The 57,671-nt window shown below is 73.4% G+C and carries 47 protein-coding genes (2 of these 47 running past the window's edge); 17 read left to right on the forward strand and 30 right to left on the reverse strand.

The genetic code is table 11. From position 1 onward, the window contains the following. A protein-coding gene (locus CP968_RS21655) for a DUF8010 domain-containing protein (RefSeq protein WP_150519577.1) crosses the window boundary here: on the forward strand, positions 1-220 show its 3' portion. 497 nt of this gene lie to the left of the window's left edge; 220 of the gene's 717 nt are visible here — the last part of the coding sequence; its start codon lies off the left edge, out of view; the stop codon is at positions 218-220. 97 nt (positions 221-317) lie between these two features. On the opposite strand, the gene CP968_RS21660 is transcribed toward CP968_RS21655, so the two are convergent. After that, a complete protein-coding gene (locus CP968_RS21660; RefSeq protein ID WP_167536828.1) occupies positions 318-722 on the reverse strand; it encodes a globin in 405 nt (134 codons plus the stop codon). Positions 723-834: 112 nt separating this feature from the next. Between CP968_RS21660 and CP968_RS21665 the strand changes: the two genes are divergently transcribed. The 4 genes from CP968_RS21665 to CP968_RS21680 all read left to right on the forward strand — a co-directional run bounded on the left by CP968_RS21665 (position 835) and on the right by CP968_RS21680 (position 4,811). Further along, the gene (locus CP968_RS21665; protein ID WP_150519579.1) at positions 835-1,839 is read left to right on the forward strand and encodes a methyltransferase domain-containing protein; all 1,005 of its coding nucleotides are present in this window, start codon (positions 835-837) and stop codon (positions 1,837-1,839) included. A 164-nt stretch (positions 1,840-2,003) separates the two neighbouring features. Beyond that, positions 2,004-2,627 (forward strand): P-loop nucleotide/nucleoside kinase family protein, encoded by a 624-nt coding sequence (locus CP968_RS21670; RefSeq protein ID WP_150519580.1) that lies wholly within the window; start codon positions 2,004-2,006, stop codon positions 2,625-2,627. Beyond that, positions 2,624-3,271 carry a guanylate kinase gene (locus CP968_RS21675; protein WP_150519581.1) on the forward strand — a complete coding sequence of 216 codons (648 nt, stop codon included), beginning with the start codon at positions 2,624-2,626 and terminating at the stop codon, positions 3,269-3,271. Before CP968_RS21670 ends, CP968_RS21675 begins: the two co-directional genes overlap by 4 nt. Positions 3,272-3,314: 43 nt before the next feature. Beyond that, positions 3,315-4,811: a hypothetical protein gene (locus CP968_RS21680; protein ID WP_150519582.1), complete on the forward strand. Its 1,497-nt coding sequence runs from the start codon at positions 3,315-3,317 to the stop codon at positions 4,809-4,811. A 28-nt stretch (positions 4,812-4,839) separates the two neighbouring features. On the opposite strand, the gene CP968_RS21685 is transcribed toward CP968_RS21680, so the two are convergent. From CP968_RS21685 to CP968_RS21760, 16 genes are all read right to left on the reverse strand, one after another. After that, entirely contained in the window at positions 4,840-5,694 is an 855-nt protein-coding gene (locus CP968_RS21685; protein WP_229886871.1) for an NAD(P)-dependent oxidoreductase, read from the reverse strand. A gap of 1 nt (position 5,695) precedes the next feature. Further along, positions 5,696-6,358: an HAD family hydrolase gene (locus CP968_RS21690; RefSeq protein WP_373304129.1), complete on the reverse strand. Its 663-nt coding sequence runs from the start codon at positions 6,356-6,358 to the stop codon at positions 5,696-5,698. Between the two features lie 72 nt (positions 6,359-6,430). Beyond that, positions 6,431-7,441 carry an FHA domain-containing protein gene (locus CP968_RS21695; protein WP_150522050.1) on the reverse strand — a complete coding sequence of 337 codons (1,011 nt, stop codon included), beginning with the start codon at positions 7,439-7,441 and terminating at the stop codon, positions 6,431-6,433. A 47-nt stretch (positions 7,442-7,488) separates the two neighbouring features. Beyond that, entirely contained in the window at positions 7,489-8,814 is a 1,326-nt protein-coding gene (locus CP968_RS21700) for a VWA domain-containing protein (RefSeq protein WP_150519584.1), read from the reverse strand. A gap of 32 nt (positions 8,815-8,846) precedes the next feature. Beyond that, on the reverse strand, positions 8,847-10,484 hold the full coding sequence (locus tag CP968_RS21705; RefSeq protein ID WP_229886870.1) for a PP2C family protein-serine/threonine phosphatase: 1,638 nt from the start codon (positions 10,482-10,484) through the stop codon (positions 8,847-8,849). 3 nt (positions 10,485-10,487) lie between these two features. Further along, positions 10,488-13,400, reverse strand: coding sequence for a serine/threonine-protein kinase (locus tag CP968_RS21710; RefSeq protein ID WP_150519585.1), 2,913 nt, complete (start codon positions 13,398-13,400; stop codon positions 10,488-10,490). Further along, positions 13,397-14,671: a coiled-coil domain-containing protein gene (locus tag CP968_RS21715; protein WP_150519586.1), complete on the reverse strand. Its 1,275-nt coding sequence runs from the start codon at positions 14,669-14,671 to the stop codon at positions 13,397-13,399. Before CP968_RS21715 ends, CP968_RS21710 begins: the two co-directional genes overlap by 4 nt. A 71-nt stretch (positions 14,672-14,742) precedes the next feature. After that, the gene (locus CP968_RS21720) at positions 14,743-15,837 is read right to left on the reverse strand and encodes a glutamate ABC transporter substrate-binding protein (RefSeq protein WP_150519587.1); all 1,095 of its coding nucleotides are present in this window, start codon (positions 15,835-15,837) and stop codon (positions 14,743-14,745) included. A gap of 5 nt (positions 15,838-15,842) precedes the next feature. Then, positions 15,843-17,225 carry a hypothetical protein gene (locus CP968_RS21725; RefSeq protein WP_373304130.1) on the reverse strand — a complete coding sequence of 461 codons (1,383 nt, stop codon included), beginning with the start codon at positions 17,223-17,225 and terminating at the stop codon, positions 15,843-15,845. A gap of 215 nt (positions 17,226-17,440) precedes the next feature. Beyond that, positions 17,441-18,430 carry an N-acetylglucosamine kinase gene (locus CP968_RS21730; RefSeq protein WP_150519588.1) on the reverse strand — a complete coding sequence of 330 codons (990 nt, stop codon included), beginning with the start codon at positions 18,428-18,430 and terminating at the stop codon, positions 17,441-17,443. After that, positions 18,421-19,686 (reverse strand): 6-phospho-beta-glucosidase, encoded by a 1,266-nt coding sequence (locus tag CP968_RS21735; RefSeq protein WP_150519589.1) that lies wholly within the window; start codon positions 19,684-19,686, stop codon positions 18,421-18,423. The genes CP968_RS21730 and CP968_RS21735 overlap by 10 nt, the downstream gene beginning before the upstream one ends. A gap of 5 nt (positions 19,687-19,691) precedes the next feature. Next, positions 19,692-20,531, reverse strand: coding sequence for a carbohydrate ABC transporter permease (locus CP968_RS21740; protein ID WP_150519590.1), 840 nt, complete (start codon positions 20,529-20,531; stop codon positions 19,692-19,694). Continuing rightward, the gene (locus tag CP968_RS21745) at positions 20,528-21,502 is read right to left on the reverse strand and encodes a carbohydrate ABC transporter permease (protein ID WP_150519591.1); all 975 of its coding nucleotides are present in this window, start codon (positions 21,500-21,502) and stop codon (positions 20,528-20,530) included. The genes CP968_RS21740 and CP968_RS21745 overlap by 4 nt, the downstream gene beginning before the upstream one ends. 5 nt (positions 21,503-21,507) lie before the next feature. After that, positions 21,508-22,842 (reverse strand): ABC transporter substrate-binding protein, encoded by a 1,335-nt coding sequence (locus CP968_RS21750; RefSeq protein ID WP_150519592.1) that lies wholly within the window; start codon positions 22,840-22,842, stop codon positions 21,508-21,510. Between the two features lie 131 nt (positions 22,843-22,973). Beyond that, positions 22,974-24,194 carry an ROK family transcriptional regulator gene (locus CP968_RS21755; RefSeq protein WP_150519593.1) on the reverse strand — a complete coding sequence of 407 codons (1,221 nt, stop codon included), beginning with the start codon at positions 24,192-24,194 and terminating at the stop codon, positions 22,974-22,976. Between the two features lie 150 nt (positions 24,195-24,344). Then, complete coding sequence (locus tag CP968_RS21760; protein WP_150519594.1) at positions 24,345-25,433, reverse strand: mechanosensitive ion channel family protein; 1,089 nt, start codon at positions 25,431-25,433, stop codon at positions 24,345-24,347. 256 nt (positions 25,434-25,689) lie between these two features. Between CP968_RS21760 and CP968_RS21765 the strand changes: the two genes are divergently transcribed. The 3 genes from CP968_RS21765 (at position 25,690) to CP968_RS21775 (ending at position 28,746) form a co-directional block, all read left to right on the forward strand. After that, positions 25,690-26,226 (forward strand): HNH endonuclease, encoded by a 537-nt coding sequence (locus tag CP968_RS21765; RefSeq protein WP_150519595.1) that lies wholly within the window; start codon positions 25,690-25,692, stop codon positions 26,224-26,226. Positions 26,227-26,419: 193 nt separating this feature from the next. Next, positions 26,420-28,489 carry a 4-alpha-glucanotransferase gene (locus tag CP968_RS21770; RefSeq protein ID WP_229886869.1) on the forward strand — a complete coding sequence of 690 codons (2,070 nt, stop codon included), beginning with the start codon at positions 26,420-26,422 and terminating at the stop codon, positions 28,487-28,489. A gap of 20 nt (positions 28,490-28,509) precedes the next feature. After that, the gene (locus CP968_RS21775) at positions 28,510-28,746 is read left to right on the forward strand and encodes a hypothetical protein (protein WP_150519597.1); all 237 of its coding nucleotides are present in this window, start codon (positions 28,510-28,512) and stop codon (positions 28,744-28,746) included. Between the two features lie 120 nt (positions 28,747-28,866). Here CP968_RS21775 and CP968_RS21780 read toward each other — a convergent pair whose 3' ends face one another. Further along, positions 28,867-29,364 (reverse strand): MarR family winged helix-turn-helix transcriptional regulator, encoded by a 498-nt coding sequence (locus CP968_RS21780; protein ID WP_150519598.1) that lies wholly within the window; start codon positions 29,362-29,364, stop codon positions 28,867-28,869. A gap of 137 nt (positions 29,365-29,501) precedes the next feature. Between CP968_RS21780 and CP968_RS21785 the strand changes: the two genes are divergently transcribed. The 3 genes from CP968_RS21785 to CP968_RS21795 are packed head-to-tail and all read left to right on the forward strand — an operon-like array spanning position 29,502 to position 32,381. Next, positions 29,502-30,434: an EamA family transporter gene (locus CP968_RS21785; RefSeq protein ID WP_150519599.1), complete on the forward strand. Its 933-nt coding sequence runs from the start codon at positions 29,502-29,504 to the stop codon at positions 30,432-30,434. Positions 30,435-30,475: 41 nt separating this feature from the next. Beyond that, complete coding sequence (locus CP968_RS21790; protein WP_373304128.1) at positions 30,476-31,471, forward strand: DMT family transporter; 996 nt, start codon at positions 30,476-30,478, stop codon at positions 31,469-31,471. 10 nt (positions 31,472-31,481) lie between these two features. Then, positions 31,482-32,381, forward strand: a complete 900-nt coding sequence (locus tag CP968_RS21795) for a LysR family transcriptional regulator (protein WP_150519600.1) — start codon at positions 31,482-31,484, stop codon at positions 32,379-32,381. Between the two features lie 89 nt (positions 32,382-32,470). On the opposite strand, the gene pepN (CP968_RS21800) is transcribed toward CP968_RS21795, so the two are convergent. Together pepN (CP968_RS21800) and CP968_RS21805 are read right to left on the reverse strand one after the other, a co-directional pair. Continuing rightward, entirely contained in the window at positions 32,471-35,047 is a 2,577-nt protein-coding gene (gene pepN, locus CP968_RS21800; RefSeq protein ID WP_150519601.1) for an aminopeptidase N, read from the reverse strand. A 179-nt stretch (positions 35,048-35,226) separates the two neighbouring features. Then, on the reverse strand, positions 35,227-36,255 hold the full coding sequence (locus tag CP968_RS21805; RefSeq protein ID WP_150519602.1) for an aspartate-semialdehyde dehydrogenase: 1,029 nt from the start codon (positions 36,253-36,255) through the stop codon (positions 35,227-35,229). A gap of 268 nt (positions 36,256-36,523) precedes the next feature. Here CP968_RS21805 and CP968_RS21810 point away from each other — a divergent pair, with 268 nt between their 5' ends. Beyond that, a complete protein-coding gene (locus CP968_RS21810) occupies positions 36,524-38,008 on the forward strand; it encodes a M28 family metallopeptidase (protein WP_150519603.1) in 1,485 nt (494 codons plus the stop codon). Positions 38,009-38,114: 106 nt separating this feature from the next. On the opposite strand, the gene CP968_RS21815 is transcribed toward CP968_RS21810, so the two are convergent. The 4 genes from CP968_RS21815 to pepN (CP968_RS21830) form a co-directional block, all read right to left on the reverse strand. Then, positions 38,115-41,438, reverse strand: coding sequence for a S8 family serine peptidase (locus tag CP968_RS21815; RefSeq protein ID WP_150519604.1), 3,324 nt, complete (start codon positions 41,436-41,438; stop codon positions 38,115-38,117). A 300-nt stretch (positions 41,439-41,738) separates the two neighbouring features. Further along, positions 41,739-42,272 carry an ABATE domain-containing protein gene (locus CP968_RS21820; RefSeq protein ID WP_150519605.1) on the reverse strand — a complete coding sequence of 178 codons (534 nt, stop codon included), beginning with the start codon at positions 42,270-42,272 and terminating at the stop codon, positions 41,739-41,741. A gap of 80 nt (positions 42,273-42,352) precedes the next feature. Further along, positions 42,353-43,315 carry a hypothetical protein gene (locus tag CP968_RS21825; RefSeq protein ID WP_150519606.1) on the reverse strand — a complete coding sequence of 321 codons (963 nt, stop codon included), beginning with the start codon at positions 43,313-43,315 and terminating at the stop codon, positions 42,353-42,355. Between the two features lie 161 nt (positions 43,316-43,476). Beyond that, positions 43,477-46,044 carry an aminopeptidase N gene (gene pepN, locus CP968_RS21830; protein ID WP_150519607.1) on the reverse strand — a complete coding sequence of 856 codons (2,568 nt, stop codon included), beginning with the start codon at positions 46,042-46,044 and terminating at the stop codon, positions 43,477-43,479. A 139-nt stretch (positions 46,045-46,183) separates the two neighbouring features. On the opposite strand from pepN (CP968_RS21830), the gene CP968_RS21835 reads away from it, so the two are divergent. Beyond that, on the forward strand, positions 46,184-46,831 hold the full coding sequence (locus tag CP968_RS21835; protein WP_150519608.1) for a mycothiol-dependent nitroreductase Rv2466c family protein: 648 nt from the start codon (positions 46,184-46,186) through the stop codon (positions 46,829-46,831). A 140-nt stretch (positions 46,832-46,971) separates the two neighbouring features. On the opposite strand, the gene CP968_RS21840 is transcribed toward CP968_RS21835, so the two are convergent. From CP968_RS21840 to CP968_RS21850, 3 genes are all read right to left on the reverse strand, one after another. Further along, the gene (locus CP968_RS21840; protein WP_150519609.1) at positions 46,972-47,631 is read right to left on the reverse strand and encodes a superoxide dismutase; all 660 of its coding nucleotides are present in this window, start codon (positions 47,629-47,631) and stop codon (positions 46,972-46,974) included. 202 nt (positions 47,632-47,833) lie between these two features. Then, positions 47,834-49,249, reverse strand: coding sequence for an amino acid permease (locus tag CP968_RS21845; RefSeq protein WP_150519610.1), 1,416 nt, complete (start codon positions 49,247-49,249; stop codon positions 47,834-47,836). Positions 49,250-49,361: 112 nt separating this feature from the next. Continuing rightward, positions 49,362-50,744: an amino acid permease gene (locus CP968_RS21850; protein WP_150519611.1), complete on the reverse strand. Its 1,383-nt coding sequence runs from the start codon at positions 50,742-50,744 to the stop codon at positions 49,362-49,364. 229 nt (positions 50,745-50,973) lie between these two features. On the opposite strand from CP968_RS21850, the gene CP968_RS21855 reads away from it, so the two are divergent. Beyond that, positions 50,974-51,576, forward strand: coding sequence for a biotin transporter BioY (locus CP968_RS21855; RefSeq protein ID WP_150519612.1), 603 nt, complete (start codon positions 50,974-50,976; stop codon positions 51,574-51,576). A gap of 79 nt (positions 51,577-51,655) precedes the next feature. Here CP968_RS21855 and CP968_RS21860 read toward each other — a convergent pair whose 3' ends face one another. Then, complete coding sequence (locus CP968_RS21860) at positions 51,656-53,122, reverse strand: amino acid permease (protein WP_150519613.1); 1,467 nt, start codon at positions 53,120-53,122, stop codon at positions 51,656-51,658. 219 nt (positions 53,123-53,341) lie between these two features. On the opposite strand from CP968_RS21860, the gene CP968_RS21865 reads away from it, so the two are divergent. Then, positions 53,342-53,827, forward strand: a complete 486-nt coding sequence (locus CP968_RS21865; protein WP_150519614.1) for a ribose-5-phosphate isomerase — start codon at positions 53,342-53,344, stop codon at positions 53,825-53,827. 77 nt (positions 53,828-53,904) lie between these two features. Continuing rightward, positions 53,905-54,711: an Fpg/Nei family DNA glycosylase gene (locus CP968_RS21870; RefSeq protein WP_150519615.1), complete on the forward strand. Its 807-nt coding sequence runs from the start codon at positions 53,905-53,907 to the stop codon at positions 54,709-54,711. A 154-nt stretch (positions 54,712-54,865) separates the two neighbouring features. Here CP968_RS21870 and CP968_RS21875 read toward each other — a convergent pair whose 3' ends face one another. Next, entirely contained in the window at positions 54,866-56,101 is a 1,236-nt protein-coding gene (locus CP968_RS21875; RefSeq protein WP_150519616.1) for a GNAT family N-acetyltransferase, read from the reverse strand. 117 nt (positions 56,102-56,218) lie between these two features. On the opposite strand from CP968_RS21875, the gene CP968_RS21880 reads away from it, so the two are divergent. Continuing rightward, a complete protein-coding gene (locus tag CP968_RS21880) occupies positions 56,219-57,361 on the forward strand; it encodes a PP2C family protein-serine/threonine phosphatase (RefSeq protein ID WP_150519617.1) in 1,143 nt (380 codons plus the stop codon). A gap of 121 nt (positions 57,362-57,482) precedes the next feature. Here CP968_RS21880 and CP968_RS21885 read toward each other — a convergent pair whose 3' ends face one another. Then, a protein-coding gene (locus CP968_RS21885; protein ID WP_167536829.1) for a DUF4232 domain-containing protein crosses the window boundary here: on the reverse strand, positions 57,483-57,671 show its 3' portion. The gene runs 252 nt beyond the window's last position; the window shows 189 of its 441 coding nt (coding positions 253-441); its start codon lies beyond the right edge, outside the window — the gene reads right to left on this strand; its stop codon occupies positions 57,483-57,485.

Raw genomic sequence — 57,671 nt, forward strand, 5'->3', positions numbered from 1 at the left:
GCCGCTGCGCGCCCTGCACGCCGCCCAGTCCCTGGGCTTCCTGCGGCCGGTACGGACCCCCGTCCCCGCGGCCCCGGCGCCCGGGGCCGGCCCCGTCTCCACCGCCGAGCCGGTGGCCCTGCTCGCCTCCGGGAACTGGCTGCGCCTGCGCACCCCGTACGGCTCGGTCGCCCTGCGCCGGCCCGGCGGCCTCGGCGCCCTCCAGGTCAGGCCGGTCTAGGCCGTCTCCTTCGGATCCAGCGGGGCGTCGAGGGCCCGGCAGGATCCGAGAGGGACATCCGGCCCCGGTGCCCTCGGCGCCGCCCGGCCCGCGGGCCTCAGCCCGCGGTGTTGATCATCGACGCGGCCGCGTACGTCAGGTACTTCCACAGCTGCGCCTCGTGCTCCGGCGCCAGGCCCAGCTCGTCGAGCGCGACCCGCATGTGCTTCAGCCAGGCGTCGTGCGCCGCCGCGTCCACCTGGAACGGGGCGTGCCGCATCCGCAGCCGCGGGTGGCCGCGGTGCTGGCCGTAGGTGGTCGGGCCGCCCCAGTACTGCATCAGGAACAGCGCGAACCGCTCCTCGGCGGGGCCCAGGTCCTCCTCCGGGTACATCGGGCGCAGCAGCGGGTCCTGCGCGACCCCCTCGTAGAAGCGCCGGACCAGGCGGCGGAAGGTCTCCTCGCCGCCGACTTGCTCGTAAAAGGTCTGCTCCTGGACGGTGCCCCGCGGAATCTCATTCACCCGTCCATCGTCGCAGACGCCCGGACCCAGGTCCCGGGTCCTAGGACCCTCCCGCACCGCCCCGGCGGCCCGCGCGGTCGCACGCGGGCGCCCCGCGCAGCACAGTGGAGGCATGGCCGCACACACCCCGCGCACCGCGGGCGGCGCGAGCGGGGCACGGGACCTGCGGGAGACCGCGCACGCCGCCCAGGTGCGCGAGCTGACCGCCGCCGGCGCGCTGGACGATCCGCACTGGCGGGCGGCGTTCGCGGCCGTGCCCCGGCACGTCTTCGTCCCGTACTTCTGGACCGGCCGCGGCGCCGGCCACGAGCGGCTCTGGTCGGAGGACCCCGACCCCGAACGCCGGGCCCGCTGGCTGCGCGGGGTCTACGCCGACGCCCCCCTCGCGACCCGGCTGCGCGACGGCGAGCTGCTCTCCTCCAGCAGCCAGCCCTCGCTGATGGCGCGGATGCTGGAGGCCCTCGGGGTACGGGACGGGGACAACGTGCTGGAGATCGGCGCGGGCACCGGCTACAACGCCGCCCTGCTCTGCCACCGGCTCGGCGCGGACCGCGTGACCACCGTGGACCTGGACGAGGAGATCACCGAGTCCGCGCGCAGCCACTTGGCCGCGCTCGGCTACCGGCCCGCCGTGGTCACCGGCGACGGCGCGCGCGGCTGTCCCTCCCGGGCCCCCTTCGACCGGATCATGGTCACCTGCACCCTGCCGCGCGTCCCGTACGCCTGGCTCGGCCAGTGCCGCCCCGGCGCGCGCATCCTGTCGCCGCTGTCCACCGGGCTGATCGCCCTCACGGTCCGCGACAGCGCCCCGGGCTTCGCCGAGGGCCGCTTCCTGCACACCCCGGCCTACTTCGTCCCGCTGCGCGGGGCCACGGCGGCGCCCCCGGACCGGGACGCGAGCCCGCACGGGGTCCCGTACGACTTGGTGGACAACGAGCGGTTCCGGTTCCTGCTGGTGCTGACCGCGGGCGTCCTGCACCCCCGCGAGGCCCTGGACCTGTGGCGCCGCGAGGACCGCCCGGCGCGCGAACGCTTCGGCGTCACGGTCACCCCGGAGGGCCAGTGGTCCTGGCTCGACGACCCCCGGGGCCCGTACACATGGCCCCTGGGCCCGTAGGACCGGGCGGGCGCGGGGCCCGGTCTTGGCGGAAGACGGCTGCGTGCTCATCCGGCGGGTCGGGAGAGCCGGGTGGCGGGATGCGGAACCTCCGCCCACAGGTGATCAGTTGGCGGTAACGTGTGCAGGATGGAAGGCCTTTGCCGCGTCCTTGGGGAGGACCGTTGAGTACAGGTTCGGAGCCGTCCCGGCACGCGATCGCGCTCGTCCTCGTCGCGGGATACGCCGGCTCCGGCAAGTCCGAGGCGGGAAAGATGATGTCGCAGGCTACGGGGTGGCCGCTGCTGGACAAGGACACCCTGACGAGGCCCCTGACAGAGGCGTTGCTCTCACACCTCAACGGCGATCCTGACGACCGGCAGAGCAGCGTCTACGCGGAACGCGTCCGGCCGCTGGAGTACGAGTCCCTGATGAAGGCGTGCTGGGAGAACCTGGAGTGCGGGGTGCCGGTCGTGGCCGTCGCACCGTTCCTCACCGAGGTCGTCGACGAGCAGTGGGCCACACGTACGCGGAGGCACTGCTCACGCCTGGGAGCGGGGCTCGAGGTGGTGTGGGTAGACAGCGACGCGTCGTCCATGCGCGAGCGGCTGACATCGCGCAACGCGGCGCGCGACAACTGGAAGCTGGCCCACTGGCGCCGGTATCTCGCCGCGATCTCCCTGGACCGGCGCCCGGTGGGAGAGTTCCACCTCGTCGACAACCGGGTCACCGCGATGACGCCCTTGGCGGAGCAGGTCGAATCGGTGGCTCTGATCCTGTCCGGTCGATACGACGAGGCCCTGACGTGACCGTGGACGCGCAGCACGACAAGAACACCTCCGGCGTCGTACTGTTCGGACCTCCGGCGGCGGGCAAGGACACCGTCAGTACCGCGCTGGGCGTCCTGGACGCCCGTTACGGACAACTTCCCAAGATCAAAGTGGGTTCAGGGCGCACGACCGGCTACCGCATGGCCGAACGCGCTGAGCTGGACGCCCTGCGTGCTGCCGGCCGGTTGGTGCTGGAGACCGAGAGGTACGGCAACACGTACGCCGTCGACCGGGACGACCTGGAGGCGATGACCGGCGCCGGGCGGATCCCGCTCGTACACATGGGCAGTGTCGAGCACTTGCGGACCTTCAACGCCGCACTCCGTGCACCGTGGCTCTGCGTGCTGCTGTGGGTTCCCCGTGAGGTCTGCGAAGAGCGGTCGAGGGGACGGGGCGACCGGGACACGGCGGACCGGCTCGCCGCCTGGGAGGAGGCGCTGGCGGATCTGGCCTCGGTTCCGGCCGGCGAGGACCTCTTTCACCTCCTCGTGCGGACCGATCGTACGGACCCTGCCCCGACGGCCGAGCTCGTGGCTGCGGCGCATGCGTCCGGCGACCGCGATCCGGTCCGGCACGGCGACCTGGCCGCGCTTCTGGAAGGGGCGGCGCCCGCGGGCCTGTGACAACGGGTAAAAAGCGGCGGGGGAGAACCACGGGGGGATGGGCATGGCGACGATCAGTACGCTCGACGGGCTGGCCCGGGTCGTGGGCCTCACCGCGCCCGCAGGTCACGACCGCGACCTGACCATCAGGCAGCGGGACATCGACGACCCCCTGGTGCTGGATTCCCTGACTGCCGGGCGGCTCGCCCTGCACCGGGTGAACGTGGCGGGAGCGATCACCATTCGCTCCTGCGTCATCGAAGAGCTCGTCGTCGATCACTGCGCGGCAGACGCCCTGCTCGTGAGCAACTCCCGCATCGGCCGGTTGATCGTCCGCAACACCCCGCGGCACACGGAGGTCGACGTCAGCGAATCGACCCTGGAGGCACTCGACGTGCACTCCTGTGGGCCGACGCGTTTCGAGGGCGTGCGAGTGTCGGACTCCGTACAGATCGCTGCAGTGCGCGGGCCCGTCCAACTGAAACGGCTGAGGGCGGCGACGCTGGCCCTGCGCAGCCAGGCCACGGTGGGCAGGCAGCGCAGACCACGGGTGTCCCTGGAGAGCGTCAACGTAACGGAGATCATCGCTCTCGACGACCTCTGGCTGGAGTCGCTCACCCTCGACGAGGTCGACGTCTCGGCGCTGGTGCTGCGGCGCGTCCGCGTGGACTCGCCGTTCCGGGGCACCGGAGTGCGGTGTCGGGACGGCCTGCGCATCAACGGGATGGTGGTGTCCGGCGAGGCGAGCGCACTGCTCGACAGCGAGATCCGGGGAGCGGTGGTCGTCCGGGGACTGCGCCACGTCGTGGCCGTGCCCGTGCAGCGGAGGGTGCCGGTCGCGGGTGGGGTCCCCCCCGCGACGGGCACGGCCGAACTGGTCTTCAGGTCCTCGACGATCTCCAGCCTCAGCGCCAGCGCCGACGACGTGTCTCCGGTGGTGGTGGAACTCGCGGACACGGCGGTGCGCGCGCTCGCCGTGCCCACGGGGCCAGCCCGGTTCCGGCTGGCGGGCACGAGCAGCGTCCAGGAAGTGGACCTCGGTGATGTGGTCTTCCGCACCGACGAGCAGGTCACGAGCTTCATGGACCGGGTGTTCACCCGGGTGAGTCCGGGCGCCCTGGAAGCCGTCCGGTCCACGTTGACCCGACGCCGGCGGATGGCCGAGGGGGACCAGCTGTACTATTTCACCCGGCAGCGCGAAGCCGCGGAACGGCCTCTGTTCCAGAGGCTTGCGGGCCGGGGCTTCCTCGGCGGGATCCTCGGCTGGGGCGTGCGGGCACGCAACCCGGCGCGCACCCTGGGCGGCTCCGTGCTCTCCACCGGCTTGCTGCTCCACCTCTCGGGTGCGGCGCGCGGCGCTGACGGAGCGGGCCTCTTCGACCTCGTCGAGCTGGGCAAGGCGCTCGTCCTGGCTTGCGCGCTGTGGCTGAACGTCGGGGTGGGGGCACCTTCCGAGCTGAAGACGCACGCCTGGACGGCGCTCGCCGTCGGCTGCGCCGGAGGTGGACTGCTCTTCACGACCCTGACCGTCGGCATCGTCATCCGCAAGCTCGTGCGCTGAGGCCGTTCTGCCATCGTGCCGTCGCGGGTCAGCCGTCCGGCGGGGGTCGACGCAGCAGTTCGAGGGCCTCCTCGACCGTGAGGTGGGCATCGCGCGCCCCCTCCCAGCGGTCAAGGGATGTGGCGGCGGCGAGCATCAATTCCTCGGGCAGGCCGGCCTCGCCGAGCAGAGCGGCGGCCTCGGCGAGCTCGGGTCCCCAACGCCACGCACGTGCCGCGGTCTTGGGGATGTAGTCAGTCTCCGCGAGGTAGCTGCTACTCCGGTTGGCCGCGATGGCCAAGAGCTCCTCGCCGACCCCGTGCGTCTGGGCGGCTCCGTAGGACAGGGCGGCGAGAACGCGGGAAGCCTTCTGATAGCTGGAGTAGGCGAGTTTGAGCGCGGACGCCGCCCCGGGATCGAGTCCGAGGGAGTGCGTACGGACATCGGTGCCGGCGAAGAGCTGTTCGATCCCATCCCGCTGGGCACGCTCACCGGCGAGGTAGAGCGTCGGCCGCTTGCCACCGATGGGCGGGGACCCGATCACCGCGGCGTCGATCGTCACCGCCTCGGGGAAGAGTGCGACGATGCGTCGGACGCGCTCCGGGGAGACCGCGTTCGCCTCGACGTACGTCCGCCCGGCGAATCCGTGCGACGCGACCCGGCCGGCGAGCTCTTCGGCGCCGGCCGGAGGGCAGAGAGAGACGACGACGTCCGCCCGGTCCAGGAGATCGGGGAAGAGGGCCGGCTCCAGCCCTGCCCGTTCGGCGCGGCGTCGGGTGGCATCGCTTCGCCCGGCGGGGCACCAAAGGACGGTGACGCCGCGGGCTCGCAGCTGGGCGCCGACAGCGGCTCCCATGCTGCCCGGGTGGAGCAGTCCTACGGTGGTGACGGATCGCGTCGTCACGTCATCCCTCCTCAGGGGTGAGCGCCAAGAGCAGACGGATGGCCCGGAGCGCCGTCGGAGCGATCCGGTCGGGGGCGGGGAGCGTGGCCGGCCAGTCGGCCGCCCTGCCGATCCACAGAGTGGTGAGCCCGGCTGACCGACCGCCGATTATGTCCTTGACGGGATCGTCCCCCACCATCCATCCGCCCTCTCCAGGGTGTGCACCGCACGACCGGGCGGCGGCGGCGAACATCCGGGGGTCGGGTTTGCGGAAGCCGAGTTCGCCGGAGACGCACACCGCGTGGACCCGGGCCGCCAGGCCGGTGGCATCCAGTTTGGCCCGCTGGACGTCCCCGGGGCCGTTCGTCGCGATGGCGATCCTCCAGCCCCGCACGCGCAACGCCTCCAGGCCTTCCAGCACCCCGGCCGGACAGAGGACACTCTCGGCCATGTCCTGCGCGTACTGCTGCCACAGTGCCCCGGCCGGCACGGTCAGCCCGTGAAGCTCCCGGAGCGCCGCGAAGTCCGCGAGGCAGGCTCGCTCGCCGAGGCGGCCGAGAACCCCTTCGCGTTCGGCCGCGGTCAGCCGGTGACGGTCCGCGAAACGTGTGACCACGGCAGCCAAGGCCTGCCGGCGGTCGATGAGGGTGTCGTCGAGGTCCAAGAGGACGAGGCGCTGCACCATCGGAGCCTAATGCGCTTGCCCGGGCCGCCGGCCGCCGGATCCCCTCCGGCGGCCGGCGGCCCCGGCCTCCGGTCAGGCGCGGCGGATGGTGATGGTGGTCCAGGCGCCCACGTGGACGCGGTCGCCGTCCGTGAGGGAGACCGGGACGTAGGGCTGGATCGGGTCCTCGCCGCCGTTGATGGTGGTGCCGTTGGTGGAGTTCTGGTCCACCACGGCCCAGCTGAGGTCGGGCTGCTGGACCAGGACCGCGTGCTGGTGGGAGACGCCCGGGTCCTCCGGCGGGACCGACAGGTCGATGTCGGGGGACTCGCCCGTGGAGGCGCGGCGGCGTCCGATGGTGATCTGGCCGCCGGAGAGCGGGAGGTGCTGCTCGGGGGAGTACGCGGGCATGTTGAGCCCGGCGGCCTCCGGGCCGCTGCGCTGCATCATCGCCGTGAAGTACGAGCGGTCCGGCCCGATCGTCGCCGTCCACGAGCCGCCCTGGGGCGGGAAGGACGGCTGCTGCTGCTGGTACGAGGGCTGCTGGTGGTAGTCCTGGTACCCCTGCTGCGAGGGGGGCGTGTGGGACGTCTGCGCCGGGGGCTGCTGCTGGTAGCGGTGCTGTTGCTGTTGCTGTTGCTCGTGTGCGGGCGGCGGCAGCAGCCAGTCGTCCTCGCGCTGGAGCGGCTCGGCCGGCCGGTTGATGCGGGAGGGCCGCGAGCCCTGGTACTCGAAGGGGTCCTGCCCGTACGTCTGCTGCCCCGGCCCCTGGTGCTGCGCGGCCTGCGGGTTGGCCGTCGCCTGGCCGCCGGTGGTGCCCGGCCGGCCGTGGCCCGCTTCCGGCGGGGCCGGCGGGGCGTACGAAGTCGGCGTCCGGGTGAGGTAGTTGTAGCGGCACTCCTCGCAGAAGGGCGCCATGGCCTCGCGGGGGGTCCGGCACTGCGGGCACAGCTCGGCCTGGGCGGTCGGCTCACCGGCGGTGGGAGGGTAGCCGTAGCCGTAGGAAGGCGCCGGGGGAGCGCTCTCCCGGGCAGCCATGCGGTGGCCGCAGACCTCGCACCAGTCGTCGGAGGCGGACTGGTGCCCGTTCGGGCAGGTCGGCATGGCGGCGCTTCCCCCTTCTTCTCCCTGCGTCTTCACGGCAGGTCTTCTCAGGTCTTCTTCACTCGGACGGTCTGGGTCGAACGCGTTTCGAGGGTCATCTCGTCGGCATCGGCGACCTTGGCTTTCAGCCGCACAGTACCCGCCACCGCATCCACGACATCCACCACCTTGGCCAGAAGCCTGGCGGTGTCCGCGTTCCCGGAGGCGCTCGCCAACTGCACGGCGCGCCCCAGTTTGGCCGTGGCGCCGTCGACGTCACCCAGTTTGCGGGCCTCCAGGCCCTGCTGGATGGCCTGCGCCAGCTCCGCCTGGCCGGTGTAGTGCGCGACCTGCGGGCTGATCGCGGTCGAGGCGGCGAGGTCGTCCGTCCACACCGCCCGGACCAGCCCCTGCGCCAGGACGGACGGCGGCTCGCCCGCCGCACCCGGCAGGACCAGCGTGGCCCGGGCCGCGAGCATCTCCTGGCCGACGCTCGCGCTCGGCACCCGGACGCACACGTGGTACTCGCGGGACTCGTCGCCCCAGGAGCCGGTCGGATAGTCGCCGGCCCGCGGGCCGGCCTCGGTGCGGCGTCCGGTCAGGTCCTGGACGGCCGGAGCGACCTGCTTGACGTACTGGATCTCCACGCCGACCGGCGTCCACAGGCGCAGCGCCACGTCCGCGACCTCCTTGCCCATCACGTTCTCCATCATGCGCGTGAAGTCCTGCGCCAGATGGGCCGGATCGGCCACGATGTCGGCCGAACCGAGCAGCGCGCCCGCGATCCCGGTGACCTCCTTGACCTCCCAGTCGGTGCCCACCCCGCGGGCGTCGCAGGTGAAGCGGCCCGCGCACGCGTCGAGGGTCGCGCGCAGCACGGCCGGCTCCTCGTGCTCGTTGCGGCCGTCGGTGAGCAGGATGCCGTGCCGGATGGCGGCGCTGGACTGCCGCAGCAGCCCGTCGGCCAGCCGCAGCCAGGTGCCGATGGCGGTACCGCCGCCGGACCGCAGGCCGCGCAGCGCCTCCTTGGCCTGGGCGCGGGTGGCCGGTCCGGCGACGGCGAGGCGGCCCTGCCCCGGGTAGACCTCCTTGGCCTCGTGCGTCCCGGCGACCACGGCGAAGGCGGTGCCGTCGCGCAGGGTGTCCACGGCCGCGGCCGTGGCCTCGCGGGCGCCGCGCATCTTGTCCGGCGGGTACTCCATCGACCCCGAGCAGTCGACCATGATCACGACGGCGGCCGCGCCGCGGTCGGCCGCCGCACGCGTCGCCGCGGCGCCGCCGGTGGAGGTGACCGTGACGATGGCGTGGACGTCCCGCCCGCCCTCGGGGAGGAACTCGTTCTGGTACACCTCCGCGGTGAAGCGCGGGGCGCTCGGCTTGGCGAAGTTCGCCATCGGTAGGACTCCTAGGGGCTCGGGCAGCTCGGTCAGGCCTGCGGGCGCGGATCCGCCTGCGCCCGTGCGTCGGATCCGGGCTCAGGCTCCGCCTCCGCTTCCGGTCGGTGGCCGGGCCGGGCGGCGAACGGAACGACGGCCACGGTGACGTTGTCGTGCCCGCCGCCGTCGAGGGCGTGGCCCACCAGCACCTGCGCGCTGTGCAGCGGGCGCACGGCGGCGTCCGACGGCAGGACGCGGGCCATGTCCCGGGCGGACTCGGCGTAGTTCCACAGCCCGTCGGTGCACACCACGACGACGCCCGGGTGGTCCGGCTTGAACGTGGCGGTGTGCGGCTCCAGGTCGTAGGCGTCGGCCCCGAGCCACCCGGTGATCGCGTGCGCGCGGACGTCGGCGTACGCCTCGGCCTCGCCCATCAGCCCCGCCGCGACCATCTGCGCCGCCCACGAGTCGTCCTCGGTGAGGCGGCGCGGCAGGGCGGCACGGTCGTCCGGCACCCAGTACGCGCGGCTGTCGCCCACCCAGCCGATGGTCAGCAGCCCGCTGCTCACGACGGCGCCGACCAGGGTGCACGCGGGGGCGTTCTGCGCGCCCGGGGTCTCCGGAGCCAGGGCGTTCACCGCGGCCGCGGCGGCCAGGATCGCCTCGTGCATGGCCTCCTGCGGGTGCGCGCCCCGGGGCAGCGCGTCGAGCAGCGTCTCGTTGGCGGCGGCCGCCGCGGCCGCCGAGGCGTCGTCGGGACGGCTGGCGGAGGACACGCCGTCGCAGACGATCGCCACCGTGGCGGCGGAGCCGTCGGGCAGCGCGGTCGCGGCCACGGCGAAGGAGTCCTCGTTGCGGTGGTGGCGCAGCCCCCGGTCGCTGACGGCGGCGACGCTGCCCAGCTCCTCCTCCTGGTGGTCCCGCTCCCGGGGCTGGGCGTGCCCGCAGTGCTCGCAGTACCCGTCGGGGTCCACGTGCCCGGCCCGGCAGGCGACGCAGGTCCGGCCCCCGGCGGGGGTGCCCTCCGGCGGAGTGCCGGGGCCCTGCGGGGCGGCGGCGTACGGGTCCTCCTGCCGCGGGGGCTCCGGGACCGGTCCGGGAGCGCCGCCCACCGGGCCCCGGGGGACGCCGTACGCGCCCTCGTGCCCGGAGGTGGAGCCCCGCGGGGTGCCGTACGGGTGCTCCGGTACGGGCGCCCGCTCCGGGTGCGGGGCGGCGGACTCCTGCCCGGCGTGCCCGGCGTGCCCGGCGGGGGCCCCGCGGTGGTCGTACCGGGTGGCGGCGGGGGCCGGCGCCGGCGGTGCCGGGGTCCAGCCGGCCGGGTCGCCGACCGGGGCCGGGGCGGCCGAGGTGACGCTCCCCCAGCCGGGGGCGGGCCCGGCGCCGCCGGCCGCCGGGCCCGGGCCGTGGCCGGGTCCCGCCGCCGGGTCCGGACCGCCGGAGGGCGCGCCGGAGCCCGGCGCCGCGGCCGGGTGCGCAGCCGCAGCGGGAGCCGGGCCCGCGCCGGGGCCCGGGTCTCCGGGCGGTCCGGCGGGCCGTGCCGCCGGGGTGACGGGAACGGTCGGATGGTCCGCGGCCGGAGCCGGGGGAGGGGCGGCGACCGCGTAGCCGCAGACGCCGCAGAAGCGGTCACCCTCCTCCAGCGGTTCCGCGCAGCTGGGGCAGCCCGACAGCCGATGCATCGACATCAATCACACCCACGTCCGGGGACGGAAACGGTTTGCCCGCTCCACCAGTTCGATCCTCTCCTCGCCCCGCTGTGCCAGCCGTGCGAGGACGCGGTACGAGCGCTCCAGGCCGAAGCGCAGTCCGCGCTCGTCCAGTTGACTGCCGAGCAGCGAGGTCCGGCCGGGGTCGGAACCCCGCCCGCCCGACAGTACCCAGTCCAGGGCCGAGCCCAGAACCTCCGCCCGCAGGCGCTCCTGCCGCTCCGGGTCCAGGCCGAACAGCCGCAACGCCTCCACCTGGTCGGAGGCGGCCGTCAGATCGGCGAGCAGAGGCTCCCGCGGGGACCGGTCGCGCAGACGTGCGCGTACGGCGGCCACCCGGGCGGCGGTGTAGTGGATGGACGCCTCCGGAACGGACTCCAGCGTGCGCACGGCCCCGTCCCGGTCGCCGGCGGCCAGTTGGACCCGGGCCAGCCCGAAGGCCGCGCTGACGAACCCGGGGTCGGTGATCCACACGAGCCGGTAGTACTCGGCGGCGTTGTCGAGCTGCCCGAGCACCTCCGCGCACAGCCCGAGGGCCAGCTTCGGCGCGGGCTCGCCCGGGAAGGCGTCGTAGATCGCGTCGAAGGACAGGGCCGCTATCTCGTCGTCCCCGGCGGCCAGCGAGGCGATGCCGCGCGCCCACACCACCCGCCAGTCGTCCGGGTGCTGTTCCTCCAGCTCGACCAGCGTGCCGCCGGCCAGGGCCAGTTCACCCAGCTCCAGCCGCGCCCGCAGCTCGCGCAGCCGCAGTTCGGCCGAGTCGGCGGGCGCCGCGCCCAGCGCGCCCAGCAGGTCGGCCGGCGCCGAGCCCAGCAGGCCCGCCAGGAAGCCGGCGTTCGGGTCGGCCGCGTCCACCAGCGGCACCGGCAGGGCCAGCGACGCGCCCCGCGCGTCGAGCCGGGCCAGCCCCGCGGCCCCGGCAGCGGGCGCCCCGGCCGCGGGTGCGGCTACGGGTACGGACCCCGGCACCGGCGCCGGCGCGGCGATGGCCGAGGGGGCCGCCGCCGGTTCGGCCGGCGCCTGCCGGGGCGCCGGCACCGCGCCGCCGGTCACGCGCGTGGCGGTGGTCCCGAGCCCCGGCAGCGCGCCGCCCGGGGCGCCCGCCCGCGCCGCCGGATGCGGCCCGGAGCCCGGAGCGGTCGCGCCCCCGGCCCCGTGACCGGCCGCCGCACCGCCCGGCGCGGCCGCCGGGCCGGTCACCGGGTGCGGCAGCGCGCCCGGCGCGGCCTGCGCCACCGGCTGCACCGACGCGCCCCCGGCCCCGGCCCCGGCCCCGGTCCCCGCGCCCGTACCCGCGCCGCGCCGCCGCACCCCGAAGAGCCGGCTCTGCCGGGTGGCCGCCGGACGCAGCCCCAGCTGCGAGACCTCCAGGTCCGGGCCGTCGGTGAACAGCCGGGTGTCGGGGACCTTGAACTCCGGTCCGAACAGCGTCGACAGCTGCGGTCGCGGCCGGCCCGTCTGGAGCGCGACCACCTCGCGCAGCACGCCCGTCAGCTGGTCCGCCATCTCCTGCGCGGACGCGAACCGCCGCCCCGGGTCCGGGTCGGTGGCCCGCACCAGGAGCCGGTAGAAGGACTCGTACCGCCGGAAGACCTCGATGTGCCCGGGGTCGGGCAGCGCGTCCACGAACACGTTGGTGTAGCCCTGGAAGTCGAAGGTCAGCACCGCCAGCGTCCGCGCCACCGTGTACAGGTCGGAGGCGACGGAGGGGCCCACCTCCGCGACCTCGGGGGCCTGGTAGCCCACGGTCCCGTAGATGGCCGACTCCTCGTCGTCCATCCGGCGCACCGCGCCCATGTCGATCAGCTTCAGCTGGTCCTGCTGCTGGATCGCGTTGTCGACCTTGAAGTCGCAGTACAGCAGGTTCCTGCTGTGCAGGTGCCCGAGGGCCTCCAGGGCCTCGATGCCGTACGCGCAGGCCTGCTCCACGGGCAGCGGGTCGCGCCGCCCGTCCGGCCGCCGCCGCTCGTTGGCGATCTCCTTCAGCGACTTGCCGCCCACGTACTCCATGACGATGTACCCGTCCAGCGAACCGGTCCGCTGGTCCAGGTGCTCCACGAAGTTGTAGATCCGCACGATGTTGGAGTGCTCGATCTCGGCGAGGAAGCGCCGCTCGGAGATCGCGGCCTCCATCGCGTCCTGGTCGCCGGTGTCCAGCAGGCCCTTGAGGACCACCCACCGGTTCGACACCGCACGGTCCACCGCCAGGTAGACCCAGCCGAGGCCGCCGTGCGCCAGGCAGCCCGCCACCTCGTACTGGCCGTGCACCACGTCGCCCGAGCGCAGCTTGGGCACGAAGGAGTACGGGTGCCCGCACTTGGTGCAGAACCCCTCCGTGCGGCCCGGCCGCTCGCCCCGGGAACGCCCCACCGGAGCCCCGCAGTCCGAACGCGAGCAGAACCGCTTGCGCTCCGGGACCTCCGGGTTCTCCAGCACGGCCGCCGAGGGATCGGGGCGCGGCACCTCCGGCACGTCGACCAGACCGGCCCCGAGCCGGCCGCGCCCCGAGGGTGCGGAGGCCGAACCGGAACTGCGCACCGAGACCGACCGGGTGGAGGCCGGACCCGTCAGCGAGCGCGACAGCCGGCCCGACACGGAGCGCCGGGACGAGGACGAGCGCGAGGACCGCGAGGAGTGCGCCGAGGACGAGGCGGAGGAGCGCGCCGAGCCCTGGGAGCCCTGTGAGCCCCGCGACCCCCGGGACCCGCCGGCCCCCGGCGGGCCCTTCGCCGCGCTGGTCATCCCCGTCGGGGGCGACACCAGCTCCTCCGCGCCCGCCGCGACCGAGCCGACGGGCGCCAGCCCGCAGGTGTCGCAGTACAGCTCCCCGCCGCCCATGTCCTCGTACGTCCCCGGGCAGCCGGGGCGAACGCACGCCGTTCCGGTCGGGCTCATGCGTCCTCCTTCCCCGGCCCGTCGGGCCAGTGGTGTTCGGGCAGCGGCTGCTGCGGGACGAGCGACTCCGCGGCCGCCTGCTGGTAGCGCAGGACCGCCTGCTCGGCGGCCCGCAGGTCGCAGGGCGCGCTCCACAGCATCCGCCGGGCCGCGTCGTACCGTTCGATCAGCACCGGATCCTCCGCCATGCCGTGCCGCGCGACCTTCGCCCGGTAGGCGTCCAGCCGCCCGCGCAGCTCGGCGCGGACCGCCAGCGGGGCGGTCACCGCCGTCAACGACTCGCGGGCCCGGCGCAGTTCCTCCTCGGCCCGCTCCTCCAGCGACTCCAACAGCGGCGAGAGCCGGTGCCAGCGCGACCGGCGCCGGTGCTCGGCCGCCGCCGCGAGCTGCTCCTGGAGCACCGTGGGCGGTCCGCTGACCGCGGGCACCTCGGACGCGGCGATCTTCGCCAGCACCTCGATGCGCGCGGTCCGGGCCTCCGCCAGGGTCCGGTCGGCCCGCGACAACACGTCCCGCAGGTTGATCAGGCGCTGCTCGGCGTCCTGCCGCACGTCCAGCACCGCCTCGATCTCGCGGCGCACGTCCTCCAGCGCGAGCGCGGCCCGGTCGTAGCGGCCGGTGTCCGGACGGCCGCCGCCGGGCGCCGAACTGCCCGCCACCGGCAGCCAGAACGCCAGCGGGTCCTCGATCACCCGGGACCGCAGCGCGGCCAGCTCCGCCGTGATGTCCTCCAAGTCGTCGCCGGCGGGGTGCTCACCGGGGCGCACGCCCACCGAGTGGGCCAGCGAACGGGTGCGGTGCAGCTCGGCGGCGAGCAGGTCGATCCGGGCGGGCAGCGCCGACCACACCGCGTCGGCGGCCACCACGACGTCCAGCGAGCCCGCGTACAGCTCGTTCATCCGGGCCACCAGCTCCGCGAGCGAGAACCGCTCCGTGAGGGCGGCGCCCTCCACGGCGGCACCCGCGATCAGCACCCCGGGCCCGCGCAGCCGCTCCGTCAGCTCGGCCAGGTCCTCGCGGCCGGGCCAGCGGCGCCGCTCCCGGATCTCCCGGGCGGCGCGCAGCGCCCCGCTGTAGGCCTCGAAGTACGTCCACAGCCGGGTGATCCGCGCGTCGGCGGCGGCCCAGCGCTCCCGGGTGACCCCGGTCAGGGCGACCCCCTCCAGCAGCCGCCGTCCCGCGTGGTCCTGCAGGGCCAGCAGCGAGGTCTCCACGGCCTCGTGCTCCGCGCCCAGACGGGTGAGCGCGCGGTCGACGTCGTCCCGGTCCATCACCGCCGATCCCGCCTCCCCCGACTCCGCGTCCCGCGACCGTGTCCACGCGTCCGACTCCGCCACCGGCCTCAGCCGTCCCGGTACTTGGGCTCGGGCGGGCCGGAGACGTCGGGCAGCACGGCCTTCAGGTGCACGCCGTAGGAGGCCATCCACGGACTGGCGGCGCCGCCCGCGCGGTAGTCCTCCAGCACCTTGTTGACCCGCCGGACCAGGTCGGTGGCGCCCTTGTTCATCGCGACCCCGTAGAACTCGCGGGTGAAGGGCGAGCCCACCAGCCGCACCGAGGGGTCCTGGGCGGCCTGGCCGGCCGCGAGGGCGTTGTCGGTGACGATGCCGTCCACCTCGCCCAGTTGGAGCCGCACCAGGCAGTCCAGCTGGTTGGGGACGGTGACCGGGACCGATCCGTAGGACTGCGCCGACAGCGTCGCCTCCGCGGTGGAGCCGGCCGCGAAGCAGATCCGCCTGCCCTTGAGCGAGGTGTCGTAGCCGGTGATCGGCGAGCCCTTCGGCGCCAGCACCTGCTGGCCCGCCTCGAAGTAGGCGGTCGAGAAGGCCACGTCCTCCAGCCGCTTGCAGTTGATCGTCATCGTCCGCACGACGATGTCGACCCGCCCCTCCTGGAGCGCGGGGATGCGCTGGCTGGTGGGGATGGCGCGGTAGATGACCGCGTCCGGGTCGCCCAGGATGTCCTTGGCGATGGCCCGGACCAGGTCGATGTCGAAGCCGTCGAGGCGGCCGTCGCGGGCCTGGTTGAGGTAGCCCCAGCGGAAGCTGTTCTGGTCCACGCCCGCCACCAGCTTGCCGGCGCTCTTGATCCGGGCGACGGTCGCGCCGTCCACGGTGGACGGGCGCAGGCTCGCCTCCGGGCTCGGGCAGGTGTCGGTGGGGCCCCAGGGGGCCGCGGCGGCCTTCGGGGCCACCACCACCGACGCGGGGTCGCGGACCGCGCCCGGGCGCCCCGGGTCGGGCGCCGCCTGCGTCAGCGTGAGCAGCACCCCGGCCGCGGTCACCGCGCAGGCCGCGGCCATCGCGCTCACCCCGCCCCAGCCGCGCAGCCGCCGCGCGCCGCGCCGCGCGCCGGCGGGCCGGGCCGCGGCGCCGGGGCCCGCACGGTCCGGGTCGCCCGCGGGGCTTTCGGAGGCTCGTTCCGCCCGTATCCGCATCGCTCTCACCTGTACTCCGAAAGCCTGCGCCCGACACCGAGCAGTGCCGCCGCCGCGCCGACGACCGCCAGGGCCGCCGCGCCCGTCATCAAACCGCCCAGCGCGCCGAGCCCGGACCGGGCGGCGCCGGTGAACTCCCGCTGCTCGTGGGTCACCGCCTGCTCCAGCGAGGCGTCCACCGTGTCGAAGGCGGCGCCGCTGCTCTCCTTGTTCCGATCGGTCCCTATGACCTGGTCGCGGGCCGCGTCGTAGTCGCCCTTCAGGTCCGCCTCGCGGGCCGCGGCGTGCCGCTGCTTCCACTGCGCCACGCCGTCGGCGGCGTGCTTGAGCGGGGTGCGGCCCGCGTCGTCGTCGGCCAGCCGCAGCGCGGAGGCCAGACCGGCCTCCAGCTGCTTCATGTTGTCGGTGAAGTCCACGTCGTACTTGTCGGACTTGTTGTCCGCGGCCAGTACGGCGCCCCGTGAGACCAGCGTCAGGTTCTCCCCGGCCCGGGCCTGGAGCGAGGCGATCCGGGCGTCGTTGAGCACCTTGAGCGACTCCTGCCCGTCCGAGCGGGCCTGGCTCAGCTCCGCCCGGGCGACGGTGTGCCCCACGGCCAGCCACAGCAGCACCACCGCCGAGGCGGCCGTCGCGGCCAGCAGACCGTGGTTGAAGACCCGGTTCGTCCGCCGGTAGCTGCGCCGCTGCGCCCACCCGAGGGCGCCGAGGGCCAGCAGGCCGGTGCCGATCGAGGCCAGCGGCCAGGCCCGGGCGCCGTCGTAGTCGGTGTAGAGCCGGCCGGTCTCGGCCTCGTAGAGCCGCTGGGCGGCGGGCAGCAGCCGGGTGGTCATCTGCTCGTTCGCGTAGCGGAGGTAGGCGCCGCCGAGCGGCAGGCCCTGCCGGTTGGTCGCGCGGGCCTGCTCGATCAGGCCCGTGTAGCGGGGCAACTCCGTGCTCAGCAGGGCGATCTGCTTGCGGGACTCCTCGTCGGCCCGGGTGTTGGCGGCCGCGCTCACCAGCAGCCGGGAGGCGTTGGCGATGTCCTTCTCGTAGCGCTGGCGGACCTCGCGCGGCTCCTGGCCGCCCGCGAGGAAACCGCTGGAGGAGGCGGTGTCGGCGTCCGCCAGGGAGCGGTAGATGCTCGCCGCGTCCGCGCTCAGCGGCTGGCTGCGGCCCACCACGTCGCCGGCCGCGGTGGACCGGTCGGACACCTCCCACAGGCTGACCGCGCCGAACAGCACGATCAGCGCGGCCACCGCGGCGCCGATGATCCGCAGCCGGCCCGGCTCGGTCGTCGCCGCCCCGCGCAGCCGCTCCACTCCCTCGGCCCAGGCGGTGCCCCGCCCCGGCGGGCCGCCGGGCGGCGGCACGGCGACACCGCCCGGTGGCGCGGGCGGGCGTGTCGTGATGGCCACCGTGACCTCCCCCTCGGTCTGCGTTCCCCCGGATGCCCGCGGACGGATCCGCGAGCCTGCGCAGCAGTATGGCCGTAGTGACGGTCGACCACAGCACCCGGTGCTCGATCTTGGGCGATCCGCCCCCGGGGGCGTCCCCTACGCCCCTTCACCATCAATACGTCCCTGCGGTCGCCACGGTTCCAGACCGGGGCCGTCCCGGTGCGGGTTCACCCGAATTGGGCACGGAGTTTTCTGTAGGCGAGGGGTTCCGAGCCGAGCGCGTCCAGTCCCAGCAGCCCGGCCCCCAGGACCGGAGGGGCCTCGACCACCGTCATCACGGCCCGCGGGGCGGCCTCGGCCAGCCGCTGGGTGATCCGGTCGTTCAACTGCGGGTGCCGGGCGGCCAGCACGCTGCCGCCGAGCACCACCGGGACCTCGGCGTCCAGCAGGTCCAGCCGGCGCAGCGCCACCGTCGCCATCGCCACCACCTCGTCCGCCTGCCGGTGCACCAGCGACAGCGCCACCGGATCGCCCGCGGCCGCCACCGCGAACAGCAGCGGCGTCAGCTCGTGCCGCCGCTCCGCCGGCACGCGGCCCAGGTGCATCGCCTCGATCAGCTCGTACACCGAGTCGAGTCCGAAGTGCGCGGGCAGCGCCCGGGCCAGTTCGGTCGGGCCGCCGCGCCCGTCCTCGGCCCGGGCCGCGAACCACATGGCCTCGTCGGCCAGTCCGCCGCCGCCGCCCCAGTCGCCCGAGATCCGGCCGATCGCCGGGAAGCGCGCGGTCCGCCCGTCCGGGGTCATGCCCACGCAGTTGATCCCGGCCCCGCACACCACCGCGACCCCGCACGGGTCGGAACCCGCGGGCAGCCCGGCGCGCAGCAGCGCGAAGGTGTCGTTGTGCACCGCCGTCACCCGGCCCCAGTTGCGGCTCCGGATCTCGCGCGCCAACCGGTCCTCCTCCACCGGGAAGTCGGCGTTGGCCAGGCAGGCCGACACGTGCTCGACGCAGGGGCCGGCCTCGCCCCGGACGCGCAGTCCGACGGAGGCCATCGCCTCGGCCACCACGTCGACGGCCCCGGCCACCCCCGCGCGGAACGGCTGGAAGCCACCGGCCTGCCCCTTGACCAGCACCGAGCCGTCCGGACCGAGCAGGGCCACGTCCGTCTTGCTGTTGCCCGCGTCGATCGCCAGGACGGCGCCGAGGGTCACGCCCATGGCAGGTGCTCCTTGTTGTGCGCGAGCAGCCGGTCGGTCAGCCCCTCCGCGCGGTCGTACTGGCCGACCAGCGGGTGCGCCAGCAGGGCCCGGAACACCCGCTCGCGGCCGCCGCGCAGGGCCGCGTCCAGGGCCAGGTCCTCGTACGCCGTCACGTGCGCGACCAGCCCGGCGTACAGGGGGTCCAGCCGGGGCGCGGCCAGCGGGACCGGCCCGGAGCCGTCCACCCGGGCCTGCACCTCGACGACCGCGTCGTCGGGGAGGAAGGGCAGGGTGCCGTTGTTGAACGTGTTGACCACCTGGACGGCGGAGCCGCCGTCGCCGAGCAGCGAGGCGGCCAGGTCCACGGCGGCCTCCGAGTAGAAGGCGCCGCCCCGCTTGGCCAGCAGCGCGGGCTTCTCGTCCAGGGCCGGGTCCCCGTACAGGCCGAGCAGCTCCCGTTCCATCGCGGCGACCTCGGCGGCCCGCGAGGGCTTGGTGCCGAGTTCCCGCACGACCTCGTCGTGGGCGTAGAAGTAGCGCAGGTAGTACGAGGGCACCACGCCCAGGCGGTCCAGCACCGCGCGCGGCAGGTGCAGGTCGGCGGCGACGGCCTCGCCGTGCGCGGCGAGGAGCTCCGGCAGCAGGTCCTCGCCGTCCGGTCCGCCGCGGCGCACGCCCAGCTCCCAGGTGAGGTGGTTGAGGCCGACGTGGTCCAGGTGGATGTCGGCCGGGGCCAGCTCCAGCAGGGCCGCGAACTTCCGCTGGAACCCGATGGCGACGTTGCACAGCCCCACGGCCTTGTGGCCGGCCTTCAGCAGCGCCCGGGTGACGATGCCGACCGGGTTGGTGAAGTCGATGATCCAGGCGTCCGGGCTGGCCCGGCGCACCCGCTCGGCGATGTCCAGGACCACCGGGACGGTGCGCAGCGCCTTGGCGAGGCCGCCCGCGCCCGTGGTCTCCTGGCCGACGCAGCCGCACTCCAGCGGCCAGGTCTCGTCCTGGAGCCGGGCCGCCTGGCCGCCCACGCGCAGCTGGATCAGGACCGCGTCGGCCCCCGCCACGCCCGCGTCGAGGTCGGAGGTGGTGGTGATCCGGCCGGGGTGCCCCTGCCGGGCGAAGATCCGCCGGGCCAGGCCGCCGATCAGCTCCAGCCGCTCGGCCGCGGGGTCGATGAGGACCAGCTCGGCGATCGGCAGGGTGTCGCGCAGCCGGGCGAACCCGTCGATCAGCTCGGGGGTGTAGGTGGAACCGCCGCCCACCACTGCGAGTTTCATCGTGACTAGCCTTTCACTCCGGTCAGGGTGACGCCTTCGACGAACGCCTTCTGGGCGAAGAAGAAGAGGACGATCACCGGGGCCATGACCAGCACGGTCGCGGCCATGGTCAGGTTCCAATTGGTGTGGTGGGCGCCCTTGAAGGACTCCAGTCCGTAACTGAGCGTCCAGGCGGCCGGGTTGTCGGAGGCGTAGATCTGCGGGCCGAAGTAGTCGTTCCAGGCCGCGAAGAACTGGAACAGCGCGACGGCGGCCAGACCGGGCTTCGCCATCGGCAGGACGACGCGCAGCAGGGTGCGCACCTCCCCGCAGCCGTCCACGCGCGCCGCGTCCAGGTACTCGTCCGGGATGGTCAGCAGGAACTGGCGCAGCAGGAAGATGGAGAACGCGTCTCCGAAGGCCATCGGGATGATCAGCGGCCACAGGGTGCCCGACAGGTCGAGCTGCTTGGCCCAGAAGAGGTACATCGGGATGACCACCACCTGGGGCGGCAGCATCATCATGGCGATCACCAGCAGCAGCGAGAGCCGGCGCCCGCGGAAGCGGAACTTGGCGAGCGCGTAGGCCACGGGCAGCGAGGAGACCACGGTCAGCAGGGTGCCGAGTCCGGCGTACAGCAGGGTGTTGCGCCACCAGGTCAGGAAGCCCGGGGTGTGCCACACCTTCGCGTAGTTGCCCCACTCCCAGGTGTGCGGCCACAGGTCGCGGGTCAGCGCCTGCCGGTCGCCCATCAGGGAGGTCAGGAAGAGGAAGACGAAGGGGAGGACGAAGAACAGGGCGGCGGCCACGCCGAGGGAGTGGACCCCGATCCAGTGCAGTGCGGCCTTGCGCCTGTGGGTGCTCATTCACCGGCTCCGATCAGTCCGCCACGGCGGCGCATCAGGAGCGCGGTGAAGGCCATGGAGAGGGCGAACAGGACCAGGGCGACGACGCAGGCGGCGCCGTAGTCGAAGCGCTGGAACCCGACGTTGTAGACGACCTGGGGCAGGGTCAGGGTGGACTTGTCGGGGTAGCCCGGCTCGAACTGCTGCCCCGAGCCGCCGATGACGCCGGAGGCCACCTTCCCGGCCACCAGGGGCTGGGTGTAGTACTGCATGGCCTGGATGACCCCGGTGACCACCGCGAACAGGATGATCGGGGAGATGTTCGGCAGGGTGATGTGGCGGAAGCGCGCCCACGCGCCGGCCCCGTCCAGCTCGGCGGCCTCGTACTGCTCCCTGGGCACGTCGAGCAGGGCGGCCATGAAGATGACCATCAGGTCGCCGACCCCCCACACGGCCAGGGCGGTCAGCGCGGGCTTGGACCAGCCGGCGTCGGTGAACCAGCCGGGCGTGGGCAGTCCGACCGCGTCGAGGATGACGTTGACCGGGCCGGTGCCGGGGTTGAGGAGGAAGACGAAGGCGAGGGTCGCGGCGACCGGCGGGGCCAGGTAGGGCAGGTAGAACAGGGTGCGGAAGATGCCGGCCCCGGTCTTGATCTTCGTGATGAGCAGGCCGACGCCGAGGCCGAAGACGACCCGGCAGCTCACCATGACCACGACGAGCCACAGGGTGTTGCGCATCGCCGGCCAGAAGAGCGGATAGTCGGTGAAGACGTAGCTCCAGTTGTCCAGCCCGTTGAACACCGGGGGCCGGAAGCCGTCGTACTTCGTGAAGGAGAAGTAGACGGTGGACAGCAGCGGGTAGGCGAAGAAGACCGCGAACCCGATCAGCCAGGGCGACAGGAAGGCCGCGGTGCGCAGGGCGGACCGGCGGTGCTTCGCCCGCAGGGCGCGGGCGCCGCCGGAGGCGCCGCTCGTGGTGTGCGTGCTGGTCATCGGGGCTACTTCGCCTTCGCGATGTCCGTGTCGATCTGCTGGTCGACCTTGGCGAGGCCGGCCGGGATGTCGGCGACGGCGCCCTTCTCGACCGCGTACGCGAAGTCCTGGAAGGTCAGCTGGTAGGTGCCGCCGTCTGCCTGGGCCGGGGTGGTGCCGGACTTGGGGTGCCGGGCGATGTCGAGGAAGGTCTTGGACTCCGGGGTCACCTGGAGGTCCGGCGACTCCAGGGCCGCCAGGGTGGACGGCACGTTGTGGATGGCGTTGGCGAAGGCCACCACCGCCTCCGTGTCCGTGGTCATGTACTTGACCAGCTCCCAGGAGGCGTTCTGCTTGGCGCTGCCCGAGGCGATGCCCATGATCGTGCCGGAGAGGTAGCCCTTGCCGTAGTCGGCGGCCTGGTCGTCCGGGACGGGCAGCGGGGCGGTGCCGATCTCGAACGGCACTCCCGCCTCCTTGGCCATCGAGGGCCGCCACTCGCCGTCGACCTGCATGGCGACCTTGCCGGTGTGGAAGGGGTGTTCGGCGCTCCACTCGTCGCCGAAGGTGTTGCGGAACCGCTCCAGCTTCTCGTAGCCGCCCAGTTTGTCGACCAGGTCCTTCTGCGCGGTGAGCATCTTCGCGAAGGCCGGGTCCTTGGCCAGGTTGGACTTGCCGTCGGCGCCGAAGTACGTCGGGCTCCACTGCGCGGCCAGCCGCATCGGGGTGGTCTCGTAGCCGTGGTAGGTGGGCATCAGGCCGACCTGCTCGTACGAGTCGCCGCTGGTCTTGGTCAGCTTCTGCGCGACCTCGGTGAATTGGCTCCACGTGCGCGGGGGCTCGGTGATGCCGGCCGCCGCGAAGGCGGTCTTGTTGTAGACGAGGCCGTAGGCGTCGTTCAGCAGCGGCAGGGTGCACTGGTTGCCGTTGAACTGGGTGTACTCCAGCAGGGTCTTGGGGAAGACCTTCTCCTTGTCGATGCCGGACTTCTTCAGGAGGGGGTTCAGGTCGGCGAAGGCGCGCGAGTTGCAGAACTTGCCGACGCTGTCGGTGGTGAAGGAGGCGACCACGTCGGGGGCCTTGTCGCCGCCCGCCCGCAGCGCCTGGTTGATCTTGTCGTCGGTCATGTTGCCCGTGACCTGGACCTTGATGTTCGGGTGCGCCTTCTCGAACCGGGCGATGTTCTCCTCGATCGCCTTGATCTCGCTCGGCGCGGACCAGCCGTGCCAGAAGTTGAGGGTGACGTCCTTGCCCGGGTCGTCGGCGGCCGTGTTGCCGCCCTGTCCCGTACAGGCGGTGGCGAGGACGGATATCGCGGCGAGAAGGGTGGCTGCGGCGGTCAGGCGTCCGGTTCTGGGCATGGCGGTGCTCGCTCTCTGCGGGAGGAACTTCCGGGAGGGGTGCCAGGTGGGCGTACGGGGCGTACGGGTACGGGTCGTGCGGGCGGGTCGGGCCGGGCCGGGGGAGCCGGCGGGGTGGGGTGCGGTGCGGGTCAGCGGGAGGTGTCGAAGACCTCGTCGCGGGTGGCGGCCAGCGCGCTCTCCAGCGCGCCGTGCAGGACCGGCCGTTCGGTGACCTGACCGGCGACCAGGCGGGGCCGGGACGGGGCCAGTTCGGCGAGCTCGGCCTCCAGCAGGGCGCGCAGCGGTTCGCCGCCGGCCGCGATGACGCCGCCGGACAGGACCACGATCTCGGGGTCCAGTACGGAGACCAGCGAGGCCAGACCGGTCGCGAGCCCGGTGGCGTAGGACTGGAGGAAGGCCAGGTACGGGCCTTCGGGCGTGGCGGCGGCCCGGGCGAGCAGGGCGACCGCGGCCGCCACCTCCGCGCCGTGCGGTCCGTCCGGGGCATCGGCCGGCGCGGGCACGTCGATGCCCAGACCGGCGGCGAGCCCGGGCAGCACCTGGAAACCGGCCAGTTCCTGGTAGCCGCCGGAGTTGGCCCGGGTGACCTGCCGGACCAGCGGGTGCCCGGGGACGGGCAGGAAGCCCACTTCGCCCGCGCCGCCGGTCCAGCCGCGGTGCAGCCGGCCCCCGAGCACCAGGGCGGCGCCGAGCCCCTCCTCGTTCCACAGCAGCACGAAGTCCTCGTGGCCGCGGGCCGCGCCGCGGCGCTGCTCGGCGACCGCGGCGAGGTTGACGTCGTTCTCGTACTCGACCGGCATGGGCAGGGCCGCCGCCAGTTCGTCGAGGAGGGTGGGGGAGTGCCAGCCGGGGAGGTGGCTGGCGTAGCGCAGCCGGCCGGTCTGCGGGTCGAAGGCGCCCGGGGTGGCGATGACCACCCGGTGCAGGTCGGAGCGGTGCAGCCCGGCGGCCTTGACGGCTCCGCCGAGGGCCTCGCAGACCTGGTCGACGGCCCCGGCGCCCTCGGCGTAGGCCACCTCGTGGCTGCCGACCACCGTGCCGGTGAGGTCCGCGACGGCCGCCAGCACCCGCCCCGGGGTGACGTCCACGCCGCCCGCGTACGCCGCCCGGGGGTTGACGGCGTACAGCTGGGCGCTGGGGCCGGGGCGGCCGCCGTCGGTGCCGGTGGCCACCACCAGCCCGGCGGCCTCCAGCCGGGCCAGCAGCTGGGAGGCGGTGGGCTTGGACAGGCCGGTCAGGTGTCCGATCCGGGTGCGGGAGAGCGGGCCGTGGGCCAGCAGCAGGTCGAGCGCGGCCCGGTCGTTCATGGCGCGCAAGAGGCTGGGCGTTCCGGGCGTGGCGGCGGGCATGGCTGGATTTCTCCCTCACCGAGGTGAACTGTTAGGTAAGTTTCCTATCACTGTCGGAGCCGTGTCAATGGCGCTGCCCCGCAGGAAACGACCTGCGGGGCAGCGGGGGTGCGGCGGCGGGTTCCCGCCGGCCTCGCCGGCGGCGCGTCCCTACTTGGTGATCCGCGGGCCGCCGGACGCGGGCTGCTGCGGTATCGGGGCGGTGGCCAGCGACTGCGGCGAGGTCGGGTTCGCCATCGCCGACGGCGCGGCCACCGAGGCCGAGGGATCGACCGCCTCCTCCTCGTCGCCCGCCTCCGGCAGGCCGCCGATGATGCGGATGCCCGCCGCGTCGAAGGCCTCCTTGATCCGCCAGCGCAGCTCCCGCTCCACCGCGAACTGCTGCCCCGGCATCGTCTTCGCCGACACCTTCACGGTCATCGAGGCGAGCAGCACCTCGTCCAGGCCCAGCACCTCCACCGGACCCCACAGCCGCTCGTCCCACGGGCTGTCCTTGGCCAGGCCGTCCGCGACCTCCTGGATCACCTCGCGCAGGTGCGGCAGGCTCTCCGTCGGCCTGACCTGCACGTCGACCCCGGCGGTCGCCCAGCCCTGGCTGAGGTTGCCGATCCGCTTGATCTCGCCGTTGCGGACGTACCAGATCTCGCCGTTGTCGCCGCGCAGCTTGGTCACGCGCAGCCCGACCTCGATGACCTCGCCGGAGGCCACGCCCGCGTCGATCTTGTCCCCGACGCCGTACTGGTCCTCCAGGATCATGAAGACGCCGGAGAGGAAGTCCGTCACCAGGTTCCGGGCGCCGAAGCCGATCGCGACACCGGCCACGCCGGCGCTCGCCAGCAGCGGCCCCAGGTTGATCTTGAGCGCGCCGAGCACCATCAGCCCGGCCGTGCCGAGGATCAGGAACGAGGCCACCGAGCGCAGCACGGACCCGATCGCCTCGGACCGCTGGCGCCGCCGCTCCGCGTTGACCAGCAGCCCGCCCAGCGCCATGCCCTCCATGGCCTCGGCGCCGCGGTTCATCCGGGTTATCAGCTTGGTCAGCGACTTGCGGACCACCGAGCGCAGGACGCCCGCGATGACGATGATCAGGAGGATCCGCAGGCCCAGGTACAGCCAGTCGGCCCAGTTCTCCTCGATGAAGCTCGCGGCCTCGGTGACGCTCTGGTGCGTCTCCCTGAGCGTCGTGGACGTGTCCGGGGTGTCTGCTGCGAGCGGCAGCAGGGCGGCGGGCCAGGGCACGGCAGGAACCTCCAGGTATCGCGGCCTGCCCGCGGAGGGGGGTGCGGGCAGACCAACCACACTAACGGGGCCCGACCGGCGACCCGGCCCGCCGATCGGGGGAGAGACCAGACTCACCCGGGACCCACCGTGTGGGCGAAAACACCCCGGACCCGTTACGGGCGCGTAGTGGCGTTCCGACCAGCCATGAGGAGAGACTGGAAAGCAGATCGTCCCGGCGCGAGCCACGCGCCGCCGGCGTACAAGGAGGCAGTCCGTGCCGCACGTCCTGGTCCTCAACGCGTCGTACGAGCCGCTCGGCGTCGTACCGCTCCGCCGCGCGCTCGTCCTCGTCCTGGAGAACAAAGCGGTCTCCCTGGAGGAATCCGGCGCCTATCTGCACAGCGCGACAAGGGCCGTCCCCGCTCCCAGCGTGGTCCGGCTCAAGCGCTTCGTGCGGGTCCCCTACCGGGGGCCCGTTCCGCTCACCCGGCGCGCCCTGTTCGCCCGCGACGGCGGCCGCTGCATGTACTGCGGGGCCGTCGCCACCAGCGTCGACCACGTCATCCCGCGCAGCCGGGGCGGCCAGCACGCCTGGGACAACGTCGTCGCCGCGTGCCGCCGCTGCAACCACGTCAAGGCCGACCGGCACCTGCTGGAGCTCGGCTGGCGGCTGCGCCACCAGCCGGCCCCGCCCTCCGGGCTGGCCTGGCGCATCATCGGCACGGGCCACCGCGACCCCCGGTGGATGCCCTACCTCCAGCCCTACGGGGCCGAGGACGCCCTGGAGCGCATCGGGGCCGCGGCGTCGTAGGGCGCCCCCGGTCCCGATCTTCCGCACCGCACCCGCCCGCCGCCCCGGCCCGCGGGTGCGCCGGCCTGCCCCCGGGGGGTCGTACGCCCTCGAATGGGTATGGCTGCGGTGTTCCCCGGCGATGCCCCCACGTTCGCGCCGTGTTCTGCACCACCCTTCTGACCCGCCCTCACGTACGAAGGAGTGCCCGTCGATGGACGACCTGTCCCGGCTCGCGGAACTGCACGGCATCGCCACCGCCTACCGGCCCGCCGCGGACGTCACCGCCACGGTCCCGCCGGCCACCGTCGCGGCGGTGCTCGGACTGCTCGGGGTGGCCACCGACGGCCCCGGCGACGTCCGGGCCCGGCTGGCCGCCGCAGAGGCGGAGGCCGTGGCCCGGCCGCTGCCGCCCGTCCTGGTCGGCTGGGCCGGGGAACCGCCGCCGGTCGCGCTGGCCGCCCTGCCGCCGGGGACCCGCGTCCGTCTGGACCCGGAGGAAGCGGAGGGCGCCGAGGGCGCCGGGGCCGCGGCGGCCGACGGGGCCGCGGCCGCCGTCGAGTGGGAGCCCGGTCCGGCCGGGGCGCTGCCCGAGGGGCTGCCGCTGGGCGTCCACCGGATCACCGCGACCCTGCCGGACGGCCGCACCGCCGCGGCCACGCTGATCCTGGCCCCGGACCGGGCGCCGGCCGCCCCCGCCCGGACGCACGGGCTGCTCGTCCAGCTCTACTCGCTGCTCTCCGAGCGCTCCTGGGGCATGGGCGACCTCGGCGACCTCGCGGCCCTGGCCCGCTGGGCGGCCGAGACCCACGGCGCCGGCTTCGTCCAGGTCAACCCGCTGCACGCGGCCGTGCCCGGCACCCCCACCGACCCGTCCCCCTACCGGCCGTCCTCGCGCCGCTTCCCGGACCCGGTCCACCTGCGCGTCGAGGACGTGCCCGAGTTCGCCGACTGCGCCGACCCGCGGGCGCGCGCCGAGCTTGCCGACCTCGCCGACCGCGGCGCACAGCTGCGCCGCTCGGTGCTGGAGAAGGGCGCGCTCATCGACCGCGACGCCGTCTGGGCGCTCAAGCGCCGGGCGCTGGAGCTGCTGTACGCCGTCCCGCGGACCCCGGAACGGGCCGCCGCCTACCGCCGGTTCCGCGCCGAGCAGGGCCCGGCCCTGGACACCCACGCCGCCTGGTGCGCGTCGGCCGCGGGCGAGGAGCCGCGCGAGCGCGGCGACTTCCACCGCTGGCTGCTGTGGCTGACGGACACCCAGCTCGCCGCCGCCCAGCGGGCCGCCCGGGACGCGGGCATGTCCGTGGGCATCGTGCACGACCTGGCGGTCGGGGTGCACCCGGACGGCTCCGACGCGCTGACCGGCCCCTTCCACGCCCGGCACGTCTCGGTCGGCGCGCCGCCGGACGCGTTCAACGCCCGCGGCCAGGACTGGGGGCTGCCGCCGTGGCGCCCGGACCGGCTGGCCGCGGCCGGGTACGCGCCGCTGCGCCGGCTGCTGCGCGGGGTGTTCCGGTACGCGGGCGCGCTGCGCATCGACCACGTGATGGGCCTGTTCCGGCTCTGGTGGATCCCGGAGGGGATGCCGCCCGCCGACGGCGCGTACGTCGGGTACGACGGCGAGGCGATGCTCGCCGTGCTGGTGCTGGAGGCCCACCGGGCGGGGGCCCTGGTCATCGGCGAGGACCTCGGGACGGTGGAGCCGGGGGTCCGTCAGGCACTGTCCCGGCGCGGGGTGCTCGGCACCTCGGTGCTCTGGTTCGAGCGCGACTGGGCGGGCGGGGGAGCGCCGCTGCCGCCGGAGGCCTGGCGCTCGGACTGCCTGGCCACCGCCACCACCCACGACCTGCCGCCCTCGGCCGCCAAGCTGGCCGGGGCCCACGTGGAGCTGCGCGACCGGCTCGGCCTGCTCACCCGCCCGGCCGAGCTGGAGCGGGCCGAGGACGCCGCCGACACCGCCGAGTGGCTGGAGCTGCTGGACGGGCTCGGACTGGAGACCAAGGACGAGGAGGCCGCCGTACAGGCCCTGTACGCCTTCCTGCTGCGCACCCCCGCCCGCATGGTGGGGGTGTGGCTGCCGGACGCGGTGGGCGACCGGCGGCCGCAGAACCTGCCGGGCACCTGGGACCAGTACCCCAATTGGCGGCTTCCGCTGGCCGATGCGTCCGGCCGGCCGCTGACCCTGGAGGAGCTCACCGCCTCGCCCCGGGCGAACGCCCTGCTGAGCGCGGTGCGGGAGGGCGCCGGACCTCGTACGGCACCCCCGGGCGCGCGGGCTGTTTAGGTGTTCGCTACGTTTGCACCGTGGACAAGAAGAACGCTCTGCGCGCCGGCGCCGTCACGGCCGGAACGACGCTGATGATGCTGCTGATGACGTCTCCCGCCCTCGCGCTGACCCGCGACGACGGTGACGACCCGGGTCCGGGCCTGAGCATTGGCGAGACGCTCGGCCTGTTCGTGGCCGCGCCGATCGTGCTGTTCCTGGTCATCGCGGGCCTCGTGATGGTCCTCGACAAGTCGCGCAAGCCGCACGAGGGCTGATACCGCCCGACACGGGCCGTCCCGCCGGGGCGGCGCACGGATCGACGTCCGGGGCGCCGGGGGTCCGCACCGCCGACCACGAGTCGGCGCCGGTGCGCACCCCCGGCGCCCCGTCGTGTGTCAGGGCGCGCCCGCCAGCACCTTGCGCAGCAGCCCGCCGAGCACCTCGACCTCCTCGGGCTCCAGCCCCGCCAGGGCCGTGCGCTGGACCTCCAGCCCGGCGACGACGGCCTCGTCGACGAGGGCGAGGCCGCGCTCGGTGAGGGCCACCCGCAGGCCGCGCCGGTCGTGCGGATCGGGGCTGCGGGTGAGCAGCCCGGCCTTCTCCAGCTTGTCCAGGCGCCCGGTCATGCCGCCCGTGGTGAGCATCAGCGTGGCCGACAGCTGGCGCGGCGAGAGCGTGTACGGGGCGCCGGAGCGGCGCAGGGTGCCGATGACGTCGAACTCGCCGCGGGAGAGCCCGTAGCGGCCGTAGGCCCGTTCCATCGCGTCGCCGACGGCCTTGGCCGTCCGGAAGATGCGGCCGAAGACGGCCATGGGGTCGGTGTTCAGTTCCGGTCGTACGGCGTACCACTGCGCGGTGATCGCGTCGACGGCGTCCTTGCTGGCCTCGGTCATGAGCGAAGTATCGGCTTCCGGTTGGTTGTTCGCAAGAAAGTTGCTTGACGGAAAGTAGCTTACGAGTAAGCTACTTGCGAGCGAGCTATTCCGCGCACTCCGCCCTCCTCGCCCCGCTCCCTTAGGAGTCACCTCCCGTGAAGCGTTTCGCGACCGTCGCCCTGACCGCCCTCGCCCCCGTCTCCTGGGGTTCCACCTACGCCGTGGCGACCGAACTCCTGCCGCCCGACCGGCCGCTGTTCACCGGCGTGATGCGCGCCCTGCCCGCGGGCCTGCTCCTGACCGCCCTGGCCCGGACCCTGCCCCGGGGCGCGTGGTGGTGGAAGTCCGCGGTCCTCGGCACCCTCAACATCGGCGCCTTCTTCCCGCTGCTGTTCCTCTCCGCCTACCGGCTGCCCGGCGGGGTCGCGGCGGTGCTCGGCGCCGCCGGACCGCTCTTCGTCGTCGGGCTGGCCGCCCTCCTCCTCGGAGAGCGGGCGAGCCTGCGCACCGTGCTGGCCGCGGTCGTGGGCGCCTTCGGCGTCAGCATGGTGGTGCTCACCGCCGAGGCCCGGCTCGACCTCGTCGGCGTGGTCGCCGGCGTGGTCTCCTCCGCCTCCATGGCCTCCGGCACCGTCATGACCAAGCGCTGGGGCCGCCCCGAGGGCGTCGGTCCGCTGGCCGTGACCGGTTGGCAGCTCACCGCCGGCGGACTGGTCATCATCCCCGTCGCCGCCCTGGTCGAGGGCGCCCCGCCGGCCCTGGACGGCAACGCGCTCCTCGGCTACGGCTACATGATGCTGATCAACACCGGCATCGCGTACTGGCTCTGGTTCCGCGGCATGGGGCAGCTCACCGCCACCTCGGTCACCCTCCTCGGCCCGCTCTCCCCGCTCAGCGCGGCCGTCATCGGCTGGGCGGTCCTCGGGCAGGCGCTGACGCCCGTGCAGCTGCTCGGGATGGCGATCGCCTTCGGGGCCACGGTGGCCGGCCAGCTGGCAGCGGCCCGGGCCGCCAAAACGTTCAGTTCTACTGAAAAGACCGATCGAAACATTTCGATGGACCTGACTGATGGTGCGGTGCGACGGTAGGGCCACGCCCTAACCGCACCGTCCCGAGGAGGAGACACCCAGTGGCCGTCACGGACCGCGCCCGTACCGTTTCACAGGCCGAGCAGGCCAAGGCCGAGCAGATCGAGCAGGCCGAGCAGATCGAGCAGGCCGAACAGAGCGGCACCGGCCCGGCCCCCGGAGGGAAGGCCGGCGCCGGGCTGGGCGCCGGACTGCTCCTCGCCCTGCTCGCGACGGTCGTCTGGTCCGGCAGCTTCGTCGCCACCCGCGGGATGGCCGGTACCGTCCCGCCGGTCCAGGCCGTGTTCTGGCGCTGGATCATCGCCCTGGTCGCCGTCGCCCCCTTCGCGGCCCGCCAGGCCTGGCACCAACGGGCCCTGATCCGCCGACACTTCCGCTACATCGCCGTCGCCACGCTGTTCGGCGTCACCCTCTACAACACGCTCGTGCACCAGGCCGGACTGACCACCTCCGCCTCCAACATGGGCATGATCATGGCGGCCTCGCCCGTCATCATGGCGCTCTACGCCCGCCTCGGCGGCGAACGGCTCGGCGCCCGCCGCACCTTCGGCATGCTGCTCGCCGCCTTCGGGGTGCTGCTGCTGGTCGGCGACGGCTCCATCGGCTTCCACTTCGGCGCCGGCGACCTGTGGATGTTCGCCGCCGCCCTCTCCTTCGCCACGTACAGCGCCCTGCTCAAGCGCAAGCCCGCCGAGCTCGGCGGACTGGCCTTCCTGATCACCACCTTCGCGCTCGGTGCGCTGATGCTGGCCCCCGCCTACGCCGTCTCCCTCGCCGTCCAGGGCGGGTTCCGCGCGAGCACCGGCTCGGTCGGCATGCTGCTGTACGTCGGCGTCCTCTCCTCGGCCGTCGCCTTCTTCGCCTGGAACAAGGCCATCTCCCTGATCGGCGCCGCCCGCGCCGGGGTCGTCTACTACCTCCAGCCGGTGTGCGTGGCCGGTCTCGGCTTCCTGCTGCTGGGCGAACACACCGGACCGGCCCAGCTGCTGTGCATGGCGCTGATCCTGGGAGGCGTCGGGCTCGGTGCCCGCCGGTAGGTTCGAGCCCATGATCGAGTGGGACATCAAGAAGCTGCGGATCCTGCGGACCCTGGCCGAACAGGGGACCGTGACCAAGGCGGCCGAGGCGTTGCACATGACGCCCTCGGCCGTTTCGCAGCAGCTGACCAACCTCGCGCGCCAACTGGGGGTGACGCTGCTGGAGGCCCAGGGCCGGCGCGTGCGGCTCACCGACGCCGCGCACCTGGTCCTGCGGCACGCCGAAGCGGTCTTCGCGGAGCTGGAGCGGGCCGACGCGGAACTGGCCGGCTACCTCGCCGGGGACGCGGGAGAGGTGCGCATCGGCGCCTTCTCCACCGCCGTGCCGGCTCTGGTGGTCCCCGCCGTGGCCGCGCTGCGCGACGCCCACCCCGGGGTGGTGGTGCGGGTCCGCGAGACGGAGGCCGCCGAGTCCTACGAGCTGCTGTCCGCCGGGGTCGTGGACCTGGCGCTGTCGCTGGCGGCCCACGCGCCGACCGAACGCGACGCCCGCTTCACCCGGCTGACCCTCCTGGAGGACCCGCTGGACGTGGCGCTGCCCCCGGGGCACCCACTGGCGGACGCGCCGGACCTGCGGCTCGCGGACCTGTCCCGGGACCCGTGGATCTACGGGGGCAGCGGCCCCTGGTCCGAGATCACCCGCAGCGCGTGCGAGGCGGCGGGCTTCGTCCCCGAGCAGGCGCACTCGGCGTCCGGCTGGACGGCGATCCTCGCCATGGTCGGCGCCGGGATGGGCGTGGCCCTGGTCCCCCGGATGGTGTCGAGCCGCGCCTCGGGTCCCGTCGTCCGCGTCCTGACCCGGGACCGCCCGACCCGGCAGGTCGTGGCGGCGGTGCGCCGCGGCGCCGAGGCGGCCCCGGCGGTGTCCCACGTCCTCGCGGCGCTCAGGTCGGCCGCCCGCCAACCGTGACCGCCCTCCCGGCCCCCGCCGTCGGGGCGGGGCGGAGCCCGCCGGCGGCGGGCCGGGACGTACCCGGCCCGCCCCCGTCGGGGTGGTGGTCAGACCCGGGCCGCGGCCGCGTCGGCCGCCTGGGCGCGCAGGGCGCGCTCGACGCCCGCGCGGGACTCCGACACCAGACGGCGCAGGGCCGCGTTCGGCTCGGCCGAGGCCAGCCAGGCGTCCGTCGCGTCCAGGGTCTCCTGCGAGACCTGGAGGGCCGGGTACAGGCCCACCGCCACCTGCTGGGCGATCTCGTGGCTGCGCGTCTCCCAGACCTCCTTGACCGCCGCGAAGTACCGCGCGGTGTACGGGGCCAGCAGCTCGCGCTGGTCGGTCTGGACGAACCCGCCGATCACCGCCTCCTGCACCGCGTTCGGCAGGTCGCCGGAGTCCACCACCGAGGCCCACGCCGCGGCCTTGGCCTCCGCCGTCGGGCGCGCCGCCCGCGCGGTCGCCGCGTGCCGCTCGCCGGCCGCCGTGGCGTCCCGCTCCAGTTCCGCCGCGACGGCCGCGTCGTCGGCGACGCCGGTGGCGACCAGCCGCTCCAGGAACGCCCACCGCAGCTCGGTGTCGACGGCCAGCCCCTCGATCCGCGCGGAACCGTCCAGCAGCGCCGACAGGTACGCCAGCTGCTCCTCGGTGCGGGCCGTGGCGGAGAACGCCCGCGCCCACGCCAGCTGGTGGTCGCCGCCCGGCTCGGCCGCCCGCAGGTGCTCCAGGGCGGCGCCGGTCCAGGTGGCCAGCCCCTCCTCGCGCCACGCCGGGTCGGCGTACAGGTCGACGGCCAGCTTGACCTGCCGGTGCAGGGACTGCACGACGCCGATGTCGGACTCCTTGCCGATCCCGGAGAGGACCAGTGCCAGGTAGTCGCGGGTGGCGAGCTCGCCGTCGCGGGTCATGTCCCAGGCCGAGGCCCAGCACAGGGCGCGCGGCAGCGACTCGGTGAAGTCGCCCAGGTGCGCGGTCACGTTCGCCAGGGAGACCTCGTCGAGGCGGACCTTCGCGTACGACAGGTCGTCGTCGTTGAGCAGCACCACGGTCGGCCGGGCGCGGCCCACGAGCTGCGGCACCGCCGTCAGCTCCCCGTCGATGTCCAGCTCGATCCGGTCGGTGCGCACGAGGCGGCCGCCGCGGAGCTCGTACAGGCCGATGGCGATGCGGTGCGGGCGCAGGGTCGGCTCGCCCTTGGCGCCGGCGGGCAGGGCCGGGGCCTCCTGGCGGACCGCGAAGGCGGTGATGGCGCCCTGCTCGTCCGTCTCGATCTCCGGACGCAGGACGTTGATGCCGGCCGTCTCCAACCACGCCTTCGACCAGGAGGCCAGGTCGCGGCCCGAGGTCTGCTCCAGGAAGCCGAGCAGGTCGGAGAGGCGGGTGTTGCCGAAGGCGTGCGCCTTGAAGTAGGCCTGCACGCCCTGGAAGAAGGCGTCCGTGCCGACGTACGCCACGAGCTGCTTGAGCACCGAGGCGCCCTTGGCGTACGTGATGCCGTCGAAGTTGACCAGGACGTCGTCCAGGTCGCGGATGTCCGCCATGATCGGGTGCGTGGAGGGCAGCTGGTCCTGCCGGTACGCCCACGTCTTCATGGAGTTGGCGAAGGTGGTCCACGCGTGCGGCCACTTCGAGCCCTCGGCGTCCGCCTGGCAGGCGATCGAGGTGTAGGTGGCGAACGACTCGTTCAGCCACAGGTCGTTCCACCACTCCATGGTGACGAGGTCGCCGAACCACATGTGGGCGAGCTCGTGCAGGATGGTCTCGGCGCGCACCTCGTACGCCGCGTCCGTCACCTTCGAGCGGAAGACGTACTGGTCGCGGATGGTGACCGCGCCCGCGTTCTCCATCGCGCCGGCGTTGAACTCCGGGACGAAGAGCTGGTCGTACTTGGCGAACGGGTAGGCGTAGTCGAACTTCTCCTGGAACCAGTCGAAGCCCTGCCGCGTCACGTCGAAGATCGCGTCGGCGTCGAGGAACTCGGCGAGCGAGGGACGGCAGTAGATGCCGAGCGGCACGGACTGCCCGTCCTTGCCCTCGTACGAGCTGTGCACCGCGTGGTACGGGCCCACGATCAGCGCGGTGATGTACGAGGAGATCCGCGGGGTCGGCTCGAAGGCCCACACCCGGTCCGCCGGCTGCGGCGTCGGCGAGTTCGAGATGACCGTCCAGCCCTCGGGCGCGGTCACGGTGAACCGGAACGTCGCCTTCAGGTCGGGCTGCTCGAAGCTGGCGAAGACGCGCCGCGCGTCCGGCACCTCGAACTGGGTGTACAGGTATGCCTGCTGGTCGACCGGGTCGACGAAGCGGTGCAGGCCCTCGCCGGTGTTGGTGTACGCGCAGTCCGCGACGACGCGGAGCTCGTTGTCCCCCGCCGCCAGGTGCGCCAGCGCGATCCGCGAGTCCCGGAAGACGGCGGCGACGTCGAGCGAGCGGCCGTTGAGGACGACCTCGTGCACGGCCGGGGCGACCAGGTCGATGAAGGTCTCGGCCCCGGCCTCCGCCGACTGGAAGCGCACGGTGGTCACGGACGGGTAGGTGCCCCCGTCCTGCGCGCCGCTGAGATCGAGTTCGATCTCGTAGGAGTCGACGGTGAGCAGCTTTGCCCGCTGCTGAGCCTCTTCACGGGTGAGATTCGTGCCTGGCACGCGTTCATCTCCTTCGATGGTGACGTTCCGGCCCATCCTTCCACGCGCACCGGGCCACCGCTTCGGAGTAATCCACGGGCGAACACCCCGCCCGGCCGCACCCCCTCCCCGGCCCCCGCGGACGTGCGGAGGGCGGGCGCCGACGGCGCCCGCCCTCGCCCTCCCGCCGGTCCGCCGGGTCAGCCGCGCAGCTCCTCGGCCACCAGCTCGGCGATCTGCACCGCGTTCAGCGCCGCGCCCTTGCGCAGGTTGTCGTTGGACACGAACAGCGCCAGGCCGTTCTCCGCCGTCTCGTCCGCGCGGATGCGGCCGACGTACGAGGCGTCCTTGCCGGCGGCCTGCAGCGGGGTGGGGATCTCCGAGAGCTCGACGCCGGGTGCGTCCTTCAGCAGCTCGTAGGCGCGCTCGACGCTGATCGGGCGCGCGAAGCGGGCGTTGACCTGGAGGGAGTGGCCGGAGAAGACCGGCACGCGCACGCAGGTGCCGGAGACCTTGAGCTCCGGGATCTCCAGGATCTTGCGGGACTCGTTGCGGAGCTTCTGCTCCTCGTCGGTCTCGAAGGAGCCGTCGTCCACGAGCGAACCCGCGAGGGGCAGCACGTTGAAGGCGATGGGCCGCTTGTAGACGCCCGGCTCGGGGAAGTCGACGCCCGCGCCGTCGTGCACCAGCGCGGTGGCCGCGTCGGCCACGGCCCTGACCTGGCCGTCGAGCTCGGCGACGCCCGCCAGGCCCGAGCCGGACACGGCCTGGTAGGTGGTGGCGACCAGCGCGGTCAGTCCCGCCTCGTCGTGCAGCGGGCGGAGCACGGGCATCGCGGCCATGGTGGTGCAGTTCGGGTTCGCGATGATGCCCTTGGGACGGTCCTTGATCGCGTGCGGGTTGACCTCCGAGACCACCAGGGGCACCTCCGGGTCGCGGCGCCAGGCCGAGGAGTTGTCGATCACGACCGCGCCCTGGGCGGCGACCTTCTCGGCGAGGGCCTTGGAGGTGGCGCCGCCCGCGGAGAAGAGCACGATGTCCAGACCGGAGTAGTCCGCCGTGGAGGCGTCCTCGATGGTGATCTCCCGGCCCTCCCACGCGAGGGTGGAGCCCGCGGAGCGGGCCGACGCGAACAGCCGCAGCTCGTCCACCGGGAACTTCCGCTCGGCGAGGATGCCGCGCATGACTCCGCCGACCTGTCCGGTGGCTCCGACGATTCCGACCCTCACGGTGACTCCTTCGATACGTACGACGCGGGCGCGCGTGGAGCCATCATGCGTTCGACCCCACGAGCCTTGTCCAATCCATTGTCCGAGGAACGGACGGTGTCTGGAATGTGAACCCGTGTGACGACTCCGTGGCGGGCCCGTTGCGCGCCCCTCGAAGGTCCGTTTTGCCTGGTCGGAGCCGGTTAGCGTCCGGTCGGTCGTGACCGCTATCCGGACACGGCCGACCGCAGGACGACCGTCCGACCCATCCGACCCGGGGAGATCCACCGTGCCCGCCACCCGCCACCGCCGCCGCTCCATACCGGCCCTCGCCGCCCTCGCGGCGGCCGCCGTCGCCGCGCCCCTGCTGCTCGCCGCCGCCCCGGCGCAGGCCCACGGGCAGCGCGAGGGCCGGCTCGCCCGGGAGCTGGTGGAGGAGGTCACCGCCCGCGGCGCCTACCGGCACCTGGCCAGGTTCCAGCAGATCGCCGACGCCAACGGCGGCAACCGCGCCGCCGGCACGCCGGGCCACGCCGCCTCCGCCGCTTACGTCCACGACACCCTGAAGAAGGCCGGGTACGCGGTCTCCTACCAGGACTTCGACATCTACGAGGCGCACACCAGGACCGAGCGGACCACCGTCCTCGGCGCGAGCGGCCGCGAGCTGGCCACCGCCGCCTTCACCTTCACCCCGTCCACCCCGGCCGGCGGCCTCACCGCCCCGCTCGCCCTCGCCCGGGTCGACGAGACCCCCGGCTGCTCCGCCGACGACTACGCGTCCGACACCTTCACCGGGAAGATCGCCCTGGTCAAGCGCGGCTCCTGCACCTTCGCGGAGAAGCAGAAGGCCGCCGCGCAGGCGGGGGCCGCCGGTGTCATCGTCTACAACCACAGCGGCACCACCCCGGTGCGCGGCGGCTTCTCCTCCCCGTCCGAGGGGCTCGTCCCGAGCGCGGGCATCACCCTGGCCGACGGCGAGGCGCTCGCGGCGGCCGCCGCCGCGGGCGAGGTCCGGGTGCGCCTGGACCTGGACCAGGAGCACGTGAAGAAGACCACCCGCAACGTGGTCGCCGAGACCCGCGGCGGCCGCGCGGACCGCGTCGTGACGGTCGGCGCCCACCTGGACTCGGTCCCCGAGGGCCCGGGGATCAACGACAACGGCTCCGGCTCGGCCGGACTGCTGGAGGTGGCGCTGAAGCTCGCCGACGAGGGCGCGAACAAGAAGGGCAGGGGGCCCGCCAACAAGGTGCGCTTCGCCTGGTGGTCGGCGGAGGAGCTGGGCCTGCTGGGCTCCGAGCACTACGTGGCGCAGCTGTCCGAGAAGCAGAAGAAGGACATCGCGCTCTACCTGAACTTCGACATGATCGCCTCGCCCAACCCGGTGCAGTTCGTCTACGACGGCGACGACTCGGACACGACGGGCGAGGGCGCGGGCCCGGCGGGCTCCGACCGGATCGAGGCCCTGATCAACGGCTTCCTCGACGCGCGGCGCACGCCGCACGAGGGCAGCGACTTCGACGGCCGCTCCGACTACGGCCCGTTCATCGCGAACGGCATCCCGGCCGGCGGCACCTTCACCGGAGCCGAGGGCGTCAAGACCGCCGAACAGGCCGCGCGCCACGGCGGCACGGCCGGAGCCCCGTACGACCCGAACTACCACGGGGCGGGCGACACCCTGAAGAACGTGGACCTGAAGGCCTTCGACACCAACCTGGACGTGATCGCCCACACGGTCGGGACGTACGCGCAGTCGCTGCGGTCGCTCGGCAGGTAGCCGGCCCGGGGAAACCACGGGCCGGGGGAGCCCGAGGGGGGAAAAGCCCGGAGGGGCGGTGCTCGTGCGAGCGCCGCCCCTCCGGTGTCCTGCCGGCCCTACCGGGTCACGGGAGGACCTTCTCGATCTGCACGCTGCCGGTGCCGGCGGCGGTGCCGCGGGCGTTGAGCAGCTGGACCTGGCCGAAGAACTGCCGGCCCTCGGGGGCCGCGCTGTTGACCAGGACGTTCGCCGAAACCTGCGCGGTGGCGCCGTTGGCGAGGTTCACCGCGGCGTTCTCGTCGACCTGGACCGAGCCCAGTCCGGCCGAGAAGTACACGTCGCGGTAGTCGTACGTGGTGGAGCCGGACGGGATCGCGTAGCCCAGCACCTGGATGGTGTAGGTGCCCGCGGCCGGGTTGACCAGGCTCACGGCCTCCTCGGAGTCGCCGTCGGCGGAGGTGCCGACCTTGACGCCGTCCTTGTACACGTCCAGGTCGAGGTCGGCGCCCGTGTCGGACGTCTTGCCGATCGCGATGTCGAGACGGGAGACGCCCGCGCCGATCGTGACCTCGCTGGTCTGGGTCTGACCGGTGGTGATGGTCGGCTTGGCGACCTTCGCGGAGCCGAGCGGGCCGCCCTTGAGCTTGCCGCCCGAGATGGCCGCCGCGTCGTTCTTGACGGTCCACTGGACCGGCGCCGGGGTGCCCTGCTTGACCTCGGGCAGGACCTTGACCGCGGGGTCGAAGGCCGCGCCGAGCACGGAGACGTCCAGCTTGTACGGGTTGTCGAGCAGCGGCGACGTACGGCGCGACTCGACCTCGATCTCCCAGACGCCCGGCTGCGGGTCCGCGTAGGAGCGCAGGTCGGGGCGGCAGGTGTTCGCCGGGTTGTTGTAGTTCGGGTAGCACTGCGTCGTCGCGCTGTCCTCGACGCCCAGGCCGTACGGGTGGATCGAGATGAAGCGGGTCTGGCTGCCCGGCTTCAGACCGCCGAGGGCGACCTCAAGGGTCTTGGCGCCCTGCGGGACGGTGACGAAGTACGACTTGTGGCTGTTGCGCTGCACCGAGGAGGTGTCGGACAGCGTGAAGGACGGCTTCGCCAGCGGGGTCGCGGCGACGACCGTCGCGAGGACCTGCTTGTCGATGCCCTCGGTGGTCTCGTCGTCCAGCTGCAGGATGCCGCTGTGCACGCCGGCCGACGTGGCCTTGGCCTCGACCTTGATGGTGACGGGCTTGTTCAGCGGCAGGGTGACGTAGTCGTAGCCGCCGACGACCTTGAAGGTGCCGTCGTTGTTGCGCCAGCTCAGGTCGTGCCGCGTGCCGTACTTGACGCCCGTGGTGCGGGTGACGACGACGTCGTAGACCTTCTTCTGGCCGACCTTGAGGCCGCCCTCGCGGTCGTAGAGGCCGGTGCCGAAGCCCGGGGTCTTCAGGAACTGGTCGATCGCGGTGTCGACCGGGGCCTTGACGGCGAACTCGTTGGCCTTGGCGCCGCGCTGGATGGACTCCCACGCGCCGATGACGTCGATCAGACCGGAGCCCTGGGCGTGGGCCGGGACGTCGGCGATCTTCTTCGCGGTGCTGGTGAGGGCCACGCGCAGGCCCGCCGGGTCCAGCTTGACGTTGTTCTGCTTCGCGGCCGAGATCAGCAGGGCGCTGGCGCCCGCCGCCTGCGGTGAGGACATCGAGGTGCCCTGGAGCATGCCGTAGCCGGCCGGCAGGGTGTATCCGGCCTCGGCCACGGGCGCGCCCGGCAGCCAGGTCTGGATGGTGTTGATAGCCGCACCGGGGGCGGTGATGGTCGGCGTGAACCCGCCGTCCTCACGCGGACCGCGCGAGGAGAAGGGGAACATGTTGTACTTCTTGCTGACCTCGGAGCCGTAGTTGGCGGCCCAGGTGTCCTTCGAGACCGCGGCGCCCACGGAGATGACCTTGTCCGCGAGACCGGGGTCGCCGATGGTGTTGACGCCGGGGCCCTCGTTGCCCGCCGAGATGACGAGCTGGACGCCGTAGGTGTCGATGAGGTTCTTGTAGAGCTCCGAGCGCGCGTTGTTGCCGTCGTTCAGCGCGGGGAGGCCGCCGATGGACATGTTGACGATGTCCACGCCGCGGTTGACGACGAGGTCGATCATGCCCTCGGTCAGCGCGATGTTGGTGCAGCCGCCGCTCCAGCTGCAGGCGCGCGAGGAGACGAGCTTGGCGCCGGGCGCCTCGCCGTTCATCTTGCCGCCGAAGAGGCTGTTCGCGGCGGTGATGCCGGCGACGTGCGTGCCGTGCTCGGACTCGATGATGCCGACGTTGACGAAGTCGGCCTTCTTGCCGATCCAGTCACCGCCCAGCGGGTCCATCGGGACGTCCTTGCGGATCTCGATCACGAACGGGATGCGCTCGGCGACCTCGGTCGCCGGGTTGTCCGTGCCGAAGTAGCCGATCTGGTAGCCGTCCTTGTACGGCTTCATCGGCTCGTTGTTCGTGAAGTCGCCGTCCTGGTCGGTGTCGACGCGGACGGTGCCGGCGGCGACGTCGTAGAGCAGGCCGAACCGGTCGGTGGTGTCCCCGTCCCGGTTGACGTCGCCCTTCATGTCGCCCGTGGCGGTGATCGACTCGCTGAAGCGGCTCCACTGGAAGGTGCCCTCGGGGGCCTTCCAGCTCTGGCCGCCCGCGGTGAAGGTGCCGCCGGTGGAGGTGACCGGGGTGATCTGGGCGCGCCAGGTCGCGTCGTTGTCCGTGATCGGGTCGGTCGCCGTGACCCAGTCGACGATCTTGCGCTCGCCGGTGGTGGTCTTCTGGAGCGCCGGGTGGCCGAGGTCGACGCCGGAGTCCATGATGCCGATGGTCACGCCGCGGCCGTCGGCCTTCGGGTTCTGCTTGACGAAGTCCACCGCACCGGTCTCGAAGGACGGGTTGTACGGGTTCTTCGCCGGGGTGTTCTTGTCCGGCGCCGCGTAGGTCTTGGCCGCGGTCTTCTTGGCGGCGGAGGGCTCGCTGCCCGCGTCGGGGCGCGGGTCCGGCAGCTGGATCTCGTGCCGCAGGTCGATGCCGTGCACGGAGGACAGCTTGGCGGCGGCCTTCAGCGCGGCGTCGGCCTTGCCGGTGGGCAGGGTGGCGCGGACGTAGCCGAGGTCGTCGTACGTCCGGCCCACCGAGGCGCCCTGGACGGCGTCGAGCTGGTCGGCCACCTGCTTGGTCTGGCCGGGCGCCGTGGCGACCATGACGGTGACGGTCGCGTCACCCTTGGCCTTGGCCTCCTGCAGCAGCTCCGCGTCGGCGGAACCGAGCTTCTCCTCGGCGGACTTCACCGGCGGGGTGGCACGGGGGCCGTCCGCGGTGCCCGCCGCGAAGGCGGGCATGGCTCCGGTCGCGCAGAGCGCGGCCACGAGGCCCGCGGCGGCCGCGACACGGGCCACGCGTCTGGCCCCGGATATGGAGCTGGGGGATTCGAGGGTCATCAGCATCCCTGGTATGTGGAAGATACGGTCCGGATTTCGGTGCCGGATGACCGGTCAGCTTTGCGCACGTGACCGCTCTTTGGGGAGTCTTGTCACTGACCGAGACCTGCCGTGGCGGACTCCCGCCAGCGCGGGGTATGCGCCAGCCGGGCCGTATCCGGGCGTACCGGTGCGAACCACAGGGGCTGGAGAGTAGATTTGTAGACTTCCTGACCTCACGTCAGGGAGGGAGGGCGGTCACGCGGCGCTCGGGGTGTGACAGATTCCGTCCGCGCAGCGCTCGCGCGTGCGCGCGTAGTGTCAGATCACTTTCGGTCGGTCGGTGCAGGCGGCCGTCGCGCACCGGCGCCGGGTGCCCTCGCCGGTCGCGTCCCACCACCGCAGCGCGCAGCCCCCGGCGGCGCAGGTGCGGATGCGGCCGACCGCCGCGCCCAGCAGCTCCAGGTAGCCGTGCGCGGCCGTCCAGGCGGGACCCCAGGCGGGATCGGCGAACTCGGCGCGCTCGCCTGGGCCTTCGGCGTCCAGGGTGACGCGGATGCGGCCGTGCTCCAGGACGGCGTCGACCAGGGCGCGCGCACCCGCGTCGGCGGGAGCGGCCACCGCCCGCTCCAGGGCCGCGCGCGCGGTCATCAGGTGCACGAGGGTCGGGGCGTCGGCGCGGAACCGGTCGGCGAGGCCGGCGCCGCGCAGCCAGACGGCGAGCCCTTCGACCCGGCTCAGCCCGGCCGCGCCCGCGAAGAGGTCCCGGGGTGCTCCGTCCTCGGTCCAGCGGGTGTTCAGCAGGTCGAGGGCGACCGGCTCCCCGGTCAGGGGTCGTGGGTCCGCCGCCGTCATGACCTGCCGTCCTTCTCCGCCTCGCTGGTCCTTCGAGGGTACGGGACCGCGCCGGCGCACCGGCGCGGGCCGCCGGCCGGTCACCGGGGGAGGACCACCAGGTAGGCGGCGGGCTCCTGGTCGGCGGCGGCCGTCAGGGCGGTGCGGACCACGGCGGCCTGCTGTTCGGGCCAGTCGCGCAGCTTGCGCGGGGTGACGTGCAGGACGGTCACCCCGAGCCGCTCCAGGACCTCCCGCTTGCGGGCCCCCTCGGACCACTCCTCGTCCCCGCCCCGGCGCGGGCCGCGGGTGTCGATCTCCAGGGCCACGGCCTGCTCCGGCCAGAAGGCGTCGACCCCGCCCAGGTGCGGGCCGCCGGGCAGCCGCAGGTCCACGTTCCAGACGGGTTCGGGGAGCTCGAAGCCCCGGACGAGCCGGTAGAGCCGGTCCTCGGCGAGGGCGCGTCCCTCGGCCAGCAGCGACTCCACCGCGTCGACCACGTGCGGCCGGTTCAGCAGCCGGCCCACCGTGAGCTCCCGCACCACGGCCGCCGGTTCGCAGTGTCCGCCGCTGACGGCCTCGCCGAGCAGCCGCCGTACCGTACCGGCGTCCGAGAGCCGGGCCACGGCGTCCGCGACGGCCCGCGCGACCGGCGCCACCGGGAGGCCGGTGACCTCCTGCGGCCGGGGCGGGGTGTGGGCGCGCACGAAGCGCACGTCCCCGGTGGACCGCAGCCGGCGGGTGGCCGGCACGAGCACGTCGATCTGCGGGACGGAGGGCAGCGCGGGCGCGGAGGCGAACCGGTACAGCGCCAGCGCCGCCAGCCCGGTGATCATGGCCCCGTCGGCGCCGCGCCGGCCGGCGTACAGCAGCGCGGCGTGCAGCCGCTCCTCGCTGGTCGCGGGCCCGGAGTGGAGCAGGAACACCCCGGGCAGCACCTGCTGCCAGGGCCGCTCCGCGGCGTCGGAGGCGCAGACGCCGTGCTCGCGCAGCTGGGCGAGGGTCAGCACGCGGGGGCGGCTGCCGGTGAGGTGGGCGAGGGGGAGGGGCGCGTTCTGGTTCATGACGCTGAGGTTCCCTCAGGCCATGGCCTCGATAACCCGTGTTACAAGCTCGTCGACAAATCCGGACAAGACAGGGCTAAAGTACGGGCGTTCGACTGCCGATGAGGGGTCCGGCCGACCGGTCGGGGGTGCGGGGGCGCCGGCCCCCGCACCCCCGCGCGTCAGACGGCGTCCGGGGCCGCCGCCGCGTCGCACCGCTGGGCGCGCAGCGCGCGGGCCAGGTCGTCACGGGACTCCAGGACCAGCCGCCGCAGGGCCGGCGGAGCCGCCGGGTGGGCCTCCAGCCAGGCGTCCGTCGCGTCCACCGTGGCCTGTCCGTCCCGCAGCGAGGGGTACAGCCCCTTCACCACGTCCATCGCGATCTGGATCGACCGCTGCGCCCACACCCGCTCGATCACCTCGAAGTACCGCCCGGCGTACCCGTCCAGCAGCTCGCGCTGCGACGGCTGCTGCATGCCCGCGATCGTCGCCTCGACCAGCGCGTTCGACAGCGCGTCGGATTCCACCACCGCCGCCCACGCCTGGTCCTTGACCGCCGCCGACGGGCGCGCCGCCAGGCAGCGCACCTGGTGCCGCTTGCCCGAGGCCGTGTCGTCCCGGGCCAGTTCGGCGTCGAGCGCCGCCTCGTCCACCGCGCCGTGCGCGGCCAGCGGCAGCAGGAAGTCCCAGCGCAGCTCCTGGTCCACGTCCAGCCCGTCGATCCGGGCCGAACCGTCCAGCAGCCCCAGCAGCAGCCGGAAGTCGCTCTCGGTCGCCGCGCTCGCCGCGAAGAAGCGGGCCCACGTCAGCTGGTGCTCCGAGCCAGGCTCGGCCAGCCGCAGCTCGTGCAGCGCGCCCGCGGCCAGCTCGCGGCCGCCCTGCTCGCGCCAGTCGGGCGCCGCGTAGTGGGTGACGGCCGTCAGGGTCTGCGCGTGCAGCATCTGCAGCACGCCGACGTCCGTCTCCCGGCCCGCGTGCGCCAGGACCAGCGAGACGAAGTCGCGCGCCGGCATCAGGCCGTCCCGCGTGAGGTTCCACAGCGCCGACCAGCTCAGCGCCCGCGCCAGCGGGTCCGTGAGGTCGCCGAGGTGGCCGCGCAGGGTGGCCAGCGAGGTCTCGTCGAAGCGGATCTTGCAGTAGGTGAGGTCCTCGTCGTTGACCAGGATCAGGTCGGGCCGCTCCAGCCCGGCCAGCTCCGCCACCACCGTCCGGGCGCCCGCCACGTCCACCCCGGCCCGCGCGTACCGCGCCAGGGTGCCGTCCGGAACCTGCCGGTACAGGCCGACCGCGACCCGGTGCGGGCGCAGCTCGTCCCCCTCCTGCACCACCGCCAGCTCGGTCAGGCGGCCGCCGGCGTCGTACGTCACCACCGGCGTCAGCGCGTTCACGCCGGCCGTCTGCAGCCAGGCCCGCGACCACTCGGCCATGTCCCGCCCGGAGACCTCGGCGAGCACCGACAGCAGGTCGTCCAGGGTGGTGTTCCCGTACGCGTTCGCCTTGAAGTAGCGCCGCGCGCCCTCCAGGAACGCCTCCCGCCCCACGTAGGCGACGAGCTGCTTGAGCACGGCCGCGCCCTTGGCGTACGTGATCCCGTCGAAGTTCAGCTTCGCGGCCTCCAGGTCGCGGATGTCGGCCGTGATCGGGTGCGTGGACGGCAGCTGGTCGGCGCGGTAGGCCCACGCCTTGCGGCTGTTGGCGAAGGTGACCCAGGCCTGGTCGAAGCGGGTGGCCTCGACGAGCCCGAAGGAGCCCATGAAGTCCGCGAAGGACTCCTTCAGCCACAGGTCGTCCCACCACTTCATGGTGACCAGGTCGCCGAACCACATGTGGGCCATCTCGTGCAGGATCACGTTCGCCCGGCGCTCGTACGAGGCCTGCGTGACCTTCCCGCGGAAGATGTACTCCTCGCGGAAGGTCACCATCCCCGGGTTCTCCATCGCGCCCAGGTTGTACTCCGGCACGAAGGCCTGGTCGTACTTCCCGAAGGGGTAGGGGTAGTCGAAGATCTCGTGGAACAGGTCGAAGCCCTGCTTCGTCACGAGGAACACGTCGTCCGCGTCGAAGTGCCTGGCCAGGCCCTTGCGGCAGAGGGCGCCCAGCGGGATCGTCAGGTCCCCGCGCGTGTAGGTGTCGGTCACGTAGTGGTACGGGCCCGCGACCACGCAGGTGATGTAGGTGGAGATCGGGGCGGTCTCGGCGAACCTGCGCACCGCGCCGTCCCGCGACTCCTCCGCGCCGTTGCTCCACACCTGCCAGCCCTCGGGCGCGGCCACCTCGAAGCGGTAGGGGGCCTTCAGGTCCGGCTGCTCGAAGTTGGCGTACACGCGCCGGGCGTCCGCCGGCTCGTACTGGGTGTAGAGGTAGACCTCGCCGTCCTCCGGGTCCACGAAGCGGTGCATGCCCTCGCCCGTCCGGCTGTACGCGCAGTTCGCGTCCACCACCAGGACGTTCTCGGCGGCGAGCCCGTCGAGCGCGATCCGCGACCCGTCGAAGACGGCGGCGGTGTCGAGGGCCTGCCCGTTGAGGGTGACCGCGTTCACCGAGGGGGCGATCAGGTCCGCGAAGGTGGCGGCGCCCGGGGTCGCGGCCCGGAAGCGGATCGTGGTCACCGAGCGGAAGGTCCGGGGACCCTCGGCCGGCTCGGCCTCGTCCACCGCGGACCGCAGGTCGAGGACGACCTCGTACCCGTCGACGGACAGCAGCTCGGCCCGTCCTCGGGCCTCGTCGCGGGACAGATTCTCTCCGGGCACCCTGCACTCCTTCGTGCGTGATCGCGTTCTTCCCGTGAATCCTCGCACGGGGGAATGTGCGCGCCCCCGGCCTGGTTGCCGACGGAGAACGACGCGGAACACGGTCCCCGTGACGCCCTTGTCCGAGTTGAGGAGAGACATGACCGACACCCAGGATCGCGAGAAGACCCCGGTCGACTTCTGGTTCGACCCGCTGTGCCCCTGGGCCTGGATGACCTCGCGCTGGATGGTCGAGGTCGAGCAGGTCCGCGACGTCGAGGTCCGCTGGCACGTCATGAGCCTGGCCGTCCTCAACGAGAACAAGCTCGACGAGCTGCCCGAGACCTACCGCGAGCTGCTCGGCCCCAAGGGCTGGGCCCCGGTCCGCGTGGTCGTGGCGGCCCAGCAGAAGCACGGCGAGGAGATCACCGGCAAGCTCTACACCGCCCTCGGCACCAAGATCCACAATGAGGGCCGCGGCCCGACCCGCGAGGTCATCGCCGACGCCCTGGCCGAGGTCGGCCTGCCGGCCGAACTGCTCGCGTACGCGGACTCCGACGAGTACGACGAGGTGCTGCGCGCGTCCCACAACGACGGCATCGACCGGGTGGGCCAGGAGGTCGGCACGCCGGTGATCTCCGTCCCCGGCGCCGACGGCGCAGAGGTGGCCTTCTTCGGCCCGGTCGTCACCCCGGCCCCGCGCGGCGAGGCCGCGGCCCGACTGTGGGACGGCACCCTGCTCGTCGCCTCCACCCCGGGCTTCTACGAGATCAAGCGCACCCGCACCCAGGGCCCCTCCTTCGAGTAGCCCGCCGCACCGGGGGACCGGCCCGGCACCGTGCGCAGAAGGCCCCCGTGAGTCATGTCCTCACGGGGGCCTTCTGGTGGACACGCCCGCCGGTGAAGGGTGAGAAGACGATCACGAGGCGGACGGGCGGGTGGTGCCGATCAGGCCGTGCCGGCCGGGATCAGCAGCGGGGTGTTCGCCTTGGCGTCGGCGTAGCGCTTGGCCACGTCCTGCCAGTTGACGACGTTCCACATGGCCTCGATGAAGTCCACCTTCTGGTTCTTGTACTGCAGGTAGAAGGCGTGCTCCCAGGCGTCGAACACCAGGACCGGCACGGAGGCCTGGCCCACGTTGCCCTGGTGGTCGTAGACCTGCTCGACGATGAGGCGGCCGCTGATGGGCTCGTACGCGAGGACGCCCCAGCCGGAGCCCTGCGTCGCGGAGGCGGCGAAGGTCAGCTGCTTCTTGAAGGCGGCGAAGGAGCCGAAGGACTCGGTGATCGCGGCCGGGAGGTCGCCCAGGCCGTCCTTCTCGTCCGGCACGCCGCCGCCGTCGCCGGTCTTGGGGCTGGCCATGTTGTGCCAGTAGATGCTGTGCAGGATGTGGCCGGAGAGGTGGAACGCGAGGTTCTTCTCCAGGCCGTTGAGCGCGCCCCAGTTCTCCTTGTCGCGCGCCTCCTCCAGCTGCTCCAGCGTGTTGTTGGCGCCCGTCACGTACGCCGCGTGGTGCTTGTCGTGGTGCAGCTCGATGATCTGCGGGTTGATCACCGGCTCCAGCGCCGAGTACTCGTACGGAAGCTCAGGAAGCGTGTAAATGGCCATGCGTGTATCCGGTCCCCTCAGCGTGCCAACCGCTTATTGCAATCAATGCGCAACTGCACGCTAGCAGTATCTATTCCGAGCCACGAGTAAGGCTTGCCTGGCCTGGCCGTCGCCCGGAAACGCCGGAGGCCGGGCCCGTGCGGTCGCACGGGCCCGGCCCCTGACGTGCCGTCCTGCGGGGGTGTCGCGCCGGACGGAGGTCCTACGCCGCCGCGCGGGCGGCCGCCCGGCGCTGCATCGCGTAGCCGGTGGCGGCGAGGGCGAGCGTCAGCCCGCCGGTGAAGAACACCTGCACCCGGGTGTCCTCGCCCAGCGCCATCAGCACCAGCACCCCGGCCACCGCGGCCAGCGCCACCCAGGTCAGGTACGGGAAGCCCCACATGCGCACGCCGAGCAGCCCGGGGGCCTCGCGCTCGGTCCGGCGGCGCAGCACGAACTGCGAGACGGCGATGAAGCCCCAGACGATGAGGATGACCCCGCCGACCATGTTCAGCAGCCAGGCGAACAGCGTGTCCGGGTACCAGTAGGACAGCAGCACGGTGACGAAGCCGAAGCCGGAGGAGGCGAGCACCGCGCGGCGCGGCACCCGGCCGGTGACCCTGCCCAGGGCCTTGGGGCCCTGGCCGCGGGAGACGAGGGAGTACGCCATCCGGGAGGAGCCGTAGATGTTCGCGTTCATCGCGGAGAGCAGCGCGATCAGGATGACCACGTTCATGATCTCGCCGGCCGCGGGGATGCCCAGGCGGTCCAGGGTGGCCGCGTACGGGCCGTCCGCCGTCACAGCCGGGTCGTTCCACGGCAGCAGGGTGACGATGACCAGCATGGAGCCGACGTAGACGATCGCGATCCGCCACATGGTGGTGCGCACGGCCTTGGCCACGCCCTTGACCGGGTTCTCGGATTCGGCGGCCGCGATGGTCACCGTCTCCAGGCCGCCGTACGCGACCACCGAGGCCAGCAGGCCGACCAGCAGGCCGTCCATGCCGTTGGGCAGGAAGCCGCCGTCGTGCAGCAGGTTCGCGGCGCCGGGGGAGCCGGTGCCGGGCAGCAGGCCCAGCACGGCCAGGACGCCCAGACCCAGGAAGAGGCCGATCGCGCCGATCTTGAGGGCGGAGAACCAGAACTCGAACTCGCCGAAGTTCGACACCGCCGCCAGGTTGGAGCCGCAGAAGACGGCCATGAACACCAGCACCCACATCCACGAAGGGGTGCCCGGGAACCAGCCGGTCATGATGTGCGCCGCGCCGATGGCCTCGATGGCCACGCCCACGCACAGCAGCGTCCAGAACATCCAGCCGGCCGTGAACCCGGCCCACGGGCCGATCGCCCGCTCCGCGTGCACGGAGAAGGAACCGGAGGCGGGGTTGGCGGCCGACATCTCGCCGAGCATCCGCATCACGAACATCACGAGCAGCCCGGACGCGGCGTACGCGAGCACGATCGAGGGGCCCGCGGCCGCGATGCCGGCACCGGAGCCGACGAAGAGGCCGGCGCCGATGACACCGCCGAGGGCGATCATCGAGAGGTGGCGCTGCTTGAGTCCGTTGCCGAGCGGGGAACCGGCGTCCGCCTGCGGCGGAGCCTGCTGCTCGGAGGGGGTGAGGGTGCTCTGGCTCATGCCACCAGTCTGCCGACCGTCCGATAATCGGACGGTCGCTGTCCATCATCCGGACGCCGCCTTCACCGGCCGTGACGCCCCTCCTACGAGGCGCGGCCCGCGGCGGCCGCGGTCAGGCGGCCCGGCGCGCGCGGATCTCGCGCACCCACGCCACCCCCAGCACCAGGGCGGCCGCCCCCGTCGACCACAGCAGCTGCGGCCGGGCGGAGTCGTCGAACAGCATCAGCACCAGCACCGCCGCCATGCCCGCCAGCGCGGCCCACGTCAGGTAGGGGAAGCACCACATCGGCAGGGTCAGCCGCTCCGGCATGTCGCGCTCGATGATGCGGCGCAGCTTCAGCTGCGAGACCGCGATCAGCGCCCACACGAACAGCAGCACCGCCCCGACCGCGTTCAGCATGTAGAGGAAGATCGTGTCCGGCCACAGCAGGTTCAGCACCACCGAGACGAAGCCGAAGGCCACCGAGGCGAAGACCGCCCGGCGCGGCACCCCGCCGCCCGAGACCTTCAGCAGCCCCCGGGGCGCCTCGCCCCGCTCGGCCAGCGAGAACACGATGCGCGAGGACCCGTACAGGTTGGCGTTGAGCGCCGACAGCAGTGCCACGAAGACCACGATGTTCATGATCTGGCCGGCCGCCGGGATGCCGATGGAGTCGAGGACGGCCACGTACGGGCTCTGGCCCGGCTCCAGCGAGTCCCACGGCAGCAGGGTCACGATGACCAGCATCGAGCCGACGTAGAAGAAGAGGATGCGCCACACCGCGCTGCGCACGGCGCGGGCCACCGACCGGGCCGGGTCGTCCGACTCGGCGGCCGCGATCGTGACGACCTCCAGGCCGCCGAAGGCGAAGACGACCGCCAGCATGCCCGCGACGACCCCGCCGAGCCCGGCCGGGAAGAAGCCGCCCTGGCCGGTCAGGTTGGTCAGGCCCACCGGGTCGGTGTCCGGGAGCAGGCCGAAGATCGCCAGGGTGCCCAGGACCAGGAACAGCACGATCGCGCCGACCTTGAGCGCGGCGAACCAGAACTCGAACTCGCCGAAGTTCTTCACGGCGGCCAGGTTGCTGGCGGTGAAGACCACCATGAAGATCAGCACCCACACCCACTGGTCCACGGACGGGACCCAGCCGTTCGCGATCTTCGCGGCGCCGGTGGCCTCCACGGCGAGCACCACGACCAGCAGGAACCAGTAGAGCCAGCCCGCGGAGAAGCCCGCCCAGCGGCCGAGCGCCCGCTCCGCGTACACGGAGAAGGAGCCCGAGGCGGGCATCGCGGCGGACATCTCGCCCAGGGCCCGCATCACCAGCATCGCGAGGACGCCCGCGAGCAGGTACGAGCAGATGATCGCGGGACCGGCGACGGCGATGCCCGCGCCGGAGCCGACGAAGAGCCCGGCACCGATCACGCCGCCGAGGCCCAGCATGGTCAGGTGGCGCTGCTTGAGCCCGTGGCTCAGGGGTTCCGCTGCGAGTTCAGGCAGGGGTGCTTGTGACATCTCGACAGTGTCTCCGAGTGGGGAGCGGCGACGCAAAACGGATTTGCCCTACTTGTCGCAGGGGTGATCCGCATCACTTCGGGCGCGGTGGTTACCAGTTGGTAGAGCGTTTTTGTGAACTCCCCACCACGGCGGGGAGCGTTGCTTTGTGCCGCGCGACGGTGGGGCCGGGGCGGCCCCGGGACTAACGTCACGGTGTCCCGTCCCGCCACGCACCCACGGAGCCCCGATGAGCACCGCATCCGTCGCCACCGCCTCGTCCGCCGCCTTCCGGCCCGGCGCCGTCCTCGCCGACCTGCTGCCCGCGAGCCGGGTGCGCGACATCGCGCTCGTCGCCGGCGGAGCCGCCCTCACCGGGATCGCCGCGCAGATAGCCGTTCCGGTCCCCGGCTCCCCGGTGCCGGTCACCGGCCAGACCTTCGCCGCGCTGCTCGTGGGCACCGCCTTCGGCGCCCGCCGCGGCTTCCTGTCCCTCGCGCTGTACGCCCTCGTGGGCATGGCCGGGGTGCCGTGGTTCGCGAACGGCACGTCCGGGGCGGGCGGCGCCTCCTTCGGCTACGTGCTCGGCATGCTGCTGGCCGCCACCCTGGTCGGCGCCCTCGCCCGGCACGGCGCCGACCGGTCGGTCCTGCGCACCGCGGGCACGATGGTGCTCGGCTCGGCCGTGATCTACGCGGTGGGCGTGCCCTACCTGATGGCCGCGACCGGCATGTCACTCACCGCCGCCGTCGCCGCGGGCCTGACCCCGTTCCTCGTCGGGGACGCGCTCAAGGCCGCCCTCGCGATGGGCCTGCTGCCGGCCGCCTGGAAGCTGGCCGGCCGCCGCGGCTGAACCGCACCCGCCCGTGACGCGGCAGCCCCGGACCGCCGATCGCGGTCCGGGGCTGCCGCGTCGCACGGGGAGCCGCTCCCTAGCCGCGGACCTCGGCCGGGCCGGCGGCCTCGGCGCGCTCGGCGGCCTTGCGGCGGCGGTCGCGGAACACGCCGGCGGCCACCACCAGGGCCGCCACCAGCACCGACAGCGAGACGACCTCGCGGTTGGCGTCGTCGAAGAACATGTAGCCCAGGACCAGGACGATCATCGCGGCCGTGGCCCAGGTCAGGTACGGGAAGAACCACATCTTCACGGTGACCTTCTCGGGGGCCTCGCGCATCAGGATGCCGCGCATCCGCAGCTGCGTCAGGCAGATCACCAGCCACACGAAGAGCGCGATGGCACCCGAGGAGTTCAGCAGGAAGTTGAAGACCGTGTCCTTGAACGCGTAGTTGAAGTAGACGGCCACGAAGCCGAAGACCACCGAGCCCAGGATCGCGGCGACCGGCACGCCCCGCTTGCCGACCCGGGCGAACGCCTTCGGGGCGTCCCCGCGCTCACCGAGCGAGAAGGCCATGCGGGAGGCCGTGTAGAGGCCGGAGTTCAGACAGGACAGCACGGCGGTCAGGATGATGACCTCCATGATCGTGCCGGCGTTCGCGATGCCGATCGAGTCCAGGGCGGCGACGTACGAGCCCTTCTCGGTGATCGAGGGGTCGTTCCACGGCAGCAGCGTCAGCACGATGAAGATCGAGCCCAGGTAGAAGATGCCGATGCGCCAGATCACCGAGTTGGTGGCCTTGGTGACCGCGCGGCGCGGGTCCTTGGACTCGCCGGCGGCCAGCGTGACGATCTCGCTGCCCATGAAGGAGAAGACGACCATCAGCACGCCGGTGAGGATCGAGCCGAAGCCGTTCGGCATGAACCCGCCGGTGTCGGTCAGGTGGGCGAAGCCCGCCCCCGGGTTGTCGGAGCCCGGCAGCAGGCCGAAGACGGCCAGCAGGCCGACGATCACGAACGCGCCGATGGCGACGACCTTGATGCCGGCGAACCAGAACTCGAACTCGCCGTACGAGGCGACCGAGCCGAGGTTGGTGACGGTCAGCACCGCCATCACGATCAGCGCCCAGGCCCACTGCGGGACCGCCGGGATCCAGCTTTCGAGGATGGCCGCACCGGCGGTGGCCTCGACCGCCAGCACCACGACCCAGAAGAACCAGTACAGCCAGCCGATGGAGAAGCCGGCCCAGCGGCCGAGGGCGCGGTCGGCGTATGCGGAGAAGGAGCCCGAATTCGGGCTGGCGGCCGCCATCTCGCCGAGCATCCGCATCACGAAGACCACCATCGCGCCGACCAGCGCGTAGGAGACCAGGATGGCGGGGCCGGCCTTGGCGATGCCGCCGCCGGAGCCGACGAACAGGCCGGCGCCGATCACGCCGCCGATGGCGATCATGGACAGGTGACGGTTCTTGAGGCCGGCCTTCAGACCGTCTGACGGCTGCGCGCCCCCGGGTTCACCGGTGGGGTCGCCGCCTGCCTTCTGCAGGGTCGTCGTGGAACTCATGGACGGATCCTTAGGTTCTCGGGTTGCGAGCCCCGGCATTCAAACCTGAGAGGAACGCAGGACGGAAGACCTCAATCCGGATCGTTGCGTGGGGACGAACGTCCAGGACCTTGGTCCTGCCGTGTCCCATCTGCGTTCTTTGGGTTTACTTGAGCTTTAGAAGTGATTTACGCGACACCCGCTGCCGGTCGCCGGGCCCGTTCGTGCCACACTCGTCCCATGCGCGTGTACCTCGGATCCGACCATGCCGGCTTTGAGCTCAAGAACCACCTGGTGGACTGGCTCAAGGACAACGGCCACGAGCCCGTCGACTGTGGCCCCCACATCTACGACGCGGTGGACGACTACCCCCCGTTCTGCCTGCGGGCCGCGGAGCGGACCGCGGCCGACGCCGACGGCCTCGGCATCGTGATCGGCGGTTCCGGCAACGGCGAGCAGATCGCCGCGAACAAGGTCAAGGGCGTCCGCGCCATCCTGGCCTGGAGCGTCCAGACCGCCCAGCTCGGCCGTGAGCACAACAACGCCAACGTGATCTCCGTCGGCGGCCGCATGCACACGCAGGACGAGGCCGTCGCCTTCGTCGAGGCCTTCCTCGCCACCCCGTACTCCGGCGAGGAGCGCCACACCCGGCGCATCGAGATGCTCACCGCCTACGAGCAGACCGGCGAGCTCCCCCCGATCCCGGCCCACCACCCGCAGGGCTGATCCCGCCTCCCGGCCGTGCCGCCCCGCCCGGGGCGGCACGGCCGTTGTCATGCCGAGACCCGTCCGAGGAGCCAGCCGTGCCCGAGGGGCATACGATCCACCGCCTCGCCCAGGACCACACCGAGCGGTTCGCCGGCCGCCCGGTCCGGGCCGCCAGCCCCCAGGGCCGCTTCGCGGAGAGCGCCGCCCTGCTCGACGGGCGCACGCTGGAGAGCGCCGAGGCCCACGGCAAGCACCTCTTCCTGGAGCTCGGCGACGCCTGGATCCACATCCACCTGGGCCTCTTCGGCAAACTCGGCTTCGGCCCCGCCCCGGCCCCGCCCGCGAGCGACACCGTCCGGCTGCGGCTGCGGAACGAGGACCACTACGCCGACCTGCGCGGCCCCACCGCCTGCGCGCTGATCGGCGAGGGCGAGAAGAAGGCGGTGCACGAGCGGCTCGGCCCCGACCCGCTGCGCCCGGCCGACGACCCGGACCGGGCCTGGGCCAGGATCTCCCGCTCCCGCACCACCGTCGCGGCGCTGCTCATGGACCAGAAGGTCGTCGCCGGCATCGGCAACGTCTACCGGGCCGAGGTCCTCTTCCGGCACGGCATCGACCCCTACCGGCCGGGCCGCGACCTGCTGCGGGCCGAGTGGGACGCCCTGTGGGCGGACCTGGCCGCGCTGATGCGCGAGGGCGTGCGGAACAACCGCATCGACACCGTCCGCGACGAGCACCTCCCCGAGGCCATGGGCCGCCCGCCGCGCGTCGACGACCACGGCGGCGAGGTCTACGTCTACCGCCGCGCCCACCTGCCCTGCCACGTCTGCGGCACCGGGATCCGCACCGCCGACCTGGGCGCCCGCAACCTCTTCTGGTGTCCGGGCTGCCAGACCCGCTAGGGAGCGCCGTCGACGTCGTGTCGTCCGCCCGCCGGCCGGAGAGGACTCGACGACGCTGCCCGGGCCGCGTGCCCCGCGACCGGGTCCCGCGTCCCGTCCGGCAGCGCCCGGGCCCCCGCGGCGGGCCCGGGCGTCCCTGCTCTCCGCGCGCCGGCTAGAAACCGTGCGGGAGCCAGGGTGCGACGTCACCGGTGAAGGCCCGGGAGGCCTCCGCCACCGCCCCCGGGCGCAGTTCGCGGACCCGGCCCGCTCCCGCCAGCGCGGTGAGCGCGACCCCGCCCAGGTACGCCGCCCCCAGCTCCCGCACCGTCAGCGCCAGTTCCGCCGGGTCCGCGGTCCGCGCGCACCGGGCGCCGCCCTTCGCGTCCGCGGTCAGCCGCCAGCGCCCCGCGTTCCACGGGCAGAACGCGTCCTCCACCTCCAGCACCACGTCCAGCGCGGCCCCGTACGCCCGTGCCTCCAGCGCCGCCGGCAGGTCCACCAGCCGTACGTACATGGCGTCCCGGACGCGCGCCTGCGACCGGCGGACGTCGCTGACCAGGTGCAGCACCGGATCGTCCACCGGCCGCTTGACCGCCCGGACCGACCACGTCAGGTCGATCCCGAAGAGGTAGCGCCACAGCGCCGCGTACGCCGCCGGGTCGAGGGCGTCCAGGTCGCCGACCTCCACCCGGCCCTGCGAACCCGACAGGTTCCACTCCGGCGCGACCCGGTAGCGCGCGTACCCGACCACCTCGCCGTCCGCCCGCTCCGCGACCACGCACTTCAGCGGGGAGCCGGAGCCGCGCAGCGACGGCGCGTCCAGCAGCGGCTGCCGCTCCCAGCCCGGCTGCCGGGCCGGCATGCCGGGACGGCCGGGGACCAGCGCCGCGTAGACGCGCTCGCAGTCGGCCAGCGCCGCCTCCGGGTCGACCAGCCGCAGCCGCACCTCGTCCGCCCCCGGCGGCACGTCCAGGCGCACCCGGGCCGTGTCGATCTCCACCGCCAGGCCGTACACCGCCTGTCCGTAGCCGAACCGTCCGTAGATCGCCGGATCGGAGGCCGTCAGCACGGCGAGCGGCTCACCGCCCGCCCGGACGTCGTCGAGCTGCCGCCGCATCAGCGAGGTGAGCACCCGGCGCCTGCGGTGGGTGGGCGCGACGCCCACCATCGTCACGCCCGCCGCGGGCACCAGGGCGCCGCCCGGCACCGACAGCCGGAAGCTGAACGCACCGGCCGAACCCACGCACGTCCCGCCGTCCCAGACGCCGAGCGAACGTTCCGCCTCCGTCAGCGACCGGTAGAGCCCGCGCTCCTCGGCGGACTCGGGCACGCCTCCGAACGCCAGTTCCAGATGGTCGTACCAGACATCCCACTCATCGGGCTGCAATACACGCGTCTCAAGGGCCATATGGCCATGCCTATCAGGGCATTCCGCCCCAGTCGAAGAGTTTTCGGGTACGGATCCGCCCCAGGTCCGGGGGTACCCCTGCGCATCCACAGCCGGGATGGATAGGGTCCCGAAGCAATGGCCGGAGCGCGCGTCGAGACCCTCATGGCCCGGATGCGCATGCTGTCGCACCGGGCGCGCACCGGGCTGCGCAAATCCGCCGTCGACTACTTCCGCGGCGACGCCTCCGACTGGCTCGCCTTCGGCGGCCTCCTGCTCACCGTGCCCGCGATCGCCTTCGGCACGCTCATGCTGCCCGTCTGGTTCTCCCCGTCGGCCCTCGTCCTGCCCATCGTGGCCGGCGGACTGCTGCTGCGCCCGGCCAGCCTGCTGGCCCTGTACGCGGCCTCCGCGGCCGCGCTGATCGTCGAGGCCCTCGTCCTCGGCCCGTACACCGAAGGGCCGGCGCGGGTCACCCCCGGAACCGTCCTGGTCGTCGCCGCCTGCGGCTTCTTCGGGCTGGTCATCGCGCAGTTCCGCAGCCGGGTCGGCGTGCCCTGGCGGCGCGGCGGCACCATGCTCTTCGACCTGCGCGAACGCATCCGGGTGCAGAGCAAGCTGCCCGCCCTGCCGCGCGGCTGGCACCGCGAGATGGCGCTGCGCCCCGCGGGCGGCCAGTCCTTCTCGGGCGACTTCGTCGTCGCGGCCCGCACCAACGGCGGCCGCACCCTGGAGATCGTGCTGACCGACGTCTCCGGCAAGGGGATGGAAGCGGGCTCGCGGGCCCTGCTGCTGTCGGGCGCGTTCGGCGGCCTGCTCGGCGCCCTCCCGCCGCACGGCTTCCTGCCCGCCGCCAACGGCTACCTGCTCCGGCAGGACTGGGAGGAGGGCTTCGCGACCTCCATCCACCTGGTCCTGGACCTGGAGAGCGGCGACTACGAACTCCTCTCCGCCGGACACCTTCCCGCCCTCCAACTGTCCGCCGGCACCGGCCGCTGGCAGGAGAAGTCCGGCGAGGGGCCGCTGCTCGGGGTGTACGACGGGGCCGAGTTCACCGCGGCCCGCGGCAACCTGCGCCGCGGCGACGTCCTGATGCTCTTCACCGACGGCCTGGTCGAGACCGCCGACCGCGAGATCAGCGAGGGCATCGACCGGCTCACCGGCGAGGCCGACCGCTACGTGGCCGCCGGCTGGGAGGGCGCCGCCTGGCACCTGATCGAAAAGGTCGCCAAGGACGTCAACGACGACCGCGCCCTCCTCCTCATCCGCCGCTCGGCCTGACCACCTCCGGCCGCCCTCGCGCCCTCGGCAACCGCAGCCCCGCACCGGTGCGTGCCCCCCTGAAGCAGAGCGGAGCCCACCGCGACGCCGGAGGCGCTTCCCGGGCCCCGCGACCACCCGGTCAGCGCCGCCACGGGCCGATGCCCAACCGGCCCGTGTTCCCGAGGTCGACCGGCCGGGTCAGCGCGAGCGTCACCCAGGGCGCGTCCGGGCGGGGCCGCAGCTCCAGCACCCGGCCCTCCACCGCCGGCACGGTCGCGTCCGTGACCCGGTTGCGCCACACCACCGCCACCGACGCGGTCTGCCCCGG

This window comes from Streptomyces subrutilus (assembly GCF_008704535.1).
In the GTDB taxonomy this organism is placed as follows: Bacteria; Actinomycetota; Actinomycetes; order Streptomycetales; family Streptomycetaceae; genus Streptomyces; species Streptomyces subrutilus.

Coding starts and splice junctions, on each gene's coding strand:
- CP968_RS21665 (WP_150519579.1), top strand. CDS start 835: ATGGCCGCACACACCCCGCGCACCGCGGGCGGCGCGAGCGGGGCACGG.
- CP968_RS21680 (WP_150519582.1), top strand. CDS start 3,315: ATGGCGACGATCAGTACGCTCGACGGGCTGGCCCGGGTCGTGGGCCTC.
- CP968_RS21690 (WP_373304129.1), bottom strand. CDS start 6,358: ATGGTGCAGCGCCTCGTCCTCTTGGACCTCGACGACACCCTCATCGAC.
- CP968_RS21695 (WP_150522050.1), bottom strand. CDS start 7,441: ATGCCGACCTGCCCGAACGGGCACCAGTCCGCCTCCGACGACTGGTGC.
- CP968_RS21700 (WP_150519584.1), bottom strand. CDS start 8,814: ATGGCGAACTTCGCCAAGCCGAGCGCCCCGCGCTTCACCGCGGAGGTG.
- CP968_RS21705 (WP_229886870.1), bottom strand. CDS start 10,484: ATGTCGATGCATCGGCTGTCGGGCTGCCCCAGCTGCGCGGAACCGCTG.
- CP968_RS21710 (WP_150519585.1), bottom strand. CDS start 13,400: ATGAGCCCGACCGGAACGGCGTGCGTTCGCCCCGGCTGCCCGGGGACG.
- CP968_RS21715 (WP_150519586.1), bottom strand. CDS start 14,671: ATGGACCGGGACGACGTCGACCGCGCGCTCACCCGTCTGGGCGCGGAG.
- CP968_RS21720 (WP_150519587.1), bottom strand. CDS start 15,837: ATGCGGATACGGGCGGAACGAGCCTCCGAAAGCCCCGCGGGCGACCCG.
- CP968_RS21730 (WP_150519588.1), bottom strand. CDS start 18,430: ATGGGCGTGACCCTCGGCGCCGTCCTGGCGATCGACGCGGGCAACAGC.
- CP968_RS21735 (WP_150519589.1), bottom strand. CDS start 19,686: ATGAAACTCGCAGTGGTGGGCGGCGGTTCCACCTACACCCCCGAGCTG.
- CP968_RS21740 (WP_150519590.1), bottom strand. CDS start 20,531: ATGAGCACCCACAGGCGCAAGGCCGCACTGCACTGGATCGGGGTCCAC.
- CP968_RS21745 (WP_150519591.1), bottom strand. CDS start 21,502: ATGACCAGCACGCACACCACGAGCGGCGCCTCCGGCGGCGCCCGCGCC.
- CP968_RS21750 (WP_150519592.1), bottom strand. CDS start 22,842: ATGCCCAGAACCGGACGCCTGACCGCCGCAGCCACCCTTCTCGCCGCG.
- CP968_RS21755 (WP_150519593.1), bottom strand. CDS start 24,194: ATGCCCGCCGCCACGCCCGGAACGCCCAGCCTCTTGCGCGCCATGAAC.
- CP968_RS21770 (WP_229886869.1), top strand. CDS start 26,420: ATGGACGACCTGTCCCGGCTCGCGGAACTGCACGGCATCGCCACCGCC.
- CP968_RS21780 (WP_150519598.1), bottom strand. CDS start 29,364: ATGACCGAGGCCAGCAAGGACGCCGTCGACGCGATCACCGCGCAGTGG.
- CP968_RS21795 (WP_150519600.1), top strand. CDS start 31,482: ATGATCGAGTGGGACATCAAGAAGCTGCGGATCCTGCGGACCCTGGCC.
- CP968_RS21815 (WP_150519604.1), bottom strand. CDS start 41,438: ATGACCCTCGAATCCCCCAGCTCCATATCCGGGGCCAGACGCGTGGCC.
- CP968_RS21820 (WP_150519605.1), bottom strand. CDS start 42,272: ATGACGGCGGCGGACCCACGACCCCTGACCGGGGAGCCGGTCGCCCTC.
- CP968_RS21825 (WP_150519606.1), bottom strand. CDS start 43,315: ATGAACCAGAACGCGCCCCTCCCCCTCGCCCACCTCACCGGCAGCCGC.
- CP968_RS21835 (WP_150519608.1), top strand. CDS start 46,184: ATGACCGACACCCAGGATCGCGAGAAGACCCCGGTCGACTTCTGGTTC.
- CP968_RS21840 (WP_150519609.1), bottom strand. CDS start 47,631: ATGGCCATTTACACGCTTCCTGAGCTTCCGTACGAGTACTCGGCGCTG.
- CP968_RS21845 (WP_150519610.1), bottom strand. CDS start 49,249: ATGAGCCAGAGCACCCTCACCCCCTCCGAGCAGCAGGCTCCGCCGCAG.
- CP968_RS21850 (WP_150519611.1), bottom strand. CDS start 50,744: ATGTCACAAGCACCCCTGCCTGAACTCGCAGCGGAACCCCTGAGCCAC.
- CP968_RS21855 (WP_150519612.1), top strand. CDS start 50,974: ATGAGCACCGCATCCGTCGCCACCGCCTCGTCCGCCGCCTTCCGGCCC.
- CP968_RS21860 (WP_150519613.1), bottom strand. CDS start 53,122: ATGAGTTCCACGACGACCCTGCAGAAGGCAGGCGGCGACCCCACCGGT.
- CP968_RS21865 (WP_150519614.1), top strand. CDS start 53,342: ATGCGCGTGTACCTCGGATCCGACCATGCCGGCTTTGAGCTCAAGAAC.
- CP968_RS21875 (WP_150519616.1), bottom strand. CDS start 56,101: ATGGCCCTTGAGACGCGTGTATTGCAGCCCGATGAGTGGGATGTCTGG.
- CP968_RS21880 (WP_150519617.1), top strand. CDS start 56,219: ATGGCCGGAGCGCGCGTCGAGACCCTCATGGCCCGGATGCGCATGCTG.